Origin of the sequence: Rathayibacter sp. AY1D9 (assembly GCF_002932395.1) — a bacterium.
In the GTDB taxonomy this organism is placed as follows: domain Bacteria; phylum Actinomycetota; class Actinomycetes; order Actinomycetales; family Microbacteriaceae; genus Rathayibacter.
On record NZ_PSVQ01000028.1, the window covers coordinates 1 to 46,567 of the forward strand.

Consider the following 46,567-nt stretch of genomic DNA (forward strand, 5'->3'; position numbering starts at 1 on the left):
CCGCTGCAGATCCGCCGCGAGCGCCGGGTTCTTGAAGGCCGCGGCGATGGTGTCGGGGATGCGGCTGAAGAGCACCGAGAAGATCACGGCGGTGCCCAGGGTGCCCCCGATCTGGCGGAAGAACGTGGAGGCGCTGGTCGCGACTCCCATGTTCGCCACGTCGACCGAGTTCTGCGAGGCCAGGGTGAGGGTCTGCATCATCTGCCCGAGCCCGAGGCCCAGCATCAGCATCCCGCCCATCATGAAGATCACCGGCTTGTCGATCGTCACGAAGGTGAAGTAGAAGAACGCGGCCGACATCAGGAAGGTGCCGACGATCGGGAAGGCGCGGTAGCGGCCCGTGCGCGAGATGATCTGACCCGAGACGATCGAGGCGATCATCAGGCCGAGGATCATCGGCAGCATCAGGAAGCCGGACTCGGTCGGCGTGGCGCCGTTCACCAGCTGCAGGTACAGCGGGATCGCCATCATGCCGCCGAACATGCCGAAGCCGACGAGGACGCCCAGCACGGTCGCCATCGAGAAGGTCGGCGAGCGGAAGAGCTTGAGGGGGATGAGCGCGTCGTCGCCCATCATCCGCTCGGCCGCGATGAAGCCGATGACGCCCAGCGCGCCGACGATGTAGCAGACCCACGCGATCGGCGAGCCCCAGCCCCACTCGCGGCCCTGCTCGGCGATCAGCAGCAGCGGTCCCGCGGCGATGACGACGAGGGAGGCGCCCCACCAGTCGATCCGCACCGAGCGCTTGCCGGCGGGCTTGGGCAGGTGGAGGAACCGCACGACGATGAAGAGCGCGACGGCGCCGATCGGGAGGTTGATCAGGAAGACCCAGCGCCAGCCGGTGATGAAGAGGATCTCGGGGGTGCCGGCGAGCAGGCCGCCGATGAGCGGTCCGACGACGCTAGAGATCCCGAAGACGGCCAGGAAGTAGCCCTGGTACTTGGCGCGCTCGCGCGGGGGCAGGATGTCGCCCATCACCGTGAGCGCGAGCGACATGAGTCCGCCGGCGCCGAGGCCCTGCACGGCGCGGAAGCCCGCGAGGCCGAGCATCGAGGTCGAGAAGCCGGCGAGCGTCGAGCCGATCAGGAACAGCACGATCGCGATCAGGTAGAGCGGGCGGCGTCCGAAGATGTCGGAGAGCTTGCCGTAGATCGGCGTCGCGATCGTCGAGACGATCAGGTAGGCGGTGGTCACCCACGCCTGCTGCGAGAGGCCGTCGAGGTCGTCCGCGATGGTGCGCATCGAGGTGCCGACGATGGTCTGGTCGAGCGAGGAGAGGAACATCCCCGCCATCAGCCCGAAGATGACGAACAGGATCTGCCGGTGCGACATCACGGCGCCGGACGGCGTCGAGGTCGGAGCGGATGGAGCGGAGGCGGAGTCGGCCACGGTGGTCCCCTTGTCTGGCGGACGCGTCCAGGCACGGCGATCCGCCGCAAACGTTGCGTGCTGCGCAAAGTTACACCGCGTGCGGAGAGCGCGACAGAGCGTCCGGCGAGCCTGAACGGGATCTCAGGGCCGCCGTGCCGGGGCCGTGCATCAGGCCGGAGCGGGGACCGCCTCGTCCGCCCAGCCGGCATCACGGAGCGCTCCGCGGGCCTCGGCTCGGGCCGAGTACGGCGTGCGCACGCCGAGGATGTCGCGGTAGTTCTGGTGCCCGGGGCCGGCCCAGAGGATGGCGTCGCCCTCGTGCGCCAGGGACACGGCGACGCGGATGGCGCGCTTGGGGTCGTCGACCTCGTGGATCTCGGCGTCCGGACGTGCGGCGCGGGCGGCCTCGACGAGGGTGCGCCGGATCGAGGCCGGGTCCTCGAAGCGCGGGTGGTGGTCGGTCACGACCAGCACGTCGCTGCCCAGGACGGCGGCTTCGGCCATGGCCGGGCGCTTGAGCGCGTCCCGGTCGCCGTCGGCGCCGAACACCATGACCACGCGGCCGGGAGTGACCTCGCGGACGGCCTCCAGGGTGCGGGCGAAGGCGTCGGCGCTGTGTCCGAAGTCGACGTACACCGTGGGGCCGCGGTCGCCGGAGACGCGCTCGGTGCGGCCGGGGAGGGAGGCGTCCACTCCGCCGTCGCGGTGCAGCGCGGCGCGGATCTCGCCGATCGGCCGACCGGACTCGATCAGCATCACGATCGCCAGTCCGGCGTTGGCGGCCATGTGGGTGCCGATGATCGGGACGGAGGTCGTGATGGCACGGCCCTCGCGGTTGCCGATCCGGAAGCGGGTGCGGCCGAACTCCTGCTCGAGCACCGTCACGGTCCAGTCGGCGTCGACGCCCGGGAGGGAGGTGATCGTGGTGACCGGCACGCCGGCGACCTCGACGAGGCGCGCGCCCGCGGGGGAGTCGAGCGAGACGACGGCCCGGCGCGCGCGATCGGGCTGGAACAGCTGGGCCTTCTCGCCGAAGTAGGTGTCCATGTCGCCGTAGTCGTCGAGGTGGTCGTGGCTGAGGTTCGTGAAGCCGGCGACGTCGAAGACCACGCCGTCGACGCGGTGGCGGGTGAGCGCCTGGGCGCTGACCTCGATCGCGGCCGCGCCGACGCCCTCCTCCTCCATGCGGGCGACGAGCGCGTGCAGCTCCGTCGCCTCCGGGGTGGTCAGGCCGCTGGTCACCGAGGTGTCGCCGATGTGGCGCTCCGCGGTCGAGCTGAGGCCGGGCACGACACCGAGCTGGCGGAGGATCCCCTCGAGCATGTGGACGGTCGACGTCTTGCCGTTGGTGCCGGTCACGCCGAGCAGCACGGGGGAGCGCTCGGCCGTCCCGTAGACGGCGGCGGCGACGGCGCCCAGGCGGGAGCGGGGGTCGTCGACCACGAGGACGGGCAGACCGGTCGCGCGCGCGGCGTCGCCGCCCGCGGTGTCGGTCAGCACGGCGGAGGCGCCGCGGGCCACGGCCTGCTCGACGAACTCGGCCCCGTGGCGGTTGACCCCGGGCAGGGCGACGAAGAGGTCGCCGGGCTCGACGTCGGAGGCGATCAGCGTCACTCCGCTGATCTCGGCCGTCAGGCCGCCCTCGTCGCCGATCTCGAGCGTCCGAGCGAGGGCGGCGAGAGGGACGGAGGGTGCGGTGAGGGGTCGGAGCATGGGGTCCTTCCATCGACGGCTCCGTGGGGGGCCGTGCAGCCGAGGGGGCGGTCGCACGCGGAGTCGTGGCTGTCACTCAAGCTAGGGGGTCTGCTTATGTGAATCCTTAGAGGATATGCGCGACCCGCGTGGAGGGGCACGGGTGGACAGAACCGATCGCCGGTGCTTCAGCAGATGCGCAGGAACGGGTCTGTCTAGGCTCGGAGGATGACGTCGAACGAGAACGAGCCGACCGATGGGCGCCCCGTCCGCCGCCGAGCCCTGGTCATCGGGGGTGTGGCCGCCGCGGCGGGCCTGACCGCGCTGGGGGTCGGAGCCGCCATCGGGAACGGAGCGCCGGCGCCCTCGCCGACCCCCTCGACGGCGCCGCCCGCTCCGTCGCCCTCCGCCGCCGCGACCACTTCGGCGCCCACAGCGGAGCCGACCGCCACTCCGACTCCCACACCCACTCCCACCGCCTCCGGGATCGACCTCACCGCGCAGTCCGTCGACGACCCGGCGAGCACCTGGGTCGTCGTCAACAAGCTGCGGACGCTCGCGCCGGTCGACTACGTCCCCGCCGACCTGACCTTCCCCGACGTGCCCTACGTCAACCGGCAGCCGATGCGCCAGGCGACCGCGGACGCCCTCGTCCCGCTCTTCGCCGCCGCCCGCTCCGAGGCCGGCCTCTCGCTGGCCGTGCAGAGCGCCTACCGCTCCTACGACACCCAGGTCAGCGTCTACGCGGGCTGGGTGTCCTCGCGCGGACAGGCGGGAGCGGATGCGACGAGCGCGCGCCCGGGGCACAGCGAGCACCAGACCGGCTGGGCGGTCGACGTGGTGGGAGCGTCGGGCGCGTGCGCGCTCGAGATCTGCTGGGGCGACACTCCGGAGGGGCAGTGGGTCGGCGCCAACGCCCACCGCTTCGGCTTCCTCGTGCGCTACAAGCCCGACACCACTCCGATCACGGGGTACGAGTCGGAGCCGTACCACCTGCGGTACGTCGGGACCCAGCTCTCCGGGTACCTGCACGACTCCGGCATCGAGACGCTCGAGCGCGTCTTCGGCCTTCCGGATGCGCCCGATTACGCGCCGGGGACCACTTCCTAGGCCGTCTAGCGATCACAGACGGACACGATCGGGCGTGACACGCGCCGCTCGTTACCGTACTGTTATTCGGAGCGCTTTCGGAGGCCCGTCTGACGGGTCTCCCACCCCCGCCTGGTGACATAGCCGCTTCCCCTGCTCCCGAGCCCGGTCCCCCGCCGAGCCGCCGACCCGTGAGACCTCTCTGTGCCCCCTCGCTCCACCCGCTCCACCCTGCCCGCCGACCACCCCGCGACCCCGAGCCTCTCGGAGCAGATCGCCCGCGTCGACCGGCTCGCCGTCCGCGACTGGCCCGCCGGCTTCCTCTGGGGATCCGCGACCGCCGCCGCCCAGATCGAGGGCGCCGGCCACGAGGGCGGCAAGGAGGACAGCATCTGGGACGCGTTCTCCCGCGTCCCCGGAGCGGTCGCGAAGGGCGACACCCCCGAGGTCGCGGTGGACCACTACCACCGGATGCCCGCGGACGTGCGGCTGATGAAGGAGCTGGGGCTCGGCTCCTACCGCTTCTCGGTCAGCTGGGCGCGCGTCAAGCCGGGCGACCGCGCGGTGAACCCCGAGGGCCTCGACTTCTACTCCCGCCTGGTCGACGAGCTGCTCGGCGCCGGCGTGCTGCCGTGGCTCACCCTCTACCACTGGGACCTCCCGCAGGCCGTCGAGGAGACCGGCGGCTGGGCGAACCGCGACACCGCCGAGCGCTTCCGGGACTACGCCGAGGCCGTCTACGAGAGCCTCGGCGACCGGGTGCAGCACTGGACGACGTTCAACGAGCCGTTCTGCTCGACCCTGCTCTCCTACGGGGCGGGCGTGCACGCCCCCGGCGTGATCTCGCAGCAGAAGGCCCTCGCCGCCGTGCACCACACGCACCTCGCCCACGGGCTGGCCGTCTCGACGCTCCGGCAGCTCGGAGCGCAGAACCTGGGCATCACGCTCAACCTCTCGAACGCCGTCCCCGACGACCCCGAGGACGAGGCCGACCTCGACGCCGCACGCCGCTTCGACGCCCTCCAGAACCGGATCTTCCTCGACCCGCTGCTGCGCGGCGAGTACCCCGAGGACCTGCTCGAGGACGTCGCCGGGCTCGGGCTCGACGAGCTGATCGTCGACGGCGACCTCGATCTCATCTCGCTCCCGCTCGACTTCCTCGGCGTGAACCACTACCACGACGACAACGTCTCTGCGCATCCGCTGCCGGCCGGAGCCGACGACTTCGCCCAGGCGACCGACCGCGAGGTCGGCTCCCCCTGGGTCGGCTCCGAGTTCATCACCTTCCCGTCGCGCGGGCTGCCGCGCACCGCGATGGACTGGGAGGTGAACCCCGACGGGCTGCGCTACCTGCTGACCCGCCTGGGCCTGGAATACGAGAACCTCCCTCCGCTCTACGTGACCGAGAACGGCGCCGCCTACGACGACGTCGTCGAGGACGGCCGCGTGCACGACGCGGACCGCACGCAGTACGTGCTCGACCACGTCGAGAAGGTCGCCGACGCGATCGACCAGGGCGCCGACGTCCGCGGCTACTTCGTGTGGTCCCTCCTCGACAACTACGAGTGGGCCTGGGGCTACGAGAAGCGCTTCGGCATCGTGCGCGTCGACTACGACACGCAGGAGCGGACCGTGAAGGACTCGGGCCTGGTCTACTCCCGACTGCTCGGCGGCAGCGCCGCGGCGATCCTGGACTGACCCGTGAGCGAGCCGACGGGCGTCCGCGGCGGGGGCCGCTCCCCCACCCTCGAGATGGTCGCGGCGCGGGCCGGAGTCTCGCGCGCGACGGTCTCGCGGGTGGTCAACGGAGCCCCGCAGGTGGCGGCCGAGATCGTGGCCGCCGTCGAGAAGGCGATCGGCGAGCTCGACTACGTGCCCAATCACGCGGCGCGGATGCTCGCCTCGCGGCGCACGCAGTCGATCGCGCTGATCGTGCCGGAGTCGACCGCGCGCGTCTTCGCGGACCCGTTCTTCGCCTCGATCGTGCAGGGCGCCGCGATGCGCCTGGCCGACACGGACTACACGCTCTCGATGCTGATCGCGTCCGAGACGGACGGCGAGAAGACGCGGCGGTACCTGCTCGGCGGCAACGTCGACGGCGCGCTCGTGGTCTCGCACCACTCGGGCGACCACTCCTACGCGGCGCTCTCGGGCACGCTGCCGATCGTCTTCGGCGGCCGACCGCTCTCGCCCGACGAGCGCGGCTCCTACTTCGTCGACGTGGACAACACGGAAGGGGCGGCCGTCGCCACCGCGCACCTGATCGAGCGCGGCCGGCGCCGGATCGCCACCATCGCGGGCCCCGCAGACATGCCGCCGGGCGTCGACCGCCTGATCGGCTGGCGCGGCGCACTCACCGACGCCGGCCTCGCCGACGACCTCGTCGAGTGGGGAGACTTCTCGCCGGCCAGCGGGACCGAGGCGATGCGCCGCCTCCTCGCCCGCGACCCCGACCTGGACGGCGTCTTCGCCGCGAACGACCAGATGGCGGTCGGCGCCTACGCCGCCCTCCGCGAGGCCGACCGCCGGATCCCCGAGGACGTGTCCGTCGTGGGCTTCGACGACGATCTCTTCGCGCGGAACGCCGTCCCCGCGCTGACCACCGTTCGCCAGCTCCCCGACGAGCTCGGCGCCCGCATGGTGGAGCTGCTGACCGCCCGCATCGAGGGGCTCCCCGTGGAGCACCGCACGCTGATGCCGACGTCGCTGGTCGTCCGCGCCAGCAGCTGACCCCGGCCCGCGACTGTCCAGGAGTCGTCGCAGTCGACGCCGAGTGCGACGACTCCTGGACAGTCGGAGAACTCCACGTGCTCGATCGGATGCGGACGGGCGAACGGATCCGGACGGTGAGGCGGACGCGGGCGGCGGGGCGGGGATGGACGAGCGGGTCGATCCGTCGACGGGGTGCATCACGGTCGCCAGCCGTGGGCCACGAGAGCGGCACGGAGCTCGGCGATCGTGCGCGCCCTGCCCCGGGTCAGACCCTCCGCGCGGACGACCACGACGATCCAGCCCGCGAGGTGCAGGGCCAGGAGCCGTTCACGATCGCGTGAGAACTGCGCGTCGTCCGTCCGGTGCTGGCCGCCGTCGTACTCCGCCACCACCTTCCACCGTTCGAAGACCAGATCGCCGACCGCGAGCAGTCGGCCGCCGATCCTGATCTCGGCGTTCACGTCGGGCGCGGGCAGTCCCGCCTCCTCGACGAGAGCGCGGAGCCAGGTCTCCCTCCGCGAGGCGGCTCCGGTCGATGCCAGCCGCAGAGCCTCAGCCAGGCCGCGTCGGCCCCGGCCCCGATGGGAGGCCAGGCGGTCCTGCAGCTCGTGAAGCCGGACATGGGGACGCGGATCGTCCCGGCGCGGGTAGCGCGGCTCGAACAGGAGGTGGTCCGTCGCCGCGAGGAGATCGCGGGCGGACAGCAGTGGCGCGAGCGCGATCCACGTCGACACCGCTCCTGTCACCGGCAGGCCGTGCCGCTCGACCCTGTCCGTCTCCGTGAGGGTGTGGCCGATCACACCCCGGGTCCTGGGGGGCCGGTGCGGCGTCGTCGCCGCCACGTGGATCGGATCGTCCTCGCCGGGTCGCGCCGGGAGCGGCACTCGCCAGGCTTCGGCCGCGGTCAGGTGGGAGAAGAGCTGCCAGGGCCGCAGCCGCGGCAGATAGGCGGCGGCTCGTTCCAGGTGCGTGACGGGCGCCACCCGGGTGCGCACTCCGTGGAAGGGGCTGGCCAGGGCGGGAGTGCGCAGCCGGGCGTCCGTCATCCCGGCGCGGAGTGCCGCTCGCCGGGTGAAGGCTCCGAGGTCGGTGCTGGACATGCCGCGATTCTGGCGGTCCGTGATCCTCGTCCGTCTCCCGCGATCCGCATTCTGTGGACGAACCCCTGATCCCGCACCTGGGGAGGCGCGCCTCCCACCACGACTGTCCAGGAGTTGTCGCAGTCGGCGTCGAGTGCGACAACTCCTGGACAGTCGGAGCGATCGATGTCGAGTGCGACACCTTCTGGACAGTGGGAGCCGGCCGGTGCGCAGGAGTCGCGGGGGTGGCGAGCGACGACGGCGACGTCTGACGAGTCGAGAGGGCCCGCGTCAGAGGAAGAGCGGCGCCGGGTCGAGGGCGGCGAAGCGGCGGCGCATGACGGCGACCGCGTCGGCGTGCTCGTCGACGAGGACGAAGCGGCGGCCGAGAGCGTGCGCGACGGCGCCGGTCGTGCCGGAGCCGGCGAAGAAGTCGAGGACGGCGTCGCCCTCGCGGCTGGACGCCTGCACGATGCGGCGGAGGATCCCCTCCGGCTTCTGCGTCGGGTACCCGGTCTTCTCGCGGCCGGTCGGCGAGACGATCGTGTGCCACCACACGTCGGTCGGCCGCTTGCCGCGCTCGGCCTTCTCGGGGGTCACCAGGCCCGGGGCCATGTACGGCTCGCGGTCCACGGCGGCGGAGTCGAAGTGGTAGCCGCGCGGGTCCTTCACGTAGACGAGGATCGTGTCGTGCTTGGTCGGCCAGCGGCGCGTGGCCTTCGCTCCGTAGTCGTAGGCCCAGATGATCTCGTTGAGGAAGCACTCGCGGCCGAAGAGCGCGTCGAGCAGCACCTTCGCGTAGTGCGCCTCGCGGTAGTCGAGGTGGAGGTAGAGGGTGCCGTCGTCGGCGAGGAGCCGCCACGCCTCGGCCAGACGCGGCTCGAGGAACGACCAGTAGTCGTCGAAGCGGTCGTCGTAGCGGAGGAGGTCGCCGCGGATCCGCTCGTAGCTGCGCCCCTTGAAGCCGGCGATCGTGCCAGTGGTGGAGCGCACCGAGGTGGTCGAGGTGCGCACCTGCGCCCGGCCCGTGTTGAACGGCGGGTCGAGGTAGACGACGGTGAAGGCCCCGTCGGCCAGCTGCGGCAGGACCTCGAGGTTGTCGGCGTGGAACACCGCGCTCCGCGACTCCGGGACGCCGTCCGCGATCTGGATCGTCCTGGGCACCCGGCAATTGTGCCAGTGCGCGCGAGCCCGGCGACACGCTCCGCGCCTCGCGCCCGGGCTCGACGGGTGCCGGGGAGGCTCCGGCGTAGAGTGGCGCGATGATCTCCGAGGTGCGCCACGACGAGGACTCGTCCCGCTACACGCTCTGGCTCGACGGCGAGACCGTCGGAGTCGCGGACTACGCCGTCCGCGGCCGCGACGTGGTCTTCCTCCACACCGAGATCGCGCCCGAGCACCGCCACGAGGGCCTCGGCGAGACCCTCGTCGAGGCGGCCCTCGACGACGCGCACGAGCGCTTCGGCGGGCGCATCGTCCCGGCCTGCCCGTTCGTCGCCGAGTTCATCGCCGATCACCCGGACTACCAGGAGCTCCTCGCGAGCTGAGGGGCTCCCGCCGGTCCGGTCCGCCGCGTTCCACTCCGGGGCCACGCGCCGGCGACCGCCGCCTCGGACCCGCGGGTCAGGGGACGCGCCGCAGCCACTCCAGAGTCGAGTACTTCGTCCGCACCAGCTCCTCCGCCGCCGCGTACTCCTCCTCGGTCAGCGTCCCCGCCTCGCCGCCGTGCAGCTGCACGAAGGTCGCCTTCATCCGCTCGATGATCTCGGCGCGGCTGAGCCCGGTCTGGCTGCGCAGCGGGTCGACGCGCTTCACGGCGGAGGCGATGCCCTTGTCCGAGAGCTTCTCGCGGCCGATCCGCAGCACCTGCACCATCTTCTCGGCGTCGATGTCGTAGCTCATGGTCACGTGGTGGAGGACAGCGCCGGAGCCCAGGCGCTTCTGCGCGGCACCGCCGATCTTGCCCGAGGGCGACGTGATGTCGTTGAGCGGCTGGTAGACCGCGTCGATCCCGAGCGACTGCAGCGCGCTGACGGCCCACTCGTCGAGGAAGGCGTAGGAGTCGGCGAAGGTCAGCCCCTGGACGAGGTCGCCGGGGACGTAGAGCGAGTACGTGACGACGCTGCCCGCCTCCATGAACATCGCGCCGCCGCCCGAGATGCGGCGGACCACGTCGACGCCGTACTTCGCCGCGTTGTCGAGGTCGACCTCGTTGCGGAGCGACTGGAAGCTGCCGATGACGACGGCGGGCTGGTCCCACTCCCAGATCCGCAGCGTCGGCTCCCGGCGGCCCTCGCCGACCGCGGCGGTCAGCACCTCGTCGAGCGCCAGGTGGGTCGCGGGAGGGACGGCCCGGTCGTGCACGATGCGCCAGTCGTAGTCGCGCCAGCTGGTCGCCTTCTGCAGCGAGCGGCGGATCGCGACCGCGACGGCCTCGGGCGTGAAGCCGAGCAGGACCGCGTCGGCCGGGAGCGCCTGCCGGATGGCGGCGGCGATGGACTTCGCGTCGGTCTCGGCCGGGAGGCCCACGACCGCGCGATCGATGTCGTCGAGGGCCGTGTCGGGCTCGAGGAAGAAGTCGCCCGCCAGGCGGAACCCGGCGAACCTCCCGTCGACCACGTCGAGGTCGACGACCACGAGCTTTCCGCCGGGGACCTTGTACTCGCCATGCATGACGCCAGCCTAGGCGCGAGCCGGGGCGGGGAAGCGCTCGCCCAGCCACTCCACGAGATCGGCCGTGACCTCGGCCCGGTTGAGCTCCTGGAACAGCTCGTGCCGCGCCTCCGGGTACACCCGCACCGAGACGTCCGTGTACCCGGCCCGCCGCCGGTAGGCCTGGGCGAGCGCGCGCACCGACCGCTCGCCGCCGAGGGTGTCGTCGGCGCCCACGACCAGCAGCAGGGGCAGTGGATGCTCGGGCCCGCGCTTCGGGCGGCCGACCAGCCGCAGGGTCTCGACCAGCCCGATCCGCTTCGCGAGCGGCGTGGTGAAGGTGAGGGGGTCGTCGTGGAACCGCTGCCAGACCTCCGGGTCGCGGGAGAGCCACTCGAGGCCGAGGCCGCCGGCGACGCGGTGCCGCTTCGCCAGGTCGCCCGCGTTCATGTGCCCCGGGAGGCGGTAGGCCGTGCCGCTCAGCACGAGCGCGGCATAGGCGCCGGAGTGGTGGTCGACGATCCGCTGCGCCATGAGCGACCCCCAGGAGTGGCCGAGCAGCACGATCGGCACTCCCGGGCTCTCCTCCGCGAGCAGCTCCGTCAGCCGGAGGATCGCCGCCTCGGTCGCGCGCAGGCCGCCCGGCCCCAGCAGTCCGAGCCGGGAGGAGTCGCCGCCGTGCTGCTCGAGGCCGGTCCGGCCGTGCCCGCGGTGGTCGTCCGCCGCGACCGCGTACCCGGCGGCGACCAGCGCCTCCGCCAGCTCGACGTAGCGCCCCGAGTGCTCGCCGACCCCGTGAGCCAGCTGCACGATCGCGCGGGGCGAGGGGTGCGGCCACCAGCGGTAGTGGATGACGACGCCGGAGGCGTCCTGGAAGGTCCTGTCGACAGCGGCGCCGGTCATGGTGACCAGTGTGGCGCTCCGGCCGCTGGGCGCGAGGGGCGCGCTGAGAACTGAGAAGATACTCACGATCCATCGGCGGGCGCCCTGCTCGCCACGGTGCCTCGCTACCTTTTCCCTTGACGAGCGACCCCCGCGACCGTCCCCCGACCCCCCTTCACGAGCGAGGCCAGCCCCTTCATGACCGTATCGCCCCTGATCTGGACCCTGACGATCGTCTTCATCGTCCTGCTCCTGCTCTTCGACTTCTTCTTCCACGTCCGGAAGGCCCACGAGCCCACGCTGAAGGAGTCGTCGATCTGGTCGGCGCTCTACGTCGGCATCGCCGTGCTCTTCGGGCTCGGCGTCCTCGTCTTCGGCGGAGCGACGCCCGGATCGGAGTACTTCGCGGGGTACATCACCGAGAAGGCCCTCTCGGTCGACAACCTGTTCGTCTTCCTCATCATCATGGCGAGCTTCAAGGTGCCCCGCGCCGACCAGCAGAAGGTGCTCCTCTTCGGCATCGTCTTCGCGCTGATCGCCCGCACCGGCTTCATCTTCCTCGGCGCCGCACTGATCAACTCGTTCGCCTGGGTCTTCTACATCTTCGGCCTGATCCTGCTGCTGACCGCGTTCAACCTGGTCAAGCCGGGCGACGACCACTCCAGCGACAACGTGATGGTGCGCCTGGCCAAGCGGATCTTCAAGACGAGCGACCAGTACGACGGCGACAAGTTCTACACGCACATCGACGGCAAGAAGGTCCTCACGCCGATGATCCTCGTCATGGCGGCGATCGGCGGAACGGACATCCTGTTCGCACTCGACAGCGTGCCGGCGATCTTCGGCCTCACCAGCGACGTGTACCTCGTCTTCACGGCGACCGCGTTCTCGCTGCTGGGCCTGCGCCAGCTGTACTTCCTCATCGACGGCCTGCTCGACCGCCTCGTCTACCTCAGCATCGGCCTCGCCGCGATCCTCGCCTTCATCGGCGTGAAGCTGATCCTGCACGCGCTCCACGAGAACAACCTGCCGTTCATCAACAACGGCGAGCACGTGGAGGTCTTCGAGATCGGCACCGGACTGTCGCTCTCGGTCATCATCGGCGTCCTCGTGATCACGGTGATCGCCTCCCTCGTCAGCCCCAAGGGCCGCCGCATGGCCGCCGAGGCCGCCGAGCGCCGCCGCGTGGCCGAGGCCGCGGGCGCGGACGTCGACGCGACGCACTGAGTCGTCTCGTGCGCCGCGAGGCGGCGCACCGCAGTCGGCTCCCCTAGGCGGTCGGTTTCCCGAGAGCGGGTCCCGACCGCCTACGACGAGCCGCTGACACGCGGATCGCCGGTTCGACGGGCCGTTTCGTGCGCCGCGGGCTGCGCACCGCGGTCGGCTCCCACTGGCGGTCGGTCCCCTGAGAGCGGGTCCCGACCGCCGAGAACGTCCCGCCGGCTCGATCGCGGACTCCGCTCGCGGAGGGTCAGCGGGCGCGGTAGCGGTGCTCCGGGCGGCCGGTGGTGCCGTAGCTGAGGGTCATCTCGACGAGGCCGCGGCCCGCGAGACCCGAGAGGTAGCGCTGGGCGGTGGCGCGCGAGATGCCGGCGCGCTCGGCCACCTCGAGGGCCGACAGCTCGGCGCCCGACTCGGCCAGGCGCGCCAGGACGAGCTGCTCGGTCGCCGAGCGCGAGGGCTGCGCGGCGGTCGCGTCGCCCGAGTGCAGGATGCGCAGCGCCCGCTCCACCGCCTCCTGATCGGCCGCGCGGTCCTCCCGCAGCACGTTCCGGAACCGCACGTACGCGTCGAGGCGCTCGCCGAGCAGGCGCGCCTCGAACGGCTTGATGAGGTACCCGAGCGCCCCCGCGTGCAGGGCGCGCCGCACCGTCGCCCCGTCGGAGGCGGCGCTGACGACGAACGCGTCGGTGTCGAGCTCGCGGAGCAGCGCGATCCCGCTCTGATCCGGCAGGTGCACGTCGAGCAGCAGCAGATCGGGCGCGTGCTCGGCGACGGCCGCCCGCGCCGCGCGCGCCGTGTGCACCGGAGGAAGGGCCGTCAGCCCCTGCCGCGCCTCGACCAGGTCCGCGTGCAGCTGGGCGACCCGGAAGTCGTCGTCCACCACCAGCACCGTGCGCTCCCGCGCCGTGTCCGCGCTCATGACCCGTCCCCGTCCTGCTCCGGCGGCAGCACCGCTCCGGGGAGGCGCGCGCACAGCACGGCCCCCGACTCCGCTCCGCCGGCGTCCGCCAGCCAGACCTCGCCGCCGCGCCGGGCGGCCACCTCACGGCACAGCGGCAGGCCGAAGCCCCGACCGTGCACGCGTCCGTCGTCCTCGACGGGGTCGCCCGCGCCGGCCCGGTCGAACAGCGAGTCCGGATCGAGCACTCCGTCGCCGGAGTCGGCGACCGTCACGAAGAGCGCGTCGCCGTCGTCGAGCAGCTCGACCTCGACGAAGCGCACGTCGCGCCGCCCCTCGACCGCCGCGCGCACCGCGTTGTCGACCAGGTTCCCGACCACCGTGGCGACGTCCTCCGGCTCGACGACGGTGCCGCGCACCAGCGTCTCCTCGCCGAGCGTCAGCAGCACACCGCGCTCGGCCGCCTCGATCCCCTTCGCCCCGACGAGCGCCTGGAGGTACGGCTCCTGCAGCCGGTCGGCGTGCTGCACCGGGTACTTGAGCGGGCCGCGGGTCAGCACCTCGTCGAGGTAGTCGCGCGCCGACGCGGTCCGCCCCGCATCCAGCAGGCCCGCGACCACGTGCAGGCGGTTGGCGAACTCGTGCCGCTGCACCCGGAGCGCGTTGGTCATCGCGCCGACCGCGTCGAGGCGCCGGCTCAGCGCGGCGAGGTCGGTGCGGTCGCGCAGCACCACCACCACGCCCAGGTCGCGGTCGCCGCGGGTCACCCGGCGGATGTCGACGTAGACGATGCGGGAGCGGACGACGAAGCCCTCCTCGCCTCCGGGGCGGGGCGGCTCGACGGAGTGCAGCGCGGCCCCGATCGCGTCGGCCAGCGGAACGGGCAGGTCGAGCTCCGCGAGCGGCCGCCCGTGCAGCGCCCGCCCGGTCGGGTCGTCGGAGCCGAGGATCGCGGCGGCCCGCGCATTGCAGACGCCGACGCGCCCGTCGCGGTCGAGCGCGAGCACGCCCTCGTCGACCCCGTCGAGCACGGCGGCCTGGTCCTGCACGAGCGAGGTGAGCTCCTCCGGGGCGAGGCCGAGCGTCAGGCGCAGCAGGCGGCGGCGGATGAAGACGGAGGCGACGGCGGCGAGCACCAGCCCGGCGAGCGCCGCGGCGAGGACGCCGAGCAGCGCGGTCGGCAGGTCGGTGAAGACGCTGGAGCGCGCGAAACCGATGCTGACCTCCCCGACGACCCGCTGCTCCCCCGCGGCGAAGACCGGGACCTTGGCCCGTGCCGACTCGCCCAGCGTGCCGGTGCCCCACGAGACGCTCTCGCGCCCGGCGAGCGCCTCGTCGGGGCTGGTCGAGACCCGCTCGCCGAGGCGGTCCTCGTCGGGGTGCGCGAGGCGGATGCCCTGATCGTCGGTGATCACGACGAAGAGCGCGCCGGTGCGCTGCTCGACGGCGGCGGCGACGTCCTCGAGCGGTCCGCCGCGCAGCTCCGAGGCGGCGGGCGCGCCGGGCACCGCGGAGGACGCGGCGACCGCGTCCTGCACGTCGGGGTCCTCGGCGACGGTGCGGGCGATGGCGAGCGCCGTCCCCTCCGCCTCGCCGCGCAGCTGCTGGACGCTGAGCGCGGTGACGAGGCCGGCGCAGACCAGCACGGCGGCCGACACCGTGGCGAGCTGCAGGACCAGGACGTGGGTCGCGAAGCGCATCGGGGCCTCCTCGCCGTCGTCGTGCGCAGAATGCGCAGAAGCCACACTATGCGCAGATGTCGCCGTAATGAGCGATACCCCGGCGCCGGACGCGGAGCTGCCTAGGGTTTCCACCATCTCCCGGCCGGCTCTCCCGCCGAGCGCGGGCGGAGGCACTGGACGAAGGAGTCAGCTGTGTTGGTAGTACTCGGTTTCACCATGATCCTGGCCTTCATGGCCCTGATCATGACCAAGCGGCTGACGCCGATGGTCGCCCTGATCGTCGTGCCGACGATCTTCGGCCTCTTCGCGGGCGCCGGCCTCGGCATCGGCGACATGGTCCTCGAGGCGATCGGCAGCCTCGCGCCCACGGCCGCGCTGCTGATGTTCGCGATCATGTACTTCGGGATCATGATCGACGTCGGGCTCTTCGACCCGCTGATCCGCTTCATCGTCCGCGCGCTCGGCGACGACCCGGCGAAGGTCGTGCTCGGCACGGCGCTGCTCGCGGGTGCGGTCTCGCTCGACGGCGACGGCTCGACCACCTTCATCGTCACCACCGCCGCGATGCTCCCGATCTACCTGCGCCTGGGGATGAACCCGGTCGTGCTGACCTGCGTCGCGGGCCTGGCCAACGGCACGCTCAACATCGTCCCCTGGGGCGGACCGACGGTGCGCGCCGCCGCGGCCCTCCAGGTCTCGCCGAGCGAGATCTTCGTGCCGATGCTCCCCTCGCTCGCGGTGGGCCTGGCCGTCACGCTCGTCTTCGCCTGGTTCCTCGGGCTCGGCGAGCGCCGCCGCCTCGGCTCGCTCGCGCTGGCCGAGCCGATGCTCGAGCAGGAGCTCGTCGGCGCCGGCCGCGGCTCCTCCTCCCGCTCGGGCGGCGCCCGCACCGGCGGCCTCGCGGCCCTGACCGGGGGCATCCGCACCGTCGCCCGGGAGCGCTTCTCCTTCCTCCGCGGCCCTCAGGCCCTGCGCGGAGCCCAGGTGGCGGTCGCCGCCCGCGTGCAGGCCGACGACGCCGACACCGCGATGGCCGACACGATGCTCGACCCCGAGCGCGAGACGCTGCGCCCGAAGCTGATCTGGGTGAACCTGGTCCTGACCCTCGCGGTGATGACGCTGCTGGTCGCCGACATCCTGCCGCTGCCCTACGTGTTCATGGTCGGCTCCGCGGTCGCCCTCCTGATCAACTTCCCGAAGATGAAGGACCAGGCGGCCGAGATCGTCAAGCACGCGCCGAGCATCGTGGGCGTCGTGTCGATGGTGCTGGCGGCCGGTGTGCTGATCGGCGTCCTCAACGGCACCGGCATGGTCGACGCCATGGCGGAGTGGGTCGTCGCGGTGATCCCGCCGGCGCTCGGACCGTTCCTCGCCGTGATCACCGGCGTGCTCAGCATCCCGATGACCTTCTTCATGTCGAACGACGCGTTCTACTACGGCATCCTCCCCGTGCTCTCCGAGAGCGCGGCGAACTACGGCATCTCGCCGGTCGAGATGGCGCGCGCCTCGATCACCGGGCAGCCGGTGCACCTCCAGAGCCCGCTGGTCCCGGCGATCCTCCTGCTCGTCTCCCTCGCCGCGGTGAACCTCGGCGACCACCACCGCAAGGTGCTGTGGCGAGCGGTCGTCGTCTCGCTGGTCATGCTTGCCGTCGGCGTGCTGGTCGGCTCGATCCCCTTCGGCTGAGGTCGGCGGAGCGGAGCGCCGAGCGATCGGAACGAGGACGGGACCTTCTGCTGCGGCGGGGGTCCCGTCCTCGTTCCGCGGCTCGGTCCCGCAGCCCGCGCTAGCGCAGCAGCGGCGCCAGGTTCTCGGTCCAGACGTCGGAGCCGACCTTGAGGATGAGGGCGCCGACCACGACGAGGAACGCGACCCGGATGAAGCGGCTGCCACGAGCGACGGCCATCCGCGAGCCGAGGTACGCGCCCGCCACGTTGGCGGCGCCCATCAGGAGGCCCAGCAGCCAGATCACGTGCCCGCCCGGCACGAAGTAGAGCAGGGCGCCGAGGTTGGTCGCGACGTTGACGATCTTCGCCTTGGCGCTGGCGAGCAGGAAGTCGTAGCCCAGCGCGGTGATCAGGGCGATGATCAGGAAGGTGCCGGTGCCCGGTCCGATCAGGCCGTCGTAGAAGCCGATCAGGAGTCCCAGCACGGCCGCGGTGACGAGGTGACGCCGGCCCGCGTGCTTGAGCACCGTGACGCTGCCCAGCGCCGGGCGCGCGATCGTCACGACGGCGACCACGATCAGCGCGACGACGATGATCGGCTTGAACACCGCGGCCGGGAGGAGGCCGGCGAGCGTCGCGCCTCCGTAGCTGCCCGCGAGGGCGACCGCCGCCATCGGCAGCGCGGTTCGCAGATCGGGCTTCGCGCGCCGGTAGTAGGTGATCGCGCTGGTGGTCGTGCCGAAGATCGAGGCCAGCTTGTTCGTGGCGAGCGCCTGCACGGGCGAGATCCCCGGCACGAGGAGCAGGGCCGGGAGCTGGAGGAGGCCGCCGCCGCCCACGACCGCGTCGATCCAGCCGGCCGCGAAGGCGGCGAGGATCATCAGCGCGAGGACGGGGAGTCCGAGATCCTCTGTGAAGGTCAGCATCGGTCGGAAGCGTACGCGAGCACCGCGACCCCCTCGACCTCGGGGGCGGGCCGCCCTAGGGTCGGCGGCATGCGATTCGGACTCTTCATCCCCCAGGGCTGGCGCCACGACCTCGTCGGCGTCCCGGCCGCCGACCAGTGGCGCACCATGAGCGACCTCGCCCGGCACGCCGACGACGGCGCCTGGGAGTCGATCTGGGTCTACGACCACTTCCACACCGTCCCGCAGGTGACGGAGGAGGCGACGCACGAGGCGTGGTCGCTGATGAGCGCGTTCGGCGCCACCACGTCGCGCGTGCGGCTGGGCCAGATGTGCACCTGCATGGGCTACCGGAACCCCGCCTACCTCGCCAAGGTCGCGACGACCGTCGACATCGTCTCGGGCGGGCGGGTCGAGATGGGCATCGGCGGCGGTTGGTACGAGCACGAGTGGCGCGCGTACGGCTACGGCTTCCCGCCGATCGCCGAGCGGCTGGGCCGGCTCGACGAGGGAGTGCAGATCCTGCAGCAGGCCTGGACGACCGGGTCCGCGACCCTCGACGGCCGCTACTACCAGGTGGACGGCGCGCAGAACCGGCCGCTGCCCCTGCAGGAGGGCGGCATCCCGCTGTGGGTCGCCGGCGGCGGCGAGAAGGTCACGCTGCGGATCGCGGCCCAGTACGCGCAGTACACGAACTTCGCCGGGACCCCGGAGGCGTTCGACCACAAGAGCTCGGTCCTCCGCGGGCACTGCGAGCGCCTGGGCACCGACTTCTCGGCGATCACCCGGAGCTCGAACTACAACGTCGTGATCGGCGAGACGGAGGCGGAGGTCGAGGCGGCGCTGCAGCGTCTCGAGGAGCGCGTGGTCCCGTACCTCGGCGCGGAGGGAGCGGCGTCCTTCGTCGCCGAGTACCGCAGCCCCGACGCGCTCGCGGTCGGCACTCCCGCGCAGATCGTCGACCGCCTCGCCGGCATGCAGTCGCGCGGGATGGACTACGGCATCCTCTACTTCCCGGACGCCGCCTACGACCGGTCCGGCATCGAGCTGTTCGAGCGCGAGGTGCTGCCGGCGCTCTCCTGAGCGCGGAGCGGCGGGGGCTCCTACGCCTCCCGCCCCCCGCCCGCAAGTCCTTGGGGCGTCCCGGCCCCGCGCCTACGGTCGGAGCATGGACGCACAGGACATCCGCTGGAACGACGAAGCCCGCGACAAGATCCTCGAGGACTCGGACAGGGTCCTCCGCGAGGCGGTGCTCGACCTCGCGACGAGCAAGAAGGGCGAGCCCTGGGAGGACGTGTTCGCCGAGCTGAACGCGCGCCTCAAGGACCGCTTCATCGACTTCGAGCCCGGCCCGGACCTCCGCAAGTACGCCGAGGCCGTCTCCGCCGGGGAGATCGAGACCGGCTCGTGAGCGAGCACGACCGCGACGCCGCGCTCGAGGACGAGATCACCTCGATCCACGCCCTCGGCGAGGGCCGCGTCGGCGAGACGGCCGGCCCGGAGGACGAGGACCACGAGCTCTCGCCCGAGCAGGACGCCCGCATCGAGTCCGAGCTGAAGAGCCGGGGCAGCGAGAGCTGATCCCCCGGTACGCGGAAGGCCCGCTCCCCCTCGAGGGAGCGGGCCTTCCGCGTGAGTCGCGATTACGCCGAGAGGGGCTCGTAGTCGGTGTAGCCCTCGGCTCCTCCGCCGTAGACCGTCTCCTGGACGACCTCGTTCTCGGGGTGCCCGCCCTGCCAGCGCTCGACCAGGTCGGGGTTGGCGATCGCCGGGCGGCCGACGGCCACGGCGTCGGCGTGGCCCTCGCTGATCAGCTCGGTCGCCTCCTCGCGGCTGGTCGGCGAGCCGAAGCCGCTGTTGGCGATGAAGACGCCGTCGAAGCGCGAGCGGAGGTCCTGGACCAGCTCGCCGGCGGGCTCGGCGTGCAGGACGCTGAGGTAGGCCAGGCCGAGCGGGGCGAGCCCGTCGACGACGGCCTCGTAGGTGGCGCGCACGTCGTCGGCGTCGGTCTCGACGACGTCCTGGATGTTGTGGGCCGGCGAGAGGCGGATGCCGACGCGGCCCGCTCCGACCTCGTCGACGATCGCGCGGGTGACCTCGAGCGGGAACGCGGCGCGCTCGGCCGGGGTCCCGCCGTACTGATCGGTGCGCACGTTGGAGACGGGCGAGAGGAACTCGTGCAGCAGGTAGCCGTTGGCGCCGTGCACCTCGACTCCGTCGAAGCCGGCGTCGATCGCGCGGCGGGCGGCGGCGACGAACTCGTCGCGGACGGTCGCCAGCTCCTCGGTGGTCAGCGCGTGCGGCACCGGGAAGGGCTTCTTGCCGGAGGGGGTGTGCACCTCTCCGTCGATGGCGACGGCGCTCGGGGCGACGATGCGGTCGGTGCCGGTGATCTCGGTGTGCGAGACGCGGCCCGCGTTCATCAGCTGCATGACGATGCGCCCGCCCGCGGCGTGCACGGCGTCGGCGACGGCGCGCCAGCCCGCGGCCTGCGCGTCGGTCTCGATGCCGGGCTGCCCGGCGTAGCCCTTGGACTCGGCGCTGGGGAAGACGCCCTCGCTGATCAGCAGGCCCATGCTCGCGCGCTGGGCGTAGTACTCGGCGACGATCGCGCCGGGCACGCCCTGCTCGTCGGAGCGCAGTCGCGTCATCGGTGCCAGGACGATGCGGTTGGGGAGGTCGAGGTCGCCGGCGGTGAGGGGGGAGAACGGATCCACGGGATCGCCTTTCTACGGAGCTGTCTCAGGGGGCTGCCCTGAGGGGGGAGGCACGTGCACCTGCGGCGCACTCCGGGCAGCAACCGCGAGCGGAGCACGGTCATTCCTCCTCCCGGCGTTCTCCCATCCCCCGCGCCCCGGGCACGCGGTCGACGGCCTGCCGCCTCCCGACCCCTGCTCGGACACCGGGGCTGTCTACACTCGGGAGGCGACGACGAAGGAGTGTGCGCGATGCCGGCGAGACCCCACCACCCCGTGAGCTTCCGGCTGCTGCCGGCGCTCGCGGCCCTCCTGATCGCCGCGGTCCTCGCGCTGGTCCCCGCGACCGCGGCGACGGCCGAATCGCCCGTCTCCTTCTCCTCCTCCACCGTCCTCGACTCGGTCGGGGTGCTGAGCTCCGGAGAGACCGCCGAGATCGAGCAGGCCTCGCGGGCCCTCTACGACCAGCACCGCGTGCAGCTGTTCGTCGCCTTCGTCGACTCCTTCACCGATCCGTCCGACCGCGCCGCGTGGGCGGACGAGACCGCGACCCGCAACGGACTGGGCACCGACGACGTCCTCCTGGCCGTCGCGGTCGACGCCCGCCAGTACCAGGTGTCGGTCGCGCAGGGCTTCGCCCTCGACGACGCGCAGGTCTCCTCGCTCCAGTCCGACGACATCGAGCCGAGGCTCGCCGACGGCGACTGGGCCGGAGCCGCGGTGGCCGCCGCCGACGGGATCGGGCAGCGCCTCGACGCGCCCAGCGCCGGCGAGTCCCTCGGCTCGGGGCTGCTGATCGCGCTCGGCGTGCTCGCGGCCCTCGTCGTGGTCGGCCTCGTGGTGCTGCTGCTCGTCCGCCGCGCGCGGAAGCGCCGCGCCCAGGAAGCGGTGGAGGCCTCGATCGACGAACTCGCCACCCGTGCCGGATCGGCCCTCGTCCACGCCGACGACGCCGTCCGCACCAGCGAGCAGGAGGTCGGCTTCGCGGAGGCGCAGTTCGGCGCCGACGCGACCGGCGCGTTCCGCGAGGCGCTCGTCACCGCGAAGCGCCTGCTCGGCGAGGCCTTCACCCTGCAGCAGCGCCTCGACGACGCCGAGCCGGAGACCGATCAGGAGCGCCGCGACGGCTACCAGCGCATCCTCCAGCTCTGCGCCGACGCCGAGCAGACGCTCGACGAGCGCGCGAGCGCGTTCGAGGAGCTGCGCGACCTCGAGAAGAACGCGCCGCAGGTCGCCGCCGCGCTCTCGGCTCGCGCCGCCGAGGTCGGCGACCGCCTCCCCTCGGCCCGCGCCCGCCTCGCCGAGCTCGCCTCCCGCTACGCGCCGACCGCGATCGACGACGTGGGCGACGACGCCGACCAGGCCGAGGACCGCCTCCGCTTCACCCGCGACCAGCTCGCCGGCGCCCAGCAGGCGCTGCAGGCCGGCGACTCCGGCCGCGCCGCCGTGCTGCTGCGCGCCGGGCAGCAGGCCGCCGAGCAGGCCTCCGGGCTCGTCGACGCGGTGGCGACGCGCGGCGACGAGCTGCAGAAAGCGGAGGCCTCGCTCGCCGGCCGCATCGCCGAGATCCGCGCCGACGTGGCGCAGGGACGAGCGCTCGCCGCCTCCCAGGACGCGGAGTCCGCCGCCCAGGACGCGGAGTCCGCCGCCCAGGCGCAGAACGTCGCCGCGGCGGTCGCCTCGACCGAGGCCGCCCTCGACGACGTCGAGCGCGCCGCCTCCGTGCGGCCGAACGACCCGCTCGCCCTGCTCGAGGCGCTCACCGCCGCCGACGCCACGATCGACGCCGCCGTCGGCGGGTTCCGCGACGCGCAGGCCCAGCGCGAGCGCGAGCGGGCCGCCCTCGGCGCCGAGCTCACCTCCGCCCGCAGCCGCGTCTCGGCCGCCGAGGACTTCATCGCGGCCCGCCGCGGCGCGGTCGGCTCGGAGGCGCGCACCCGCGTCGCCGAGGCCGCCCGCTCGGCCGAGTACGCCGAGCGCATCGCCGCCACCGACCCCCGCGAGGCTCTCGCCTCCGCCCAGCGCGCCTCGCAGCTCGCCCAGCAGGCGCTCGAGCGGGCGCGGGCCGACGCCGGCTCCTACTCCGCCCCGAACGCCGTCGGCAGCCCCTACGGTGGCGACACGACCGGCGCGTTCCTCGGCGGGATCCTGGTCGAGTCGCTCCTGGGAGGCGGACGCCGCAGCGGCTACCGCTCGGGCGGCTTCGGCGGAGGCGGCTCGTCCCGGCGCTCCGGCGGCGGCGGCTTCGGCGGCGGGCGCAGCAGCGGCGGAGGCGGACGACGCGGCGGCGGCGGGCGCTTCTGAGCGCCCCCGGGCATCCGCGCACGACCGACGACCACCACCTCCCCCACGACTCCGGCACCACCTCCGACATCCGGCACCACCCACGACGCAAGGAGAGACACCCATGGCACAGAGACAGTCGATCTTCGGCCGCATCGCGCAGCTCGCGAAGGCCAACATCAACGCGCTCCTCGACCAGGCCGAGGACCCGCAGAAGATGCTCGACCAGATGGTCCGCGACTACACCGACAGCATCCGCGACGCCGAGGCGGCGATCGCCACCACGATCGGCAACCTGCGCCTGCTCGAGGACGACTACCGCGAGGACGTGCAGAACGCCCAGGAGTGGGGCGGCAAGGCCCTCGCCGCGAGCCGCAAGGCCGACGAGCTGCGCACCGGCGGGAGCGCCGGCGACGCCGACAAGTTCGACGCGCTGGCCAAGGTCGCTCTGCAGCGCCAGATCCAGTCCGAGAAGGAGGCGAAGGACGCCGAGCCGACCATCGCCTCGCAGACCGAGGTCGTCGACAAGCTCAAGACGGGCCTGAACCAGATGCGCGAGAAGCTGCAGCAGCTCTCGAGCAAGCGCGACGAGCTGATCGCGCGCTCGAAGACCGTCGAGGCGCAGAGCCAGGTCCAGGACGCCGTGAAGAGCATCGACCTGATGGACCCGACGAGCGAGGTGAGCCGCTTCGAGCAGAAGATCCGCCGCGAGGAGGCGCGCGTCCGCGGCGCGGAGGAGCTCGCCTCCTCGAGCCTGGACGCGCAGTTCGAGTCGCTCGAGGACCTCGGCGAGATGACCGAGGTGGAGGCGCGCCTCGCCGCGCTCAAGTCCGGCCGCCCGCAGGACTCGATCGGCTCCTGAGCCCGTGCGCCTCCGGCGGTCCCGCCGGAGGCGCACTCCCCTTCCCGACACGCGCGGAGCGAAGGCTGGCAATCGCCATGGTGCGGTGCCGCCGCCGTCCCCGTAGTGTTCACACCAGGTTGCCCTTGACCCCGGTCGCCCTGATGCCGCGTCCGGCCCCTACCGACGCGGTGAACCATGAGCGGACCGCCCCCGTCGGGATCGCTCACCGAGAGACCGTCGACGCCGACGGTCACCACGAAGAGCGAGGCGCCGATGAGCACCCCCACCACCACGTCCGTCACCGGAGGCGCCCCCCGCGTCGTCCGCACCCGCCCCCGCGCCGACGGCCGCGTCAACCCGACGACCGAGTACTCCGGTCTCCTCAGCACGGTCCGCGACGCGGGGCTCCTCCGCCGCCGCACCGGCTTCTACTACACGATGTTCGGCGCGCTGGTCCTCGCGCTCGGCGGCATCGTCACCGGCTTCGTCCTGCTGGGCGACTCCTGGTTCCAGCTCCTGCTCGCCGCCGCCCTCGGCATCGTGCTGACCCAGTTCGCCTTCCTCGCCCACGAGGCCTCGCACCGCCAGGTGTTCGAGTCCGGCAAGGCCAACGACGTCGCCGGGCGCACCCTCGCGAACCTCTTCGTCGGCATCAGCTACTCCTGGTGGATGACCAAGCACAGCCGCCACCACGCGAACCCGAACGTGCTGGGCAAGGACCCGGACATCGAGCGCGACGTCGTCTCCTTCACCGCCGAGGACGCCGCCCGCTCGCGCGGCCTCTACGCCTGGCTCACCCGCCGCCAGGGCTACGCGTTCTTCCCGCTCCTGCTGCTCGAGGGCCTCAACCTGCACCTGCACGGCTTCCGCACCGTGTTCGGCAAGGGCAAGGTCGACAAGCGCTGGGTCGAGATCACCATGCTCGTCACCCGCGTCGGCCTCTACCTCGCCGTCATCTTCTGGGCCCTCCCCCTCGGCATGGCGTTCGCCTTCGTCGGCGTGCAGCTGGGCGTCTTCGGCCTCTACATGGGCGCCTCGTTCGCGCCGAACCACAAGGGCATGCCGCTGCTGCCGAAGGAGGCGCGCGTCGACTTCCTCCGCCGCCAGGTCCTCACCTCGCGCAGCATCCGCAGCACCTGGTTCACCGACCTCTACATGGGCGGCCTCAACTACCAGGTGGAGCACCACCTCTTCCCGAACATGCCCCGCCCGGCGCTGCGCCGTGCGCAGGTCATCGCCAAGGAGTACTGCACCACCCACCAGATCCCCTACACCGAGACCTCGTTGATGGAGTCGTACGCGATCGTCGTCCGCTACCTCAACAAGGTCGGCCTGTCGGCCGGCGGCGACCCGTTCGACTGCCCCGCCGCCTCCGCCTACGGACGCTGAGCACTCCCCCTTCGGAGGCCCCTCGCACCTTCCCGGTGCGGGGGGCCTCCGTCGTTCGCGGGAGCGCAAGGGGGTGCCCCCGCGGGCGGCGGAGTCGTAGCGTCGGGGCATGAGCAGCTCCGACTACGACATCGAGCCCACCCCCGCCGACACGACCGACGGCACCGACACGACCGACGGCGCCCGCACGCCCGACCCCGCCACCGAGACCGGCACCTCCGCGGGCCTCGACGAGGTCGGCGGCGCGGCCTCCCCCCTGGCCGACGGCGTCGGCGCCGACGGCGAGGAGCAGAACCCCCCGCTGCCCGACTGGGGCCCCACCGACGGCGTCCACGGCACCGACGCCGAGACCGACGCCTCGGGCACCGAGCAGCACTGACACGGCTCCGCGAGGGACCTCCCCGGCCGGTCGGCGAACGTTCCGACCGCGTTCCGAGGAGGTCCCTCCGTGTTCGCCGGAGGGTCGGCCGGCGCTCGGGCGCCGCGCCCTACACTGGCGAAATGCAGCCGACCGAACGCGCCCTCCGCGTGATCTCCTACAACCTCCGGGAGCACCGAGCGCACGCCGAGATCGCCCCCCTCGCCGCCCGCCACGACATCGACGTCCTGTGCCTGCAGGAGTGCGACACCACGAAGCTGCCGCAGGAGGTGGGCTCGCTCCGGCTCGCGTCCGTCACGGCCCGCAACCGCCTGGGCCTGGCCGTCTACTACTCGCAGGACCGCTTCGAGCTCTCCGGCAGCGCCGCGTTCGAGCTCAGCAAGTCCATGCACGACCGCGTGATGTCCCCCGCTCACGAGCGCCTGCTGGCCGTCCGCCTCGACGACCGCGACGGCGGATCGATCGCGGTCTCCTCCTTCCACGCCGCTCCGCTGTCGGCAGGCAACGCCCTGCGCCGCAAGCAGATCGACGAGGCGCTGAACCGGCTGCGCGAGTACGCGCCGGACACCCCCTCCCTGATGGTCGGCGACTACAACTACCCGTGGTTCTTCCGCGGACTCGACCGCCGGATGACCCGGAACGGCTACCTGGTCTCGCGGAGCGACTCCCCCACCTACGCGCGCTACCGCTACTTCAGCGGCCACTTCGACTTCGCGATCAGCGACTCCGTGCGGATCGAGCGGGTCTCCACGCTGCCCCAGGGCGTCTCGGACCACCTCCCGGTGATGGTCGACGCGCACTACGGCGTCCCCGCCGCCTGAGCGCGGGGCCCACTGGCCCGCACGGTCGGTAGGCTCAGGGGGTGACGACCCTGATCCTCGCCCGGCACGGAGAGACTGTCTGGCACTCCGAGAACCGCTTCGCGGGCTCCTCCGACATCGCGCTGACCCCCCGGGGCCAGGACCAGGCGGCGACTCTGGCCGCCTGGGCCGTCGACGCCGACCTCGAGGCGGTGTACTCCTCCACCCTGGTCCGGGCCGTGCGCACCGCCGTGCCCGCCGCGCGGGCGGCCCACCTCGAGCTGCAGCCCGACCCGGCGCTGGTCGAGGTCGACTTCGGCCGCGGCGAGGGGCTGACCACCGACGAGATGGAGAAGCGCTTCCCGGACGAGTACCACGCGTGGGTCGCCGCTCCGGCCATCCAGCCGATGCCCGGCGGCGAGTCCGGCCTCGACGCCGTCGCCCGCGCGAACACCTCGCTCGCCCGCATCCACCGCGAGCACCCCGACGGCCGCGTGCTCGTCGTCGCGCACGGCACGCTCATCCGCCTCCTGCTGTGCGCCTACCTCGGCATCAACCCCGAGACCTACCGGCACACCTTCCCGGTGGTCGACAACGTCTCGCTGACCACACTGCGCTGGGACGCGACCGGCGTCGGCCTGCTCGGCTACAACGTCCCGCCCGTCCAGACGCAGCGGCGCTCCAGCTGAGCGCAGCGGCCGCTCCGGAGCGGCGCCCGGCGAGCGCGGGCTCGATCGGCCTGGTGCTCGGGTCGGTCGCGAGCGTGCAGCTGGGCGCCTCCTTCGCCGTGCTGCTCTTCCCCGCCGCGGGGCCGATCGGCACCGTCACGCTCCGGCTGGTGTTCTCGGCCGTCGTTCTGCTCCTGGTCTGCCGTCCGCGGCTGCGCGGCCACAGCCGGAGCGACTGGGCCACCGTCGCCGCCTACGGTCTCGCCCTCGGCGGGATGAACGCCTGCTACTACGAGGCCATCGCCCGGATCCCGCAGGGCGCCGCCGTCACCCTCGAGGTGCTCGGGCCGCTGACGCTCTCGGTGATCGCCGGGAGGAGCGTGCTGAGCCTGGTCTGGGCGGTGCTCGCGCTGGCCGGAGTGGTGACCCTGTCGCAGGGCGGGTTCTCGGCGCTGGACCCGGTCGGCGTCGGCTTCGCGCTGGGGGCCGCTGTGCTCTGGGCCGCGTACATCGTCTTCGCCGGCCGCACCGGCGGGCGGTTCCAGGGGATCGACGGGCTCGCGCTGGCGCTGGCGGCCGGCGCGATCGTGTCGCTGCCGTTCGGCATCGCCTCCGCCGGACCCGCCCTGGTGGTGCCGCCGGTGCTGCTCCTCGGGCTCGCCGTCGCGGTGCTCTCCTCCGCGGTGCCCTATGCGCTGGAGCTGCTGGCGCTGCGGCGCCTGCGCTCCTCCACATTCTCGATCCTGATGTCGCTCTCCCCCGGGGCGGCCGCGCTCTCGGGCTTCCTCGTGCTCGGTCAGCGCCTCAGCGCCGTCGAGGCCGTCGGGATCGCGCTCGTGGTCGCCGCGAGCATCGGAGCGGTGCGGACCGCGCGGACCTCCGCCTGAGCGGCAGTTCTTTTGTTAGGCTAACTATGTGCCATCGACCGAGACCCTGCAGACCGATCTCCCGCTGACCTCCCTCGCGGGCGAGGTGCGGGCAGCGGTCGGCCGGCTCGGACGGCGGCTCCGGCAGGAGAAGGCCCAGCACGAGCTCAGCGATCCGCAGTTCAGCGTGCTCGCACTCCTGCACCGCGAGGGCGCCAAGACCCTCGGCGAGCTGGCCGAGGCGGAGCGGGTCCGCCCGCCCTCGATGACCCGCACGGTCGGCTGCCTGGTCGACGAAGGACTCGCGGAGCGCCTCGCCGACCCCGCCGACGGCCGCGTCACCCGCATCCGCCCCACCGGGGCCGGCACCGCACTGGTGCTCGACGTGCGCCGCAGCCGCGACGCGTGGCTCGTGGCGCGCCTCGAGGAGCTCCCTCCCGAGGACCTGCGCCTGCTCCACGACGCGGCGGCGGTCCTGCGCGCGGTGGCCGACCGATGAGCGCGATGTTCCGCTCCCTCGCCGTGCCGAACTACCGCATCTGGTTCGCGGGCGCGATGGTCTCGAACGTCGGCACCTGGATGCAGCGGACGGCCCAGGACTGGATCGTGATCAACGACCTGACCGACCACGACGCGACGGCGCTCGGCGTGACCATGGCACTGCAGTTCGGACCGCAGCTCGTGATGGTCCCCTTCTCCGGCTTCATCGCCGACCGCTTCGACCGGCGGAAGCTCCTGATGGCCACCCAGGGCGCGATGGGCGCGCTCGGGCTCGGCCTGGGACTCATCGTCGTGACCGGGGTCGTCCAGCTCTGGATGGTCTACCTCTTCGCCCTGCTGCTCGGCTTCGCCGCGGCGATCGACGCGCCCGTGCGCCAGACGTTCGTCTCGGCGCTGGTCGAGGAGCGCGACCTCACCAACGCCGTCTCGCTGAACTCGGCCTCCTTCAACTCGGCGCGGATGATCGGACCGGCCCTCGCGGGCGTGCTCATCGCCGCGGTCGGCTCCGGCTGGGTCTTCCTCCTCAACGCCGCGAGCTTCCTCGCCGTCCTGCTCTCGCTGCGCGCGCTGCACCGCGACCAGCTCCGCAGCGCCCCGCGGGCCACCCGCGGCCCGGGTGCGCTGCTGGAGGGGTTCCGCTACGTCTCGAAGCGGCCGGACATCCTCGTGGTGCTCGCGATCGTGTTCCTGATCGGCACCTTCGGCCTGAACTTCCCGATCTTCGCCTCGACGATGGCGACGGTCGAGTTCGACATGGGGGCGAGCGAGTTCGGCCTCCTCTCCTCCGCGATCGCCGTCGGCTCGGTGCTGGGGGCGCTCCTCTCGGCTCGCCGCGATCGCCCGAGGCTCCGGCTCATCGTCGGCGCCTCCGCCGCGTTCGGCGTCGCGCTCGCGCTGGCCGGCGTCATGCCGACGGTCTGGGCGTTCGCGATCCTGCTCCCCTTCGTCGGCATCGCGGCGCAGACGCTGATGACCTCGGCCAACGGCTACGTGCAGCTCTCGACCGCCCCCGAGATGCGGGGCCGGGTCATGGCGCTGTACATGGCCATCTTCGTCGGCGGCACCCCGATCGGCGCACCGCTGATCGGCTGGGTCGCGAACGCCTACGGTCCGCGCCAGGCGATGCTGGTCGGTGCCGCCTCCGGGATCGCGGCGGCCGCCATCGGACTCGCCTTCCACCTCCGCCTGCGCCGCGCCGCCCGGCTCGCGGCCCCCGGGCCGGAGGCTCTGCCCGCCACCGGCGGAGTCCCCCTGCTGCGCCCGCGCGCCTAGGCTCCGTCGGCCGGTCCGCACGCCGGGCGGATCCGCGGACCGCCCACTCGACGGGTCTCCCCCGACGCGGGGCGCGACCGCCGCCCGCCCTCAGGCCTCGCGGGTGATCTCGACGCGGACGAAGAGCTTCGACGAGCGGGGCCCGGCGAACACCCCGCGCAGCGGCGCGATGTCGTTGTAGTCGCGGCCGCGGCCGACGATGACGTGGCGGTCGCCGATGTCGATCAGGTTCGTCGGGTCGTAGCCGCGCCAGGCTCCTCCGCAGAACCACTCGACCCACGCGTGGGACTCCCCCACCACGGTCTCGCCGATCTCGGCGTGCGGCTTGGGGTGCAGGTAGCCCGAGACGTAGCGCGCCGGGATGCCCACCGAGCGCAGCGCCCCGAGGACGATGTGCGTGATGTCCTGGCAGACGCCCTCGCGCGCGGTCCACGACTCCGTCGCGGTGGAGTGCACGCCGGTGACGCCCTGCCGGTAGGTCATCGCCCGGCCGATCGTCTCGGCGATCGTGAGCGCGGCCTCGCACGGGCCGGCCGCCTCGTCCGCGAGCGACCGCGCCATCGCCGCGAGGTCCTCCGGCGGCGCGGTGCGGTGGGTCTGCTTCGACTGCTCCACGTACTCGGTGCGCGTCTCGACCTGCTCGGACAGCTGATCCCACCCGGTCGGGTGGTCGGGGTGCTGCTTCGGCCGGATCTCGACGAGCGAGGTCGCCGTCAGCGAGAGCTCGCGGTGGGCGTCGAGCACGTCGAACGACGAGACGCGGGTGCCCCAGTAGTCGGTGTAGGCGTGGACCGAGGTCACCGGCCGGATGTCGAGGTTCGAGAACAGCACCAGCTGCCCGTCCGAGGAGGCGGGGAGCATCCGCGCCTCGTTGTAGGACGCGACCACGTCCCCCGCGTAGGTGAAGCCCGTGGTGTGCCTGATGCGCAGCCTGCTCACAGCGCCTCCCCGATCCAGCTCGGCATGACGTTGGTGGGGAAGTACCGCTGGCGGATCGCCTCGGACGCGGCCGAGGTCGCCTCCTGCACGCTGTCCATGTGCCGCGGCAGGTCCTCGAGGATGTCGGTGATCGGCCGGAACTCCAGCTCGCTGCGGATCCGCCCGAGGACGCGCTGCGCGTCGCCGGAGTGGCCGATGCGGCCGGTGCGCGGCTCGATGTCGCGCATGCACGCCTCCGCCCGCGAGACCGAGAAGAGGATCGAGCGCGGGAACAGCCGGTCCAGGAGGAGGAACTCGGCCGCGTTCCGCGCGCTCGGCACGCCCCGGTAGGTGCGCAGGTACGCCTCGTAGGCGCCGCAGGAGCGGAGGATCGTGGTCCAGGAGGGGCCGCTCGCCTCGGTCAGCGAGCGGGTGGCGAGCAGGCGGGCGGTCATGTCGGCGCGCTCGATCGAGCGGCCGAGGGTGAAGAACTGCCAGGCCTCGTCGCGCGAGGTCGCCGACTCGATGATGCCGACGGCGAGGGCGGAGCGCTCGCGCACCCAGCTGAAGAACTCCGACACCCGCTCGCCCGAGACGCGGCGCGGCATCCGGGTGCGCGTGGTGTTGAGGCACTCCCAGAGCTCGGTCGAGACGATCTCGCGCGCCCGGCGGGCGTTCTCGCGGGCCGCGCCGAGCGAATAGGCGATCGAGGCGGGGTTCGTGCGGTCGATCGCGAGGATCGCCAGCACGTCGGCGCGGGTGATCTCGCGCATATCGTCGGGCGGGGTCGAGCCCATCACCGACAGGAGCGAGCGGCAGGCCGTGTCCTCGTCGATCCACGGGTCCTCGAGCAGGAGCTGGAGGTGGACGTCGAGGATGCGGGCGGTGCCATCGGACCGCTCGATGTAGCGGCCGATCCAGAACAGCGACTCGGCGATCCGGGAGAGCATCAGTCGTCCTCCCCCGCCGCGAGCGTCTGCTGCTGCTGCTGGTCCTGGTCGGTGTTCGGCGCGTCCTGCGGCGAGTGGTCGGGCGTGTGGTTGAGCGGGTAGACGATCGGGATGGAGCTGGTGACCGCGGCCTGCTCGGCGACGAGCGCCTGGATGTCGCGCGCCTCGGGATCGGCGCTGCGCGCCTCCTCGAGGCCGACCACCCAGGTGTCCTTCGATCCGCCGCCCTGCGACGAGTTGACGACGAGCTGCCCCTCGGGGAGCGCGACGCGGGTCAGGCCGCCGGGCAGCACCCAGACGTCGGTGCCGTCGTTCACGGCGAAGGGCCGCAGGTCGGCGTGCCGGGGGCGCATCCCGTCGTCGACGAGGGTGGGGATGGTGGAGAGCTGCACGACCGGCTGCGCGATCCAGCCGCGCGGGTCGGCCTGGAGGCGGGAGCGCAGCTCCGCGAGCTCCTTCGCCGAGGCGGCCGGCCCGACGACCAGGCCCTTGCCGCCGGAGCCGTCGACCGGCTTCACGACGAGCTCGTCGAGGCGGTCGAGCACCTCCTCGAGCGCTCCCGGATCCTCGAGCCGCCACGTGTCGACGTTCTTGATCACCGGCTCCTCCGAGAGGTAGTAGCGGATGAGGTCGGGCAAGTACGTGTAGACGAGCTTGTCGTCGGCGACGCCGTTGCCGACCGCGTTGGCGATCGTGACGTTCCCGAGCCGGGCCGCGAGCATCAGCCCGGGCGAGCCGAGCATCGAGTCGGCGCGGAACTGCAGCGGATCGAGGAACTCGTCGTCCACGCGGCGGTAGATCACGTCGACCCGGGTCGGGCCGGAGGTGGTGCGCATGAACACCTTGCCGCCCGTGCAGAACAGGTCGCGGCCCTCGACCAGCTCGACGCCCATGAGGCGGGCGAGGAGGGTGTGCTCGAAGTAGGCGGAGTTGTAGACGCCCGGGGTGAGCACGACCACGGTCGGGTCGTCGACGCCCTCGGGGGCGGAGGCGCGGAGGGCCTGCAGCAGCTTGTTCGGGTAGTCGCCGACCGGGCGCACCCGCATCGAGACGAACAGCTCGGGCAGCGTCTGCGCCATCACCCGGCGGTTCGAGATGACGTAGGAGACGCCGGAGGGCACGCGGACGTTGTCCTCGAGGACCCGCCAGCCGCCCTTCTCGTCGCGGATCAGGTCGATCCCGGACACCTGGATCCGCACGCCGTTCGCGGGGACGATGCCCGCGGCCTGCCGGTGGAAGTGGCTGGAGCTCGAGATCAGCCCGGCGGGGATGACGCCGTCGGCCACGGCGTTCTGCGGGCCGTAGACGTCGGCGAGGAACGCCTCGAGAGCACGGACCCGCTGCTTGATGCCGGTCTGCACCTCGTTCCACTCGGCGCGCTCGATCACCCGGGGGACGGCGTCGAGGGGGAACGGCCGCTCCTCCCCCGCGAAGTCGAAGGTGACGCCCTGCGCTAGGTAGGAGGAGGCGAGCGCGTCGGTGCGGCCGCGCAGCTCCTCCTGGGTCATCCGCGCGAGCGAGGAGTAGATGTCGCGGTAGGCGCCGCGGACCCCGTCGGGGCCTCCAGTCGACGCCACGTCGGCGAACATCTCGTCCCAGGGGGTGGCGCCCGTGTCGGGCCGCTCGACCTTCTGGGACCCGTATCCGTCGAAGAGGTCACCCATGGCACGACTCTAGTGCGGGGCGTATTGCGGGGATGTTTCGGGCGGCCGCGGGGCGAGCGGGGCGGGTCGGCGACGTCCGGGCACGGCACCGGCGCCGTCCTCCGACAGGCCGGCGGAGGCCCGGGGATCCACGGGAATAGATCCGGCCGCACGTGGTTGAATGAGGATGTACATGCAAACGCATGGACCAGGCCCCACCGGGCCGGAGGACAGAAGGAGCGCCTGATGCAGTTCGGCATCTTCACGGTCAGCGACATCACGACCGACCCCACGACCGGACGGACCCCGTCCGAGTCCGAGAAGATCCAGGCGACCCTCGCGATCGCGCTGAAGGCGGAGGAGATCGGCCTCGACGTCTTCGCCCTGGGCGAGCACCACAATCCGCCGTTCTGGTCCTCCTCCCCCACCACCACGCTCGGCTACCTCGCGGCGAAGACCGAGAGGATCACGCTCTCCACCGCGATGGCCCTCATCACCACGAACGACCCCGTGAAGCTCGCCGAGGACTACGCGATGCTCCAGCACCTCGCCGGCGGCCGCGTCGACCTGATGCTCGGCCGCGGCAACACCGGCCCCGTCTACCCGTGGTTCGGCAAGGACATCCGCCGCGGCATCGAGCTGACGATCGAGAACTACGACCTGCTGCACCGCCTGTGGACCGAGGACTTCGTCGACTGGGAGGGCCAGTTCCGCACCCCCCTCCAGGGCTTCCAGTCGACCCCGCGCCCCCTCGACGGTGTCGCGCCGTTCGTGTGGCACGGATCGATCCGCTCCCCGCAGATCGCCGAGCAGGCCGCCTACTACGGCGACGGCTTCTTCGCGAACCACATCTTCTGGCCCGCCTCGCACACCCAGAAGATGGTGCAGCTCTACCGCCAGCGCTTCGAGCACTACGGCCACGGGACCGCCGACCAGGCGATCGTCGGCCTCGGCGGGCAGATCTTCCTGGCGAAGAACTCGCAGGACGCGGTCTCGCAGTTCCGCCCCTACTTCGACAACGCCCCCGTCTACGGCCACGGCCCCTCGCTCGAGGACTTCACGGAGCAGACCCCGCTCACCGTCGGCTCCCCGCAGCAGATCATCGACCGCACCCTCGGCTTCCGCGAGTACGTCGGCGACTACCAGCGCCAGCTCTTCCTGATGGACCACGCGGGACTCCCGCTGAAGACCGTCCTGGAGCAGATGGACATGCTCGGCGAGATCCTCCCCGCCCTCCGCGCCGGCTTTGCCGAGGGCCGCCCCTCGCACGTGCCCGACGCCCCCACCCACGCCTCCCTCGTGGCCGCGCGCGACGCGCAGCCCGCGGCCGAGCCCGTCACCGTCTAGTCAGGAGCTCTCCATGGACACCCGCAGGATCACCGTCCTCTCGGCCGGCCTCAGCCAGCCGTCCTCGACCCGGCTGCTCGCCGACCGCCTGGCCGACGCCGCCGAGTCCTCCCTCACCGAGCAGGGCTTCGCCGTCGAGCGGAGCGTCGTGGAGCTGCGCGACCTCGCGCACGACGTCACGAACAACCTCCTCACCGGCTTCGCGAGCCCCGCACTGCAGACCGCGCTCGACGCGGTCGCCGGCGCCGACGGCCTGATCGCCGTGACGCCGATCTTCACCACCAGCTACAGCGGGCTCTTCAAGTCGTTCGTCGACGTACTCGACACCGAGGCGCTGCGCGGTCTGCCCGTGCTGCTGGCGGCCACGGGCGGGTCCCCCCGCCACTCCCTGGCCGTCGACTACGCGATGCGCCCGCTCTTCACCTACCTGCACGCGGCGCCCCTCGCGACCACCGTGTTCGCGGCGACGGACGACTGGGGCGGCGCGACCGAGGACGGACGGGCGCTGCCCTCGCGCATCGAGCGCGCCGGACGCGAGCTGGCCGATCAAGCCGCCCGCTCCTCCCGCTCGGGCTCCACGCCCGACCCGTGGGCGCTCGACGGCTCGTTCGAGGGGATGCTCGGCCGCCGCGGCTGAACGCCCGCCGCGCGGATCGGCCGCTCCTCTCATGGATCGGCCGATCCGTCCAGCCGCGATTCCCGCGGCCCTGCCGGAATAGCCTGCCCCCGGGAGCCTGCCGCTGGCCCCCGGAAGGAGGCCGTCATGGGCCTGACCAGCAAGGGGCTCCCCGCGGGGGCTCTCGACCTCTCGCAGCTCGGACGCGCGGTCCTCGACCGCCGCCGCTTCCTCGGAGCGCTCGGCGTCGCCGCCTCCGTCCCGGTCCTCTCCGGCTGCGGCTTCGCCCCCGCGGGCCCCGCGGCGAGCGCCGGCAGCGACACCCTCACCTTCACCACCTGGGGCACCGACGCCGAGCTGGCCGGCTTCCAGCGCGCGATCGACGCGTTCCAGACGGCGAACGCCGGCGCCACCGTGAGCCTCAACGCGGTCCCGTACGAGCAGATGTTCACCAACATCGACGCGCAGCTGCAGGCGGGGAACCCGCCGGACGTCTTCCGGGTCCCGTACTACACGTTCGGCAGCTACGCCGGCCGCGACCAGCTCCTGGACCTGTCGGGCTTCCTCGACTCCGACGTCGCCGAGCGGTTCACCGATCCGGCCTGGGCCGCAGTGCAGAGCGGCGGGAGCCCCTTCGGCGTCCCCCACCACACCGACACCTCGCTGATCCTCTACAACACGCAGGTGCTGGCCGACGCGGGCGTCACCTCCTTCCCCGCCTCGCCCGAGGAGGCGTGGACCTGGGAGGAGTTCACCGAGGTCGGGCGGAAGCTGCGCGCCTCGCTCCCCGCCGAGCGCTACCCCTTCGCCTACAACTGGCAGGGCAACGGCGTCACGCGCTGGCTCAGCCTGCTCTTCCAGGCCGACGGCCGTTTCCTCACCGAGGACCTGTCCGGGCCCGCGATCGACTCCGCCGCCGGCCGCGCCGCGATCGACTTCAGCCGCAGCTTCTTCACCGACGGCCTCGTGCCGCCAAGCAGCTCTGTGCAGGCGACCACCTACGCCAGCGACCTCTGGTACTCGCAGACCACCGCGATGACCTTCGCCGGCGCGTTCCTCATCCCCGACGCCGACTCCACCCTCGACTTCGAGTGGGGCGCCACCTACTCCCCGCGCAACGTGCGCGGAGGCGGCGACTTCGGCGGCAACGCCCTCGTCGCGACCAAGGCCGCGAAGAACCCGGAGCTGGCCGCCTCCTTCCTCGCGTTCGTGACGGAGGAGGAGGCGATGCGCGACTTCTGCGCCGGCGCCTCCCTCCTCCCCACCCGTCGCGACCTCACGGAGTCGGGCATCGAGTTCGCCGTGCGCCCCGAGCTCGCCGAGGTGTTCCTCGGCCAGGCGGGCACCGTCCAGGCGTCCGACTCGGCGCAGGTCGCCTCGCCCGACATGGCCGCGATCATCACGGTGCTCAAGGAGCAGCTGGAGCAGGCCTTCGTCGGCGGGCGCAGCACCGAGGACACCATCGCCGGCCTCACCTCCGGCATCGCGGCCGCGACGCAGTGAGCCGGTCGGTCCTCGCGCCGGAGGCGGTGACCGCCCGCCCCCGGCGCACCTCCCGCGCCCCCGCCCGCGAGACGGCGGCCGCCTACGCGTTCCTCGCGCCGAACCTGCTGATGCTCGGCCTGTTCGTGTTCGTCCCCCTGGGCGGCGCGTTCCTGATCGGCTTCCAGCGCACGAACGGCTTCGGCGACGGCGTCTTCGTCGGACTCGACAACTACGCGCGGCTGCTCGGCGACGGCCTCTTCTGGCGCTCGACGTTGAACACGGCGCTGTTCACCCTGATCGTGACCCCGCTCTCGATGGCGCTGGGCCTCGGCGCGGCGGTGCTGATGAACTCGGTGCTGCCCGCGCGGCCGGTGTTCCGCAGCATCCTCATCCTGCCGATGGCGGTCTCCGGAGTGGCGACGGCGCTGATGGGCGTGCTGATCTTCGACGAGAACAGCGGCGTGCTCGACGGCATGCTCCAGACGATCGGCCTCCCCCGCATCGCCTGGCAGTCCGGCGGAGCGGCGGCCTTCGCCTCCGTGGTGCTCGTCACCCTGTGGTGGCGCACCGGCTTCAACATGCTGATCTACCTGGCGGGGCTGCAGGGGGTGAACCCGGCGCTCTACGAGGCGGCCCGGCTCGACGGAGCGAACGCGTGGCAGCAGTTCCGCCACGTGACGCTGCCGCTGGTCGGCCCGTCGTCGTTCTTCCTGCTCATCCTCAACGTCATCTACTCGTTCCAGGTGTTCGACATCGTCTTCGTGCTCACCGGCGGCGGACCGCAGAACGCGACCTCGGTGCTCGTGACCTACGCCTACGACACCGGATTCGTCACCCGCGACCAGGGCTACGCCGCGGCCATCGGCATCGTGCTGCTGATCCTGACCATGATCTTCACCGCGGTGCAGTGGCGCACCAACCGCTCGAGGGACCTCGTCGAATGATCCGCACGTCGCGCACCTCGCGCCTGCTCCGCCTCGCCCTCGCCCTCGCCGTCTCGGTGGTCATCGTCTTCCCGCTGTACTGGATGGTCGTCGTCGCGTTCTCCTCGCGGTCCGAGCTGCTCGGCGGCACCCTCCGCCTCTGGCCGCGCGAGCTGACGCTGGTGAACTTCGAGCGGGTGTTCTCGTCGTTCCCCGTGGCGACCTGGTTCGGCAACTCCCTCGCGATCAGCCTGGTCACCGCTTTGATCACCGTGACGATCAACCTGCTCGGCGGCTACGCCTTCGCGCAGCTGCGGTTCCGCGGATCCGGAGTGCTCTTCCTCCTGGCCCTGTCGACGCTCACCCTGCCCGTGCAGGTGATCATGGTGGCGCTGTTCCGGCTCGTCACCGACCTCGGCCTCTACGGGAGCTACTGGGCGGTGATCCTGCCGACGGCGGCATCGGCGTTCGGGCTGTTCCTGGCGCGGCAGTTCATCCTCGCGATCCCGCGGGACCTGATCGAGGCGGCCCGGATCGACGGCGCCGGGCACTTCCGCGTGTTCACGGCCATCGTCCTCCCCCTCTCGAAGCCGCTCATCGCCGTGCTCTTCTTCATGTCGCTGCTCGGCTCCTGGAACGACTTCGCCTGGCCGCTCATCGCCCTGAAGGAGAACGCGCTGTTCACGCTCCCGATCGGGCTGCTCTTCCTCCAGGGGCAGTTCGGCAGCGACTACGGAGCGACCATGGCGTTCGCCCTGGTGAACGTCGTGCCGATGGTGGTGCTGTTCCTGGTGTTCCAGCGCTACTTCGTGCAGGGCTTCGCGCGCAGCGGCCTCCGCTGACCCCGCGGCGGGGGGGGTGCGGATCGGTGCGCTGAGCGGCCATTCGTCCCCCCGTCCGGGGCCGGGAGTGTCAATCCCCCCGTTCCGCCGACCCGGCCGGCGCCGCCCCGCGGTACCGTCGTCGCAGGCGCCCACCTCGTGCGCTCCGGAGCGCACCGTTCGAGCGGAAGGCGGGATCGCCATGAGTACCGTCGCCGCGAACGCCGCCCAGCAGAAGGTGGCCGGCCGCTACTACCTGATCGAGCGCATCGGCTCCGGCGGGATGGGTTCGGTCTACCGGGCCCGCGACGAGACCGTGCAGCGCGAGGTCGCCGTGAAGGTGTTCCGCGCGGAGGCCTCGAATCCCGAGGACGTGGCCCGCCAGGAGCGCGAGGTGCGGATGCTGAGCTCCTTCGCCCACCCCGGCATCGTCAACCTCTTCGACGCGGGCCTGCACAATTTCGGCGGCGAGGTCCGCCGCTACGTCGTGATGGAGCTCGTCGCCGACCCCACGATGGAGGCGCGGCTCGAGTCCGGCCCCCTCCCGGCGGCGGAGGTCGCGGCGATCGGCACACAGCTCGCGGAGGCCCTGGCCTACCTGCACGAGCGCGGCGTCGTGCACCGCGACGTGAAGCCCGCGAACATCCTGGTCAGCGAGGTCGCCTCCAGCGGCTACGCCCGCACCGCCAAGCTCACCGACTTCGGCGTGGCGCACTTCATGGACGGCTCCCGCCTCACCAGCGACGGCGTCGTGATCGGCACCGCGAGCTTCGTCAGCCCGGAGCAGGTCGCGGGCGAGCCGATCAGCGGAGCGAGCGACGTCTTCTCCCTCGGCCTGGTCCTCCTCGAGGCGATCACCGGTCACCGGGAGTACTCGGGCACCGTCCTCGAGGCGGCGATCGCCCGCCTCCACCGCAGCCCCTCCGTGCCCGACACCCTGCCGGCGGAGTGGCGGGCGCTGCTGACCTCGATGACGCAGCGGGACCCGGAGAAGCGGCCGACCGCCGACGAGGTCGCGCACCGGCTCCGCGGCGGGATGACGACGGGCTCGGCTTCGGGCGCGCCGACCGCCTCGGACTCGCGCGCGGCACGGATCCGGCGCTCCGTGATCATCGGCTCGAGCGTGGTCGGCGTCGGCGCGATCGCGGCGCTGTCGTGGATGCTCGGAGCGCTCGCCGGTCGCTGACCGACCGGGCGCGGGGCCCTAGGCCTCGCCGGGGAACGCGGGACGGAGCACGATCCGCGTCCAGGCGCCCACGTAGATCCGGTCGCCCTCCTCGACCTCGCGGCGCTGACCGGCGGCGATCGGCGACTGCGGGAGCGGAGCCCCGGCCGGGGCGAGGTACGTGCCGTTCGCCGACTGCAGATCCTCGACCCACCAGCGGTAGCCGTCGGTGCTCAGCTGGCAGTGGCGCCGCGAGACACCGGAGTCGGAGCCGCAGTCCACCTGCGGCGAGATGCCGCGGGAGACGGACGGGCGGCCGACGAGCAGGGTGCGCTCGCGGAGGACGACGGTCGCGGGCGGGCCGGGCGAGGGCATCGGGTCGTCAGCGCGCTGCTCGGCGTACCACTCCGGGTCGACCCAGAGCTCGGCGATCCACGGGCGGTCCGGGTCCGCGGAGGCGGAGGCGGGGCGGGCGGAGCCGGTGGCAGGCGCGGACGCGGCCTCCTCCTCCGACGCTGAGGCCCCGGGTGCCGCGTCGGGGGCTGCGGCCTCGGGTGCAGGGGCCTCCGGGATCACCTCGGTCGGCGGAGCTGCGGGCGGCGCGGTCGCGACGGGGGTGTCGAAGCCGGCCTCCTGCTCCGGGACCAGCTCGGTCGGAGCCGCGGGATCGGCCTGCGGCGCGGGCGCCTCGCCCAGGTGCTGGGCCGGGTCCCCCGACGGCGTCGCGGAGCCGCCGACCTCGCCCGGAGCGCGGACGGCGCCGGAGGAGGTGAACGGATCGGCCTCGGGGAGGGAGCCGGTCGTGAAGTCGTAGCCGCAGTTCTCGCAGAACAGGGCGCCGGGCTCGTTCGGGAACGAGCAGTGCGGGCAGACCGAGGGGCCAGTCGGGATCGCGGTGGTCGGCGCGGCGGGAGCGGGCGACGGGGCCGCAGCGGCACCGATGGGCGCCCCGCAGACGTCGCAGTAGTCGCCGGACTGCGAGGTGTGCCCCTCGGGACAGCGGAAGCTCACTTGCGCACCCGCGTGGTCTTGGTCGACGCGGTGTCCAGCGCCATCTCGTCGAGGCGGTCCACGCCGCGCTTGAGCCGCACGGTGCCCTCGTTCGGGTCGTCGATCTCGACGACCTTCCGCAGCTTCGCGGTCGCCTCGTCGTTCCCGGTGACGGAGGCGAGCTGCACCGCGCGCCCGAGCTTGACCGTGGCGGTCGCCTCGTCGCCCCGCGCCTTGGCTGCGAGCCCGTCCTGGATCGCCGAGGCGAGCTCGGTCTGGCCGGTGTAGTGGGCGACGGCGGGGTCGATGCGGGCGGTCAGGGCGGAGTCGTCCGTCCAGCGCGCCTTCACCAGGGCGGAGGCGACCACCTCGTCGCGCACGCTGAGCTGCACCCGCGCCGCGAGCTGCTCCGAGCCGACCGGCTTCGACGCGACCCGGACCGCCACGTGGTACTCCCGCGACTCGTCGCCCCAGGCGCCGGTCGGGTAGGCGCCGGTGAGCGGGTTCACGGCGTTCCGCCGGGAGCTGAGGTCCTCGAGGTTCGGAGCGACCTGGCGGACGAAGAGCAGCTGCGCGCCCTGCGGAGTCCAGACGCGGAGCTCGCCGCTGGCGACTCCCCGGCCCATCGACGCCCGCATCAGCGACTCGAAGTCGGCCGCCATGTCGGCCGGGTTCGCGATCAGGCCCACGGTGCCCAGCAGGGCGCTCGCGATGGTGCGCGCCTCCTCGACGATCCAGCGGGAGCCGACGCCGCGCACGTCGCACTGGAAGTCGCCGGACGCCGCGCGGATCGCCGCGTCCAGCTGCATCCGCGACTCGTGCTCGTTCTTGCCGTCGGTGAGGAGGATCGCGTGCCGCTGCGTCGCCTCCGGCACGGTCGCGAACAGCTGGCGGGCGAGGGTCAGCCAGGTGCCCATCGCGGTGCCGCCGTCGGCCTGGAGGTAGCCGATCGCCTCCTTCGCCGCGGCCCGCGCCCCCGGCTCCATCCGCACCATCGAGACGGTGGCGTTGGGGTAGGGGAAGGCGCGGTCGGCGCGCTCGGATCCGGCCACGACGGCGAAGAAGGTGCCGTCCAGGATCTGGTCGACGGCCACGGCGGCGGCGCGCTTCGCGGCCGTCATGTTCTCGCCGGTCATCGATCCGGAGCAGTCCACGATGATGATCTCGGCCGCGGCCCCGTCGGACCCGGCGACCCCCGTGCCGGACGCGGTCACCGTGACGATGGCGTGCACGTCGGTGGCGCCGTCCGAGAGGAACTCGTTCTGGAAAACACTCGCGCTGAACTCCGCCATTCCGGCAGTTTACGGGGACGCCCGGCCCGAGCGGCCCTCCATCGCCGAGGATCGGCCGGGCATCGCGGCCCGACGCCTGCACGACAGCTGTCGGGGCGGGCGGAGGCGGGTCGAGCGCCGCCGGAGCGCCGCCGTCAAGCCCGCCGCGACGGGACGCCGCCGGTGCCAGGGTGGAGCCGTGCCTCCCTGGACCCTCGCCCTCGCCAGCGGCGCGATCGGCGGCGCCACCCTCCTGATCGGCGCCGCGCTCGCCTGGTTCGTGCGCGTTCCCCCGAAGCTCACCGCCGCGATCTCCGCGTTCGGAGCAGGGGTGCTGATCTCGGCGCTCGCCTACGAGCTCGTGCAGGAGGCGGCGGACGACGGAGGACTGCTCCCGACGATCCTCGGCACGCTCGCGGGAGCCGTCGTCTTCGTCGGCGCGGACGCGCTGCTCACCCGCGCCGGCGCGGGGAACCGCAAGAGCGCGAAGGGGTCGGGCGGAGGAGGAGGCGCGGCCATCGCGGCCGGCGCCCTGATCGACGGGGTCCCCGAATCGATCGTGCTCGGCCTCTCGGTCGCCCAGGGCGGAGCGGGCGCGGCGATCAGCGTGCCCATCGTCGCCGCGGTCGCGATCTCGAACCTCCCCGAGGGCCTGTCCTCGACGGTCGGCATGAAAGCCGACGGCCGCTCCGCCCGCTACGTCTTCACCGTCTGGGGCGGGATCGCCGCGATCTCGGCCGCCGCGGCGCTGGTCGGCTTCCTGGTCTTCGCCACCGCACCGGGCGCGGTCGTGGCCTTCGTGACGACCGTCGCCGCCGGCGCGATCCTCGCCATGATCTCGAACACGATGATCCCCGAGGCGTTCGACCGCGACGACGTGCTCACCGGGCTGTACGCGGTCCTCGGGTTCGTGACGGCGTTCGCCTTGCACAGTGCTGGTTAGGACGCCGCTCCCCGCGCGGCGTCCCGCAGTCGGCTCCAGCGCGGGGCCGGGTCCCGAGGAGCGGGACGCGCACGGCGACGCGGATCCGCTGGAACGCGGATCCCCGGATACGCCTCGCGACGGCGCCCCCCGCGCGGCGTCCCGCAGTCGGCTCCAGCGCGGGGACGGGTCGCGAGGAGCGGGACGCGCACGGCGACGCGGATTCGCTGGAACGCGGATCCCCGGATACGCCTCGCGATGACGCCGCTGGTTAGGACGCCGCTCCCCGCGCGGCGTCCCGCAGTCGGCCCGAGCGCGCGGCCGGGTCCCGAGGAGCGGGATGCGCACGGCGACGCGGATTCGCTGGAACGCGGATCCCCGGATACGCCTCGCGATGACGCCGCTCCCCGCGCGGCGTCCCGCAGTCGGCCCGAGCGCGCGGCCGGGTCTCGAGGAGCGGGATGCGCACGGCGACGGGGATCCGCTGGAACGCGGATCCCCGGATACGCCTCGCGAGAACGCCGCCCCCCGCGCGGCGTCCCGCAGTCGGCTCCAGCGCGCTGCCGGGTCCCGAGGAGCGGGACGCGCACGGCGACGCGGATCCGCTGGAACGCGGATCCCCGGATACGCCTCGCGAGGACGCCGCTGATTAGGACGCCGCTCCCCGCGCGGCATCCCGCAGTCGGCCCGAGCGCGGGGCCGGGTTCCAAGGAACGGGATGCGCACGGCGACGCGGATCCACTGCACCGCGGATCCCCGGATTCGCCTCGCGAGGACGCCGCCGCCTACGGAACGGAGTGCGGTCAGCCGCTGAAGGCGGTGAGGGCGTCGTCGAGGATGCCGAGGCCGCGGGCGACCTCGGCGGGGGTGATGACGGCCGGCGGGACCACGTGGATCCGGTTGTCGGCGGTGAAGGGCAGAAGGCCGCGGGACAGCAGGTCGGCCTTGAGGCGGGCGACGGAGGCCGCCGGCAGCGGGGTGCGCGCGGCCCGGTCGGTGACCAGCTCCAGCGCCCAGAACACTCCGGAGCCCCGGACCTCGCCGATCAGGTCGTGCTTCGCCTCGAGCGCCGCCAGGCCGGGGGCCAGGTGCTCCGAGCCGATGGTGCGCGCGTTGTGGACGATCCCCTCCTCCTCCATCGCCTCGAGCGTCGCGACGACGCTGGCCGCGGCGAGCGGGTGGCCCGAGTAGGTGAGACCGCCGGGGAAGACGCGCTCGTCGAAGTGGTGGGCGATCGGATCCGAGATGACGACGCCGCCGATCGGGACGTAGCCGGAGTTGACGCCCTTCGCGAAGGTGATCAGATCGGGGCGCACGTCGAAGGCGTCGAAGGCGAACCACTCCCCCGTGCGGCCGAAGCCCGCCATGACCTCGTCGAGGATCAGCTGGATGCCGTACCGGTCGGCGATCTCGCGGACACCCGCGAGGTAGCCGGGCGGCGGGGTGAGCACGCCGGCGGTGCCGGGGATGGTCTCGAGGAGGAACGCGGCGATCGACTCCGGCCCCTCCGCCTGCACGACGCGCTCGAGGTGGTGGAGGGCGCGCTCGCACTCCTGCTCGAGGCTCTCGGCCCAGAACTCGCTGCGATACAGGTAGGGCCCGAAGGCGTGCACGTGCCCGCGGGAGTACTCGTTCGGGATGCGGCGCCAGTCGCCGGTCGAGACGATCGCCGCTCCCGTGTTGCCGTGGTACGAGCGGTACAGCGAGACGACCTTGTCGCGGCCGGTGAACAGTCGCGCCATGCGGATCGCGTTCTCGTTCGCGTCCGCGCCGCCGTTGGTGAAGAAGACCTTCTCCATGCCCTCGGGCGCCCGCTCGGTGATCAGGCGGGCCGCCTCGGCGCGGGTCTCGTTCGCGTAAGCGGGGCCGACCGTGGTGAGGACGCCCGCCTGCTCCTGGATCGCGGCGACGACCTTCGGGTGCTGGTAGCCGATGGTGACGTTCACGAGCTGGCTGGAGAAGTCGAGGTAGCGGGTGCCGTCGACGTCCCAGACCTCGGCGCCGAGACCGCCCGCGATCGGCAGCGGGTTCAGCGCGCCCTGCGCCGACCAGGAGTGGAACACGCGGGACCGGTCGGCGGCGGTGACCGAGGCGTTGTCGCGGACGGTGGGGGCGGTCGAGGACGTCATGCTCCCCATCGTGCCGCGCGCGCCTCGGAAGCGGGCGTGCGGATCCGTCGATCCGCGGACCCTACGATGGACGGAACGTCGAAGGGAGCCGCGCATGCCCGCGACCGTCCGCGATCTGCTGGCCGAACCGGCCTTCCGCCTCCGCGTGCTCGCCGGGGTCCACGACGAGGCCGACCTCGACGCCCCTCTGGTGTGGGCGCACTCCTCGGACCTCGTCGATCCGACGCCCTGGCTCGAGTCGGGCCAGCTGCTGCTGACCGACGGCGTCCACTTCACCGGGCACGACAGCGCCGAGTTCTCGGAGGAGTACGTCGCCCGGCTGCGCGGCCGCGGCATCCGCGCGCTCGGCTTCGCCACCCGCATCGTGCACGACGAGGTGCCCGCCGCTCTCGTCACGGCGTGCGAGCGCCAGGGCCTGCCGCTGCTGGAGGTGGCGGACCTGACTCCGTTCATGGGGATCATCCGCTTCGTCGCCGACGTGATCTCGCGGGAGCAGCGCGAGCGGCTGGAGTGGTCGCTCGAGGCGCAGCGGCGGGTCGCCCGCGCGGCGCTGCGGCCGGACGGGCTCGCGGCGATCCTCACCGAGCTGGAGCGGCAGCTGGACTGCTGGGTCGCCCTCTACGACGCGGCCGGGCAGAGGGTGCACCTGCCCACCCGGCTCGACGTGCCGGCGGAGGAGGCGGTCGCCGCGGCCGCGAGGCACGCGCTGACCCGCGGCAGCCGAGCGGGACTCCGGCTCGACGACGGCGGCGGTGTGACGCTGCAGACGATCGGGCGCCGCGACCACCTGCGCGGGGTTCTCGCCGTGGGCACGGGCACGCCGCTGGACCCGGCGGGCAGCGACCTCGTCGCGAGCGTCATCGCCCTGGCGAGCATCGCGCTGGAGCAGCGGCGCGCGCTGGACTCCTCCCGTCGGCAGCTGCGCTCCGGACTGCTCGAGCTGCTGGCCGCGGGAGCCTTCGACGTCGCCGAGAGCACCGCACGGCGCCTGGGGAGCCCGCTGCCCGCCGAGCCCGTGCGGGTGGTCGTGCTGAGCGCGCCCGTGCACGGCGACTCGCTCCTCGACGAGCTGGAGGTCGTGGCGGAGGAGGACGGCGCGCGCCTGTTCTTCGCCGAGAGGGACGGCTCGCTCGTCGCCGTCGCCGCCGCCGACGGACTCGAGCCGCTGACCGCCGTGCTGGAGCGGCACGGCGCGAGCGCCGGCGCTTCCGTCCCGATCGGCTGGTCCGACCTGGACCGGGGCCTCGAGGAGGCGCGGCGCGCCGCCGAGCGGACAGGAGACGGGACGGTGGTCCGCTTCGAGGACGTCGCCGCCGAGGGGATGATCGGGCTTCTCGCCGCCGCCGGAGCAGCACCGCTCGCCCGCCGGATGCTCTCACCGCTGCTGACCCCCGAGGGAGCCGTGCTGCTCGAGAGCGCCCGCGTCTGGCTCCGCCGCAACGGCGCCTGGGAGCCCGCCGCCCGCGACCTCGGCGTGCACCGTCACACCCTCCGCAACCGCATCACCGCCGTCGAGCGCGCCCTCGGCCTCGACCTCGACGACGTCTCCGCCCGCACCGAGCTCTGGACGGCGCTGCGGCTCCACTCATAGCCGATCTCCTCCTGCGTCGTCGATCGGCCGCGGTCGGCCGGGGAGGGTGGTCGCGCTGGGAAGAGCGGGTCGCGTACCGCGCACGACGATCCGCTCACACGCGGATCGCCGGTTGCGCGGTGCTCAAGAGCCTCTCTCCTCCTGCCTCGTCGATCGGCCGCGGTCGGCCGGGGAGGGTGGTCGCGCTGGGAAGAGCGGGTCGCGTACCGCGCACGACGATCCGCTCACACGCGGATCGACGGTTG

General features: G+C 72.8%; 42 protein-coding genes. 26 read left to right on the plus strand and 16 right to left on the minus strand.

Features of this window, described 5'->3' with window-relative positions; all coding sequences use genetic code 11:
• Nucleotides 1-1,332: MDR family MFS transporter (locus tag C5C50_RS11870; protein ID WP_146085892.1), on the minus strand; the 1,332-nt coding region annotated here is incomplete at its 3' end.
• Nucleotides 1,333-1,539: 207 nt separating this feature from the next.
• Nucleotides 1,540-3,084 carry a Mur ligase family protein gene (locus tag C5C50_RS11875; protein WP_104273522.1) on the minus strand — a complete coding sequence of 515 codons (1,545 nt, stop codon included), beginning with the start codon at nt 3,082-3,084 and terminating at the stop codon, nt 1,540-1,542.
• 207 nt (nt 3,085-3,291) lie between these two features.
• Here C5C50_RS11875 and C5C50_RS11880 point away from each other — a divergent pair, with 207 nt between their 5' ends.
• The 3 genes from C5C50_RS11880 (at nt 3,292) to C5C50_RS11890 (ending at nt 6,882) form a co-directional block, all read left to right on the plus strand.
• Nucleotides 3,292-4,173, plus strand: coding sequence for a D-alanyl-D-alanine carboxypeptidase family protein (locus tag C5C50_RS11880; protein ID WP_104269403.1), 882 nt, complete (start codon nt 3,292-3,294; stop codon nt 4,171-4,173).
• Between the two features lie 252 nt (nt 4,174-4,425).
• Entirely contained in the window at nt 4,426-5,850 is a 1,425-nt protein-coding gene (locus tag C5C50_RS11885) for a GH1 family beta-glucosidase (protein WP_104273532.1), read from the plus strand.
• A gap of 54 nt (nt 5,851-5,904) precedes the next feature.
• Nucleotides 5,905-6,882, plus strand: a complete 978-nt coding sequence (locus tag C5C50_RS11890) for a LacI family DNA-binding transcriptional regulator (protein WP_104273533.1) — start codon at nt 5,905-5,907, stop codon at nt 6,880-6,882.
• Nucleotides 6,883-7,061: 179 nt separating this feature from the next.
• Here C5C50_RS11890 and C5C50_RS11895 read toward each other — a convergent pair whose 3' ends face one another.
• Together C5C50_RS11895 and C5C50_RS11900 are read right to left on the minus strand one after the other, a co-directional pair.
• Nucleotides 7,062-7,964: a hypothetical protein gene (locus C5C50_RS11895; RefSeq protein WP_104273523.1), complete on the minus strand. Its 903-nt coding sequence runs from the start codon at nt 7,962-7,964 to the stop codon at nt 7,062-7,064.
• Between the two features lie 270 nt (nt 7,965-8,234).
• On the minus strand, nt 8,235-9,107 hold the full coding sequence (locus C5C50_RS11900) for a site-specific DNA-methyltransferase (RefSeq protein WP_104225160.1): 873 nt from the start codon (nt 9,105-9,107) through the stop codon (nt 8,235-8,237).
• A 98-nt stretch (nt 9,108-9,205) separates the two neighbouring features.
• Here C5C50_RS11900 and C5C50_RS11905 point away from each other — a divergent pair, with 98 nt between their 5' ends.
• Nucleotides 9,206-9,490, plus strand: a complete 285-nt coding sequence (locus C5C50_RS11905) for a GNAT family N-acetyltransferase (RefSeq protein ID WP_104238619.1) — start codon at nt 9,206-9,208, stop codon at nt 9,488-9,490.
• A gap of 76 nt (nt 9,491-9,566) precedes the next feature.
• On the opposite strand, the gene C5C50_RS11910 is transcribed toward C5C50_RS11905, so the two are convergent.
• Together C5C50_RS11910 and C5C50_RS11915 are read right to left on the minus strand one after the other, a co-directional pair.
• Complete coding sequence (locus tag C5C50_RS11910; RefSeq protein ID WP_104273524.1) at nt 9,567-10,616, minus strand: biotin/lipoate A/B protein ligase family protein; 1,050 nt, start codon at nt 10,614-10,616, stop codon at nt 9,567-9,569.
• Between the two features lie 9 nt (nt 10,617-10,625).
• A complete protein-coding gene (locus C5C50_RS11915; RefSeq protein ID WP_104233159.1) occupies nt 10,626-11,498 on the minus strand; it encodes an alpha/beta fold hydrolase in 873 nt (290 codons plus the stop codon).
• Between the two features lie 177 nt (nt 11,499-11,675).
• On the opposite strand from C5C50_RS11915, the gene C5C50_RS11920 reads away from it, so the two are divergent.
• Nucleotides 11,676-12,704 (plus strand): TerC family protein, encoded by a 1,029-nt coding sequence (locus tag C5C50_RS11920; RefSeq protein ID WP_104223866.1) that lies wholly within the window; start codon nt 11,676-11,678, stop codon nt 12,702-12,704.
• A 244-nt stretch (nt 12,705-12,948) separates the two neighbouring features.
• On the opposite strand, the gene C5C50_RS11925 is transcribed toward C5C50_RS11920, so the two are convergent.
• Nucleotides 12,949-13,620 carry a response regulator gene (locus C5C50_RS11925; RefSeq protein WP_104223865.1) on the minus strand — a complete coding sequence of 224 codons (672 nt, stop codon included), beginning with the start codon at nt 13,618-13,620 and terminating at the stop codon, nt 12,949-12,951.
• Nucleotides 13,617-15,299, minus strand: a complete 1,683-nt coding sequence (locus tag C5C50_RS11930; RefSeq protein ID WP_104223864.1) for a sensor histidine kinase — start codon at nt 15,297-15,299, stop codon at nt 13,617-13,619. The genes C5C50_RS11925 and C5C50_RS11930 overlap by 4 nt, the downstream gene beginning before the upstream one ends.
• Before the next feature lie 198 nt (nt 15,300-15,497).
• Here C5C50_RS11930 and C5C50_RS11935 point away from each other — a divergent pair, with 198 nt between their 5' ends.
• A complete protein-coding gene (locus tag C5C50_RS11935) occupies nt 15,498-16,967 on the plus strand; it encodes a CitMHS family transporter (RefSeq protein WP_104233156.1) in 1,470 nt (489 codons plus the stop codon).
• 100 nt (nt 16,968-17,067) lie between these two features.
• Here the strand turns inward: C5C50_RS11935 and C5C50_RS11940 are convergent, their stop codons facing one another.
• Nucleotides 17,068-17,874: a TSUP family transporter gene (locus tag C5C50_RS11940; protein WP_104223862.1), complete on the minus strand. Its 807-nt coding sequence runs from the start codon at nt 17,872-17,874 to the stop codon at nt 17,068-17,070.
• 69 nt (nt 17,875-17,943) lie between these two features.
• On the opposite strand from C5C50_RS11940, the gene C5C50_RS11945 reads away from it, so the two are divergent.
• From C5C50_RS11945 to C5C50_RS17020, 3 genes are all read left to right on the plus strand, one after another.
• The gene (locus C5C50_RS11945) at nt 17,944-18,936 is read left to right on the plus strand and encodes an LLM class F420-dependent oxidoreductase (protein WP_104246861.1); all 993 of its coding nucleotides are present in this window, start codon (nt 17,944-17,946) and stop codon (nt 18,934-18,936) included.
• A gap of 85 nt (nt 18,937-19,021) precedes the next feature.
• The gene (locus C5C50_RS11950; protein ID WP_068251275.1) at nt 19,022-19,264 is read left to right on the plus strand and encodes a hypothetical protein; all 243 of its coding nucleotides are present in this window, start codon (nt 19,022-19,024) and stop codon (nt 19,262-19,264) included.
• Nucleotides 19,261-19,434, plus strand: a complete 174-nt coding sequence (locus C5C50_RS17020) for a hypothetical protein (protein WP_160035225.1) — start codon at nt 19,261-19,263, stop codon at nt 19,432-19,434. The genes C5C50_RS11950 and C5C50_RS17020 overlap by 4 nt, the downstream gene beginning before the upstream one ends.
• A gap of 62 nt (nt 19,435-19,496) precedes the next feature.
• Here the strand turns inward: C5C50_RS17020 and C5C50_RS11955 are convergent, their stop codons facing one another.
• Nucleotides 19,497-20,570 carry an alkene reductase gene (locus C5C50_RS11955; RefSeq protein WP_104238614.1) on the minus strand — a complete coding sequence of 358 codons (1,074 nt, stop codon included), beginning with the start codon at nt 20,568-20,570 and terminating at the stop codon, nt 19,497-19,499.
• Nucleotides 20,571-20,801: 231 nt separating this feature from the next.
• Between C5C50_RS11955 and C5C50_RS11960 the strand changes: the two genes are divergently transcribed.
• The 9 genes from C5C50_RS11960 (at nt 20,802) to C5C50_RS12000 (ending at nt 29,551) form a co-directional block, all read left to right on the plus strand.
• Complete coding sequence (locus C5C50_RS11960; RefSeq protein ID WP_104273525.1) at nt 20,802-22,853, plus strand: TPM domain-containing protein; 2,052 nt, start codon at nt 20,802-20,804, stop codon at nt 22,851-22,853.
• 103 nt (nt 22,854-22,956) lie between these two features.
• Entirely contained in the window at nt 22,957-23,694 is a 738-nt protein-coding gene (locus C5C50_RS11965) for a PspA/IM30 family protein (protein ID WP_104273526.1), read from the plus strand.
• Nucleotides 23,695-23,949: 255 nt separating this feature from the next.
• Complete coding sequence (locus C5C50_RS11970; protein WP_181133928.1) at nt 23,950-25,065, plus strand: acyl-CoA desaturase; 1,116 nt, start codon at nt 23,950-23,952, stop codon at nt 25,063-25,065.
• Nucleotides 25,066-25,174: 109 nt separating this feature from the next.
• Nucleotides 25,175-25,444 carry a hypothetical protein gene (locus C5C50_RS11975; RefSeq protein ID WP_104258105.1) on the plus strand — a complete coding sequence of 90 codons (270 nt, stop codon included), beginning with the start codon at nt 25,175-25,177 and terminating at the stop codon, nt 25,442-25,444.
• Between the two features lie 122 nt (nt 25,445-25,566).
• A complete protein-coding gene (locus tag C5C50_RS11980) occupies nt 25,567-26,265 on the plus strand; it encodes an endonuclease/exonuclease/phosphatase family protein (protein WP_104223855.1) in 699 nt (232 codons plus the stop codon).
• 41 nt (nt 26,266-26,306) lie between these two features.
• Nucleotides 26,307-26,933, plus strand: coding sequence for a histidine phosphatase family protein (locus C5C50_RS11985; RefSeq protein ID WP_104223854.1), 627 nt, complete (start codon nt 26,307-26,309; stop codon nt 26,931-26,933).
• A gap of 53 nt (nt 26,934-26,986) precedes the next feature.
• On the plus strand, nt 26,987-27,799 hold the full coding sequence (locus C5C50_RS11990; RefSeq protein ID WP_244230592.1) for a DMT family transporter: 813 nt from the start codon (nt 26,987-26,989) through the stop codon (nt 27,797-27,799).
• A 28-nt stretch (nt 27,800-27,827) separates the two neighbouring features.
• Nucleotides 27,828-28,277: a MarR family winged helix-turn-helix transcriptional regulator gene (locus tag C5C50_RS11995; protein WP_258063346.1), complete on the plus strand. Its 450-nt coding sequence runs from the start codon at nt 27,828-27,830 to the stop codon at nt 28,275-28,277.
• Entirely contained in the window at nt 28,274-29,551 is a 1,278-nt protein-coding gene (locus tag C5C50_RS12000) for an MFS transporter (RefSeq protein WP_104223853.1), read from the plus strand. Before C5C50_RS11995 ends, C5C50_RS12000 begins: the two co-directional genes overlap by 4 nt.
• A gap of 90 nt (nt 29,552-29,641) precedes the next feature.
• Here the strand turns inward: C5C50_RS12000 and C5C50_RS12005 are convergent, their stop codons facing one another.
• The 3 genes from C5C50_RS12005 to C5C50_RS12015 are packed head-to-tail and all read right to left on the minus strand — an operon-like array spanning nt 29,642 to nt 33,083.
• Nucleotides 29,642-30,490 carry a transglutaminase family protein gene (locus tag C5C50_RS12005; RefSeq protein WP_104223852.1) on the minus strand — a complete coding sequence of 283 codons (849 nt, stop codon included), beginning with the start codon at nt 30,488-30,490 and terminating at the stop codon, nt 29,642-29,644.
• A complete protein-coding gene (locus C5C50_RS12010; RefSeq protein ID WP_104223851.1) occupies nt 30,487-31,419 on the minus strand; it encodes an alpha-E domain-containing protein in 933 nt (310 codons plus the stop codon). The genes C5C50_RS12005 and C5C50_RS12010 overlap by 4 nt, the downstream gene beginning before the upstream one ends.
• Nucleotides 31,419-33,083, minus strand: a complete 1,665-nt coding sequence (locus C5C50_RS12015) for a circularly permuted type 2 ATP-grasp protein (protein WP_104258103.1) — start codon at nt 33,081-33,083, stop codon at nt 31,419-31,421. Before C5C50_RS12015 ends, C5C50_RS12010 begins: the two co-directional genes overlap by 1 nt.
• Nucleotides 33,084-33,308: 225 nt before the next feature.
• On the opposite strand from C5C50_RS12015, the gene C5C50_RS12020 reads away from it, so the two are divergent.
• The 6 genes from C5C50_RS12020 (at nt 33,309) to C5C50_RS12045 (ending at nt 39,440) form a co-directional block, all read left to right on the plus strand.
• Complete coding sequence (locus C5C50_RS12020) at nt 33,309-34,409, plus strand: LLM class flavin-dependent oxidoreductase (RefSeq protein ID WP_104223849.1); 1,101 nt, start codon at nt 33,309-33,311, stop codon at nt 34,407-34,409.
• Nucleotides 34,410-34,422: 13 nt separating this feature from the next.
• The gene (locus tag C5C50_RS12025; protein ID WP_104249848.1) at nt 34,423-35,046 is read left to right on the plus strand and encodes an FMN reductase; all 624 of its coding nucleotides are present in this window, start codon (nt 34,423-34,425) and stop codon (nt 35,044-35,046) included.
• Nucleotides 35,047-35,172: 126 nt separating this feature from the next.
• On the plus strand, nt 35,173-36,528 hold the full coding sequence (locus C5C50_RS12030; protein WP_104273528.1) for a sugar ABC transporter substrate-binding protein: 1,356 nt from the start codon (nt 35,173-35,175) through the stop codon (nt 36,526-36,528).
• Between the two features lie 26 nt (nt 36,529-36,554).
• Nucleotides 36,555-37,454 (plus strand): carbohydrate ABC transporter permease, encoded by a 900-nt coding sequence (locus tag C5C50_RS12035; protein ID WP_244229482.1) that lies wholly within the window; start codon nt 36,555-36,557, stop codon nt 37,452-37,454.
• Nucleotides 37,451-38,275: a carbohydrate ABC transporter permease gene (locus C5C50_RS12040; protein ID WP_104233145.1), complete on the plus strand. Its 825-nt coding sequence runs from the start codon at nt 37,451-37,453 to the stop codon at nt 38,273-38,275. The genes C5C50_RS12035 and C5C50_RS12040 overlap by 4 nt, the downstream gene beginning before the upstream one ends.
• 181 nt (nt 38,276-38,456) lie before the next feature.
• Nucleotides 38,457-39,440: a serine/threonine-protein kinase gene (locus C5C50_RS12045; protein ID WP_104223845.1), complete on the plus strand. Its 984-nt coding sequence runs from the start codon at nt 38,457-38,459 to the stop codon at nt 39,438-39,440.
• Between the two features lie 18 nt (nt 39,441-39,458).
• On the opposite strand, the gene C5C50_RS12050 is transcribed toward C5C50_RS12045, so the two are convergent.
• A complete protein-coding gene (locus C5C50_RS12050) occupies nt 39,459-40,430 on the minus strand; it encodes an FHA domain-containing protein (protein ID WP_104246875.1) in 972 nt (323 codons plus the stop codon).
• Nucleotides 40,427-41,701, minus strand: coding sequence for a VWA domain-containing protein (locus tag C5C50_RS12055; protein WP_104273529.1), 1,275 nt, complete (start codon nt 41,699-41,701; stop codon nt 40,427-40,429). Before C5C50_RS12055 ends, C5C50_RS12050 begins: the two co-directional genes overlap by 4 nt.
• 178 nt (nt 41,702-41,879) lie before the next feature.
• On the opposite strand from C5C50_RS12055, the gene C5C50_RS12060 reads away from it, so the two are divergent.
• Complete coding sequence (locus C5C50_RS12060) at nt 41,880-42,623, plus strand: ZIP family metal transporter (protein ID WP_104223842.1); 744 nt, start codon at nt 41,880-41,882, stop codon at nt 42,621-42,623.
• A gap of 782 nt (nt 42,624-43,405) precedes the next feature.
• On the opposite strand, the gene C5C50_RS12065 is transcribed toward C5C50_RS12060, so the two are convergent.
• Nucleotides 43,406-44,731, minus strand: a complete 1,326-nt coding sequence (locus C5C50_RS12065) for an aspartate aminotransferase family protein (RefSeq protein ID WP_104273530.1) — start codon at nt 44,729-44,731, stop codon at nt 43,406-43,408.
• A 94-nt stretch (nt 44,732-44,825) separates the two neighbouring features.
• On the opposite strand from C5C50_RS12065, the gene C5C50_RS12070 reads away from it, so the two are divergent.
• Nucleotides 44,826-46,322 (plus strand): PucR family transcriptional regulator, encoded by a 1,497-nt coding sequence (locus C5C50_RS12070; protein WP_181132733.1) that lies wholly within the window; start codon nt 44,826-44,828, stop codon nt 46,320-46,322.
• Nucleotides 46,323-46,567: the final 245 nt, after the last annotated feature.

Excerpts from the sequence above, each read along its gene's own strand:
- C5C50_RS11875 (WP_104273522.1), bottom strand. The coding sequence starts at position 3,084 with ATGCTCCGACCCCTCACCGCACCCTCCGTCCCTCTCGCCGCCCTCGCT.
- C5C50_RS11880 (WP_104269403.1), top strand. The coding sequence starts at position 3,292 with ATGACGTCGAACGAGAACGAGCCGACCGATGGGCGCCCCGTCCGCCGC.
- C5C50_RS11890 (WP_104273533.1), top strand. The coding sequence starts at position 5,905 with ATGGTCGCGGCGCGGGCCGGAGTCTCGCGCGCGACGGTCTCGCGGGTG.
- C5C50_RS11895 (WP_104273523.1), bottom strand. The coding sequence starts at position 7,964 with ATGTCCAGCACCGACCTCGGAGCCTTCACCCGGCGAGCGGCACTCCGC.
- C5C50_RS11905 (WP_104238619.1), top strand. The coding sequence starts at position 9,206 with ATGATCTCCGAGGTGCGCCACGACGAGGACTCGTCCCGCTACACGCTC.
- C5C50_RS11910 (WP_104273524.1), bottom strand. The coding sequence starts at position 10,616 with ATGCATGGCGAGTACAAGGTCCCCGGCGGAAAGCTCGTGGTCGTCGAC.
- C5C50_RS11915 (WP_104233159.1), bottom strand. The coding sequence starts at position 11,498 with ATGACCGGCGCCGCTGTCGACAGGACCTTCCAGGACGCCTCCGGCGTC.
- C5C50_RS11920 (WP_104223866.1), top strand. The coding sequence starts at position 11,676 with ATGACCGTATCGCCCCTGATCTGGACCCTGACGATCGTCTTCATCGTC.
- C5C50_RS11925 (WP_104223865.1), bottom strand. The coding sequence starts at position 13,620 with ATGAGCGCGGACACGGCGCGGGAGCGCACGGTGCTGGTGGTGGACGAC.
- C5C50_RS11930 (WP_104223864.1), bottom strand. The coding sequence starts at position 15,299 with ATGCGCTTCGCGACCCACGTCCTGGTCCTGCAGCTCGCCACGGTGTCG.
- C5C50_RS11935 (WP_104233156.1), top strand. The coding sequence starts at position 15,498 with ATGATCCTGGCCTTCATGGCCCTGATCATGACCAAGCGGCTGACGCCG.
- C5C50_RS11940 (WP_104223862.1), bottom strand. The coding sequence starts at position 17,874 with ATGCTGACCTTCACAGAGGATCTCGGACTCCCCGTCCTCGCGCTGATG.
- C5C50_RS11945 (WP_104246861.1), top strand. The coding sequence starts at position 17,944 with ATGCGATTCGGACTCTTCATCCCCCAGGGCTGGCGCCACGACCTCGTC.
- C5C50_RS11950 (WP_068251275.1), top strand. The coding sequence starts at position 19,022 with ATGGACGCACAGGACATCCGCTGGAACGACGAAGCCCGCGACAAGATC.
- C5C50_RS11960 (WP_104273525.1), top strand. The coding sequence starts at position 20,802 with ATGCCGGCGAGACCCCACCACCCCGTGAGCTTCCGGCTGCTGCCGGCG.
- C5C50_RS11965 (WP_104273526.1), top strand. The coding sequence starts at position 22,957 with ATGGCACAGAGACAGTCGATCTTCGGCCGCATCGCGCAGCTCGCGAAG.
- C5C50_RS11970 (WP_181133928.1), top strand. The coding sequence starts at position 23,950 with ATGAGCACCCCCACCACCACGTCCGTCACCGGAGGCGCCCCCCGCGTC.
- C5C50_RS11975 (WP_104258105.1), top strand. The coding sequence starts at position 25,175 with ATGAGCAGCTCCGACTACGACATCGAGCCCACCCCCGCCGACACGACC.
- C5C50_RS11980 (WP_104223855.1), top strand. The coding sequence starts at position 25,567 with ATGCAGCCGACCGAACGCGCCCTCCGCGTGATCTCCTACAACCTCCGG.
- C5C50_RS12000 (WP_104223853.1), top strand. The coding sequence starts at position 28,274 with ATGAGCGCGATGTTCCGCTCCCTCGCCGTGCCGAACTACCGCATCTGG.
- C5C50_RS12010 (WP_104223851.1), bottom strand. The coding sequence starts at position 31,419 with ATGCTCTCCCGGATCGCCGAGTCGCTGTTCTGGATCGGCCGCTACATC.
- C5C50_RS12015 (WP_104258103.1), bottom strand. The coding sequence starts at position 33,083 with ATGGGTGACCTCTTCGACGGATACGGGTCCCAGAAGGTCGAGCGGCCC.
- C5C50_RS12020 (WP_104223849.1), top strand. The coding sequence starts at position 33,309 with ATGCAGTTCGGCATCTTCACGGTCAGCGACATCACGACCGACCCCACG.
- C5C50_RS12025 (WP_104249848.1), top strand. The coding sequence starts at position 34,423 with ATGGACACCCGCAGGATCACCGTCCTCTCGGCCGGCCTCAGCCAGCCG.
- C5C50_RS12030 (WP_104273528.1), top strand. The coding sequence starts at position 35,173 with ATGGGCCTGACCAGCAAGGGGCTCCCCGCGGGGGCTCTCGACCTCTCG.
- C5C50_RS12040 (WP_104233145.1), top strand. The coding sequence starts at position 37,451 with ATGATCCGCACGTCGCGCACCTCGCGCCTGCTCCGCCTCGCCCTCGCC.
- C5C50_RS12045 (WP_104223845.1), top strand. The coding sequence starts at position 38,457 with ATGAGTACCGTCGCCGCGAACGCCGCCCAGCAGAAGGTGGCCGGCCGC.
- C5C50_RS12055 (WP_104273529.1), bottom strand. The coding sequence starts at position 41,701 with ATGGCGGAGTTCAGCGCGAGTGTTTTCCAGAACGAGTTCCTCTCGGAC.
- C5C50_RS12065 (WP_104273530.1), bottom strand. The coding sequence starts at position 44,731 with ATGACGTCCTCGACCGCCCCCACCGTCCGCGACAACGCCTCGGTCACC.
- C5C50_RS12070 (WP_181132733.1), top strand. The coding sequence starts at position 44,826 with ATGCCCGCGACCGTCCGCGATCTGCTGGCCGAACCGGCCTTCCGCCTC.